General features: G+C 71.0%; 54 protein-coding genes and 3 pseudogenes. 19 read left to right on the plus strand and 38 right to left on the minus strand.

The features are described from left to right. Positions 1-102: 102 nt before the first annotated feature. The 10 genes from GD748_RS18195 to GD748_RS18240 all read right to left on the minus strand — a co-directional run bounded on the left by GD748_RS18195 (position 103) and on the right by GD748_RS18240 (position 11,374). Positions 103-1,335 carry a resuscitation-promoting factor gene (locus tag GD748_RS18195; protein ID WP_226921606.1) on the minus strand — a complete coding sequence of 411 codons (1,233 nt, stop codon included), beginning with the start codon at positions 1,333-1,335 and terminating at the stop codon, positions 103-105. A 420-nt stretch (positions 1,336-1,755) separates the two neighbouring features. Further along, positions 1,756-2,907 carry an aggregation-promoting factor C-terminal-like domain-containing protein gene (locus tag GD748_RS18200; RefSeq protein WP_152196670.1) on the minus strand — a complete coding sequence of 384 codons (1,152 nt, stop codon included), beginning with the start codon at positions 2,905-2,907 and terminating at the stop codon, positions 1,756-1,758. A 155-nt stretch (positions 2,908-3,062) separates the two neighbouring features. Next, the gene (locus tag GD748_RS18205; RefSeq protein WP_152196671.1) at positions 3,063-4,004 is read right to left on the minus strand and encodes a TatD family hydrolase; all 942 of its coding nucleotides are present in this window, start codon (positions 4,002-4,004) and stop codon (positions 3,063-3,065) included. Between the two features lie 12 nt (positions 4,005-4,016). Further along, complete coding sequence (metG, locus tag GD748_RS18210; protein ID WP_152196672.1) at positions 4,017-5,816, minus strand: methionine--tRNA ligase; 1,800 nt, start codon at positions 5,814-5,816, stop codon at positions 4,017-4,019. A gap of 67 nt (positions 5,817-5,883) precedes the next feature. Next, entirely contained in the window at positions 5,884-6,522 is a 639-nt protein-coding gene (locus tag GD748_RS18215) for a hypothetical protein (protein WP_152196673.1), read from the minus strand. Beyond that, entirely contained in the window at positions 6,519-7,403 is an 885-nt protein-coding gene (locus GD748_RS18220) for a hypothetical protein (protein WP_152196674.1), read from the minus strand. Before GD748_RS18220 ends, GD748_RS18215 begins: the two co-directional genes overlap by 4 nt. Then, positions 7,400-8,269: an ATP-binding cassette domain-containing protein gene (locus GD748_RS18225; RefSeq protein ID WP_152196675.1), complete on the minus strand. Its 870-nt coding sequence runs from the start codon at positions 8,267-8,269 to the stop codon at positions 7,400-7,402. The genes GD748_RS18220 and GD748_RS18225 overlap by 4 nt, the downstream gene beginning before the upstream one ends. After that, a complete protein-coding gene (locus GD748_RS18230; protein WP_152196676.1) occupies positions 8,266-9,096 on the minus strand; it encodes a cupin domain-containing protein in 831 nt (276 codons plus the stop codon). Before GD748_RS18230 ends, GD748_RS18225 begins: the two co-directional genes overlap by 4 nt. Continuing rightward, the gene (locus GD748_RS18235; protein ID WP_152196677.1) at positions 9,093-9,644 is read right to left on the minus strand and encodes an RNA polymerase sigma factor; all 552 of its coding nucleotides are present in this window, start codon (positions 9,642-9,644) and stop codon (positions 9,093-9,095) included. Before GD748_RS18235 ends, GD748_RS18230 begins: the two co-directional genes overlap by 4 nt. A gap of 215 nt (positions 9,645-9,859) precedes the next feature. Beyond that, entirely contained in the window at positions 9,860-11,374 is a 1,515-nt protein-coding gene (locus GD748_RS18240) for a DHA2 family efflux MFS transporter permease subunit (RefSeq protein WP_152196678.1), read from the minus strand. Positions 11,375-11,869: 495 nt separating this feature from the next. Between GD748_RS18240 and GD748_RS18245 the strand changes: the two genes are divergently transcribed. Further along, positions 11,870-12,463, plus strand: coding sequence for an isochorismatase family protein (locus GD748_RS18245; RefSeq protein ID WP_152196679.1), 594 nt, complete (start codon positions 11,870-11,872; stop codon positions 12,461-12,463). Positions 12,464-12,794: 331 nt separating this feature from the next. On the opposite strand, the gene rsmI is transcribed toward GD748_RS18245, so the two are convergent. Next, positions 12,795-13,877 (minus strand): 16S rRNA (cytidine(1402)-2'-O)-methyltransferase, encoded by a 1,083-nt coding sequence (gene rsmI / locus GD748_RS18250; RefSeq protein WP_452176696.1) that lies wholly within the window; start codon positions 13,875-13,877, stop codon positions 12,795-12,797. Positions 13,878-13,912: 35 nt separating this feature from the next. Here rsmI and GD748_RS18260 point away from each other — a divergent pair, with 35 nt between their 5' ends. From GD748_RS18260 to GD748_RS18270, 3 genes are all read left to right on the plus strand, one after another. Then, positions 13,913-16,081: a dolichyl-phosphate-mannose--protein mannosyltransferase gene (locus GD748_RS18260; protein WP_226921608.1), complete on the plus strand. Its 2,169-nt coding sequence runs from the start codon at positions 13,913-13,915 to the stop codon at positions 16,079-16,081. A 21-nt stretch (positions 16,082-16,102) separates the two neighbouring features. After that, entirely contained in the window at positions 16,103-17,056 is a 954-nt protein-coding gene (locus GD748_RS18265; protein ID WP_152196681.1) for an ERCC4 domain-containing protein, read from the plus strand. A 197-nt stretch (positions 17,057-17,253) separates the two neighbouring features. Next, complete coding sequence (locus tag GD748_RS18270; RefSeq protein ID WP_152196682.1) at positions 17,254-18,081, plus strand: SDR family NAD(P)-dependent oxidoreductase; 828 nt, start codon at positions 17,254-17,256, stop codon at positions 18,079-18,081. Positions 18,082-18,107: 26 nt separating this feature from the next. Here the strand turns inward: GD748_RS18270 and GD748_RS18275 are convergent, their stop codons facing one another. The 6 genes from GD748_RS18275 to GD748_RS19655 form a co-directional block, all read right to left on the minus strand. Beyond that, positions 18,108-18,788: a metal-dependent transcriptional regulator gene (locus GD748_RS18275; RefSeq protein ID WP_226921610.1), complete on the minus strand. Its 681-nt coding sequence runs from the start codon at positions 18,786-18,788 to the stop codon at positions 18,108-18,110. Between the two features lies 1 nt (position 18,789). Continuing rightward, positions 18,790-19,602: an iron chelate uptake ABC transporter family permease subunit gene (locus GD748_RS18280; protein ID WP_152196734.1), complete on the minus strand. Its 813-nt coding sequence runs from the start codon at positions 19,600-19,602 to the stop codon at positions 18,790-18,792. A 35-nt stretch (positions 19,603-19,637) separates the two neighbouring features. Continuing rightward, positions 19,638-20,456, minus strand: coding sequence for a metal ABC transporter ATP-binding protein (locus tag GD748_RS18285; RefSeq protein WP_152196683.1), 819 nt, complete (start codon positions 20,454-20,456; stop codon positions 19,638-19,640). Continuing rightward, positions 20,453-21,415 (minus strand): metal ABC transporter substrate-binding protein, encoded by a 963-nt coding sequence (locus GD748_RS18290; protein WP_152196684.1) that lies wholly within the window; start codon positions 21,413-21,415, stop codon positions 20,453-20,455. The genes GD748_RS18285 and GD748_RS18290 overlap by 4 nt, the downstream gene beginning before the upstream one ends. Before the next feature lie 234 nt (positions 21,416-21,649). Beyond that, positions 21,650-23,173: a beta-N-acetylhexosaminidase gene (locus GD748_RS18295; RefSeq protein ID WP_152196685.1), complete on the minus strand. Its 1,524-nt coding sequence runs from the start codon at positions 23,171-23,173 to the stop codon at positions 21,650-21,652. 258 nt (positions 23,174-23,431) lie between these two features. Continuing rightward, a complete protein-coding gene (locus GD748_RS19655) occupies positions 23,432-23,902 on the minus strand; it encodes a hypothetical protein (protein WP_193313016.1) in 471 nt (156 codons plus the stop codon). Positions 23,903-24,342: 440 nt separating this feature from the next. Here GD748_RS19655 and GD748_RS18310 point away from each other — a divergent pair, with 440 nt between their 5' ends. Next, positions 24,343-25,572, plus strand: a complete 1,230-nt coding sequence (locus tag GD748_RS18310) for an MFS transporter (protein WP_152196687.1) — start codon at positions 24,343-24,345, stop codon at positions 25,570-25,572. Between the two features lie 169 nt (positions 25,573-25,741). Here the strand turns inward: GD748_RS18310 and GD748_RS20345 are convergent, their stop codons facing one another. Together GD748_RS20345 and GD748_RS20350 are read right to left on the minus strand one after the other, a co-directional pair. Next, the gene (locus tag GD748_RS20345) at positions 25,742-26,662 is read right to left on the minus strand and encodes a class I SAM-dependent methyltransferase (protein ID WP_452176697.1); all 921 of its coding nucleotides are present in this window, start codon (positions 26,660-26,662) and stop codon (positions 25,742-25,744) included. After that, a pseudogene (locus tag GD748_RS20350) lies at positions 26,639-27,571 on the minus strand (NAD(P)/FAD-dependent oxidoreductase); the annotation flags it as partial. The gene GD748_RS20345 and the pseudogene GD748_RS20350, both read right to left, overlap by 24 nt. Before the next feature lie 36 nt (positions 27,572-27,607). Between GD748_RS20350 and GD748_RS18320 the strand changes: the two are divergent. Then, positions 27,608-28,234, plus strand: coding sequence for an XRE family transcriptional regulator (locus GD748_RS18320; RefSeq protein ID WP_152196689.1), 627 nt, complete (start codon positions 27,608-27,610; stop codon positions 28,232-28,234). Between the two features lie 112 nt (positions 28,235-28,346). Here the strand turns inward: GD748_RS18320 and GD748_RS18325 are convergent, their stop codons facing one another. From GD748_RS18325 to GD748_RS19660, 3 genes are all read right to left on the minus strand, one after another. Further along, positions 28,347-29,036 carry a DUF981 family protein gene (locus GD748_RS18325; protein ID WP_152196690.1) on the minus strand — a complete coding sequence of 230 codons (690 nt, stop codon included), beginning with the start codon at positions 29,034-29,036 and terminating at the stop codon, positions 28,347-28,349. Positions 29,037-29,258: 222 nt separating this feature from the next. Next, positions 29,259-29,978, minus strand: a complete 720-nt coding sequence (locus GD748_RS18330; protein WP_152196691.1) for a hypothetical protein — start codon at positions 29,976-29,978, stop codon at positions 29,259-29,261. Between the two features lie 8 nt (positions 29,979-29,986). After that, positions 29,987-30,640, minus strand: a complete 654-nt coding sequence (locus GD748_RS19660) for an excisionase family DNA-binding protein (RefSeq protein ID WP_193313017.1) — start codon at positions 30,638-30,640, stop codon at positions 29,987-29,989. A gap of 723 nt (positions 30,641-31,363) precedes the next feature. On the opposite strand from GD748_RS19660, the gene GD748_RS18340 reads away from it, so the two are divergent. After that, complete coding sequence (locus GD748_RS18340) at positions 31,364-32,095, plus strand: sulfite exporter TauE/SafE family protein (RefSeq protein ID WP_152196692.1); 732 nt, start codon at positions 31,364-31,366, stop codon at positions 32,093-32,095. A gap of 727 nt (positions 32,096-32,822) precedes the next feature. Here the strand turns inward: GD748_RS18340 and GD748_RS18345 are convergent. The 3 genes from GD748_RS18345 to GD748_RS18355 form a co-directional block, all read right to left on the minus strand. Further along, entirely contained in the window at positions 32,823-33,704 is an 882-nt protein-coding gene (locus GD748_RS18345) for a universal stress protein (protein ID WP_152196693.1), read from the minus strand. A gap of 226 nt (positions 33,705-33,930) precedes the next feature. After that, a complete protein-coding gene (gene mgtE / locus GD748_RS18350; protein WP_152196694.1) occupies positions 33,931-35,292 on the minus strand; it encodes a magnesium transporter in 1,362 nt (453 codons plus the stop codon). Between the two features lie 117 nt (positions 35,293-35,409). Beyond that, positions 35,410-36,078: an urease accessory protein UreF gene (locus tag GD748_RS18355; RefSeq protein ID WP_152196735.1), complete on the minus strand. Its 669-nt coding sequence runs from the start codon at positions 36,076-36,078 to the stop codon at positions 35,410-35,412. 301 nt (positions 36,079-36,379) lie between these two features. Here GD748_RS18355 and ureG point away from each other — a divergent pair, with 301 nt between their 5' ends. From ureG to GD748_RS18390, 8 genes are all read left to right on the plus strand, one after another. Then, positions 36,380-37,153, plus strand: a complete 774-nt coding sequence (gene ureG, locus GD748_RS18360; RefSeq protein WP_152196695.1) for an urease accessory protein UreG — start codon at positions 36,380-36,382, stop codon at positions 37,151-37,153. Positions 37,154-37,441: 288 nt separating this feature from the next. Continuing rightward, positions 37,442-37,570 (plus strand): hypothetical protein, encoded by a 129-nt coding sequence (locus GD748_RS20165; protein ID WP_264372489.1) that lies wholly within the window; start codon positions 37,442-37,444, stop codon positions 37,568-37,570. A 58-nt stretch (positions 37,571-37,628) separates the two neighbouring features. Then, positions 37,629-38,896 (plus strand): IS3 family transposase gene (locus GD748_RS18365; RefSeq protein ID WP_405002707.1). Its coding sequence is split into 2 segments (ribosomal slippage): positions 37,629-37,974 and positions 37,974-38,896, totalling 1,269 coding nucleotides; the frame shifts between segments, so codons are not numbered across the junction. A gap of 36 nt (positions 38,897-38,932) precedes the next feature. Continuing rightward, entirely contained in the window at positions 38,933-39,823 is an 891-nt protein-coding gene (locus tag GD748_RS18370; RefSeq protein WP_152196697.1) for a HoxN/HupN/NixA family nickel/cobalt transporter, read from the plus strand. Between the two features lie 95 nt (positions 39,824-39,918). After that, a complete protein-coding gene (locus GD748_RS18375; protein WP_152196698.1) occupies positions 39,919-40,221 on the plus strand; it encodes an urease subunit gamma in 303 nt (100 codons plus the stop codon). After that, a complete protein-coding gene (locus tag GD748_RS18380) occupies positions 40,218-40,778 on the plus strand; it encodes an urease subunit beta (RefSeq protein ID WP_226921615.1) in 561 nt (186 codons plus the stop codon). The genes GD748_RS18375 and GD748_RS18380 overlap by 4 nt, the downstream gene beginning before the upstream one ends. Then, positions 40,756-42,465, plus strand: a complete 1,710-nt coding sequence (locus GD748_RS18385) for an urease subunit alpha (RefSeq protein WP_152196699.1) — start codon at positions 40,756-40,758, stop codon at positions 42,463-42,465. The genes GD748_RS18380 and GD748_RS18385 overlap by 23 nt, the downstream gene beginning before the upstream one ends. A gap of 190 nt (positions 42,466-42,655) precedes the next feature. Next, complete coding sequence (locus GD748_RS18390; RefSeq protein WP_193313018.1) at positions 42,656-43,381, plus strand: urease accessory protein UreD; 726 nt, start codon at positions 42,656-42,658, stop codon at positions 43,379-43,381. Positions 43,382-43,571: 190 nt separating this feature from the next. Here GD748_RS18390 and GD748_RS18395 read toward each other — a convergent pair whose 3' ends face one another. Then, positions 43,572-43,988 carry an arsenate reductase ArsC gene (locus GD748_RS18395; protein ID WP_152196701.1) on the minus strand — a complete coding sequence of 139 codons (417 nt, stop codon included), beginning with the start codon at positions 43,986-43,988 and terminating at the stop codon, positions 43,572-43,574. Continuing rightward, complete coding sequence (locus tag GD748_RS18400) at positions 43,985-44,347, minus strand: ArsR/SmtB family transcription factor (RefSeq protein WP_152196702.1); 363 nt, start codon at positions 44,345-44,347, stop codon at positions 43,985-43,987. Before GD748_RS18400 ends, GD748_RS18395 begins: the two co-directional genes overlap by 4 nt. A gap of 93 nt (positions 44,348-44,440) precedes the next feature. Here GD748_RS18400 and arsM point away from each other — a divergent pair, with 93 nt between their 5' ends. Further along, positions 44,441-45,220: an arsenite methyltransferase gene (gene arsM, locus GD748_RS18405; protein WP_152196703.1), complete on the plus strand. Its 780-nt coding sequence runs from the start codon at positions 44,441-44,443 to the stop codon at positions 45,218-45,220. A gap of 229 nt (positions 45,221-45,449) precedes the next feature. On the opposite strand, the gene GD748_RS18410 is transcribed toward arsM, so the two are convergent. The 7 genes and pseudogenes from GD748_RS18410 to GD748_RS18445 form a co-directional block, all read right to left on the minus strand. Then, positions 45,450-45,824 (minus strand): VOC family protein, encoded by a 375-nt coding sequence (locus tag GD748_RS18410; protein ID WP_152196704.1) that lies wholly within the window; start codon positions 45,822-45,824, stop codon positions 45,450-45,452. A 394-nt stretch (positions 45,825-46,218) separates the two neighbouring features. Next, positions 46,219-46,788, minus strand: a pseudogene (locus GD748_RS18415) (DapH/DapD/GlmU-related protein). 76 nt (positions 46,789-46,864) lie between these two features. After that, entirely contained in the window at positions 46,865-47,179 is a 315-nt protein-coding gene (locus tag GD748_RS18420; RefSeq protein ID WP_152196705.1) for a monooxygenase, read from the minus strand. A 2-nt stretch (positions 47,180-47,181) separates the two neighbouring features. Further along, positions 47,182-47,565: a YybH family protein gene (locus GD748_RS18425; RefSeq protein WP_152196737.1), complete on the minus strand. Its 384-nt coding sequence runs from the start codon at positions 47,563-47,565 to the stop codon at positions 47,182-47,184. A gap of 532 nt (positions 47,566-48,097) precedes the next feature. Continuing rightward, positions 48,098-48,979: an LLM class flavin-dependent oxidoreductase gene (locus GD748_RS18435; RefSeq protein ID WP_152196706.1), complete on the minus strand. Its 882-nt coding sequence runs from the start codon at positions 48,977-48,979 to the stop codon at positions 48,098-48,100. Then, positions 48,912-49,931, minus strand: a complete 1,020-nt coding sequence (locus GD748_RS18440; RefSeq protein ID WP_152196738.1) for a zinc-binding dehydrogenase — start codon at positions 49,929-49,931, stop codon at positions 48,912-48,914. Before GD748_RS18440 ends, GD748_RS18435 begins: the two co-directional genes overlap by 68 nt. Positions 49,932-49,992: 61 nt before the next feature. Further along, complete coding sequence (locus tag GD748_RS18445) at positions 49,993-51,243, minus strand: MFS transporter (RefSeq protein ID WP_152196707.1); 1,251 nt, start codon at positions 51,241-51,243, stop codon at positions 49,993-49,995. A gap of 160 nt (positions 51,244-51,403) precedes the next feature. Between GD748_RS18445 and GD748_RS18450 the strand changes: the two genes are divergently transcribed. From GD748_RS18450 to GD748_RS18460, 3 genes are all read left to right on the plus strand, one after another. Beyond that, on the plus strand, positions 51,404-52,336 hold the full coding sequence (locus GD748_RS18450; RefSeq protein ID WP_152196708.1) for a helix-turn-helix transcriptional regulator: 933 nt from the start codon (positions 51,404-51,406) through the stop codon (positions 52,334-52,336). A 29-nt stretch (positions 52,337-52,365) separates the two neighbouring features. Beyond that, the gene (locus GD748_RS18455) at positions 52,366-52,716 is read left to right on the plus strand and encodes a DUF2255 family protein (protein WP_152196709.1); all 351 of its coding nucleotides are present in this window, start codon (positions 52,366-52,368) and stop codon (positions 52,714-52,716) included. Positions 52,717-52,777: 61 nt separating this feature from the next. Next, positions 52,778-53,812, plus strand: a complete 1,035-nt coding sequence (locus tag GD748_RS18460) for an aldo/keto reductase (protein WP_226921624.1) — start codon at positions 52,778-52,780, stop codon at positions 53,810-53,812. On the opposite strand, the gene GD748_RS18465 is transcribed toward GD748_RS18460, so the two are convergent. The 4 genes and pseudogenes from GD748_RS18465 to GD748_RS18475 all read right to left on the minus strand — a co-directional run bounded on the left by GD748_RS18465 (position 53,767) and on the right by GD748_RS18475 (position 56,414). Next, complete coding sequence (locus tag GD748_RS18465) at positions 53,767-54,822, minus strand: hypothetical protein (protein ID WP_152816070.1); 1,056 nt, start codon at positions 54,820-54,822, stop codon at positions 53,767-53,769. The genes GD748_RS18460 and GD748_RS18465 overlap by 46 nt on opposite strands. A gap of 244 nt (positions 54,823-55,066) precedes the next feature. Next, positions 55,067-55,387 carry a hypothetical protein gene (locus GD748_RS20075; RefSeq protein ID WP_226921632.1) on the minus strand — a complete coding sequence of 107 codons (321 nt, stop codon included), beginning with the start codon at positions 55,385-55,387 and terminating at the stop codon, positions 55,067-55,069. Between the two features lie 142 nt (positions 55,388-55,529). Continuing rightward, a pseudogene (locus tag GD748_RS20305) lies at positions 55,530-55,841 on the minus strand (TSUP family transporter); the annotation flags it as partial. A 93-nt stretch (positions 55,842-55,934) separates the two neighbouring features. After that, on the minus strand, positions 55,935-56,414 hold the full coding sequence (locus GD748_RS18475; protein WP_152196712.1) for a hypothetical protein: 480 nt from the start codon (positions 56,412-56,414) through the stop codon (positions 55,935-55,937). Positions 56,415-56,416: the final 2 nt, after the last annotated feature.

The following is a 56,416-nucleotide window of genomic DNA, read 5'->3' on the forward strand; positions in this document are numbered from 1 at the left end:
GAGTGACCGCACTCACCGAACCGGCACGGCGCCCCGACCCGGAGGGTGGGGCGCCGTGTCAGTGCGGATCGCCGGGAGCTGTCCCTGCAGCAGCGCCGAAGGTCAGCGCAGGCCGAGTTGAGCCGAGCAGGCGGGCCACTGGCCCCAGCCCGAGCGCGCCTGCAGCATCTGGGCACGCTGGGTCTGCTCGGCGGGCGACGCCTGGGACGGCAGGCCGGTGCCCCCGACGGACTGCCAGGTGCCGACCGAGAACTGGTACAGCCCGTGGTAGAGCCCGTTCGAGCTCACGATGGTCGGGTTGCCTCCGGACTCGCACTGGGCCAGCGCGGCCCAGACGCCACCGCTCGGCGCGGCCGGCGCGGGAGCCGGCGCGGGAGCCGGAGCCGGGGCGGAGCCGCCGCTCGGGGCAGGGGCGACCGGGGCCGGCTCGGGAGCCGGACGCTCCTTTGTGCCGACCGCGACAACCCGGTCCACGGCCTCGGTGGTGACCTCCTCGCTGCGCAGCGTGGACGTCACCTCCTCGCCGTCGACGGTGATGGTGTCGAAGATGCGGGTCAGCTCGCCGGGCTTGCCCTCCTGGACGACCTCGGTCTCCCCGACGTACAGCGAGGAGTCCGCGCGCTCGACGGTGGTGAAGTCGACCGCCTCGGTCTCGGCGCGCTCGGCACCGGCCACCCGGGTGACGACGACCTGGACGGTGCCGTCGTCGGCCGAACCGACCTCGACGCGGTCGGTTCGAGCGAGCTCGACGCCGGCGGCCTCGAGGGCGTCATCGACGTACGCGGTGCCCCCGAGCCCGACGCGGGTGGTCTCGCCGTCGGCGACGACGTCCACCTCGCCGTCGATCACGAGCGGCAGGTTCTGGGCGGTGCGGTCGAGCGAACGGGACGCGACGCTCACCGAGCGGCCGGACTCGAAGAGGCTGGAGACGAGCGCGCTCTGGGTCAGCGCCGTCGTCCAGACGACCTGCGGCTCGCCGTTGATGTCGACGGTGACCTGTCGCGCGGTGCGCACGACGACGTCCGTGCCGTCCGCCAGAGCAGAGTCGGGTCCGGGGGCGAGCAGGTCACGCTCGGAGATCTCGATGCCCTGCTCGGCGAGCAGCCCCTCGACGGAGCCGGCGAACGTGCTCACGGTGTGGCTCTGGCCGTCGATCTCGAGGTCCACGCTCTTGTGGGCGCTGGCAGCGACCGCTGTGCCGGCTACGAGCACGGGCGCGACGGCCAGTGCGAGCCAGCGGAGGCGACGCCTCTTCGGCGTCGGGGTCTCGTCCGCGGCGGCGGAGCTCTGGAGGTAGGGGTTCGTGGTGGTGTGGAGGGGGTTGTGCGCGCTCACGAGGGTCCTTCTCTCGTGCTGTCCGGGCACAGAGCGGTGTCGAGGCGGGCGACGAGGAACTTCTCGCGGCGATCGCGCCGGTGGGCGCGTCTCGACGGTCGGTCTGATCCGGCTGTCAGGCGGGCGAGGTGCGCCCGCGAGTTGGCCCATCGGTCGCGGGCCTGGACGACTGTAACCGATTCGTTATCTAGCGGTCTACATGACCCGGGCCACACGCCACCGCCGGATTCCGGCCGAAACTCGGGGTCGGCCGGGGGCCCGGGAACAGCGCGAGGCGGACCCTGCACCGCCCACCACGCGGCCGCCGAGAACGTCCGCACCGTTCGAACGGACGCACGAAGGACGCTCAGGACGTTCTCGGAGACGGCGGGGGCGGGGCGACCGACGGGGGCCGGCGACCAGCACGGGTGGACGCTCGGCTCAGTACCAGCCGACGCTCTGGGAGTGGCCCCAGGCGCCGCACGGGGTGCCGTAGCGCCCGGCGATGTAGTTCAGGCCCCAGGTGATCTGGGTCGCCGGGTTGGTGAGGTAGTCCGCGCCCACGCTGGCCATCTTCGAGGCCGGCAGGGATTGCGGGATGCCGTAGGCGCCGGAGCTGGGGTTCTTCGCGTACGGGTTCCACTGCGACTCGCGCGTCCAGAGGGCGTCGAGGCACTGGAACTGGTCGGCGCCCCAGCCGCGGGCGGCGGCCATGTCGCGACCGAGCGCACGCGGGTCGCCCGAGTACGCCGGGGCGGGCTCGGCCGCCGCGGCGGCGGGAGCCTCCGCCGCCGGCGCCGGGGCAGGGGCGGGTGTCGGCGCCTTCGTCCCGACCAGGACGACCTCGTCGACCTTCGTGCTGGCGACGACGGAGGCGACGACCTCGCGGGAGACCTCCTCGCCGCCGGCGGAGACGACGCGGTAGGTGGTGGTGGCGACGCCGTTCACGCCCTCGGTCTCGACGACGCGCTCACCCTCGGCGAGCGTGTCGTCCTCCTTCTCCACGGTGGCGAACTCGTCGACGGTCTCCTCCGTGACGTGCTCGCTCGTCGCGCGCAGCACCTCGACGGTCTCGCCCCCGGGCACGGCGTCGTGCAGCGGGGCGCTGACGACGTCGTCCGGGCCGAGGACGATGCCCGCCTCGGCGAGAGCCTCTGCCAGGGTCGCGGCCGTCGTCGTGATCTCTCGGGTCTCGCCGTCGACCTCGACGGTGAGGTGGACGGCGCCGTCGGCCTCGAGCGCCAGGCGCCCGGCGATCTGGGACCGCGACGCGGCGTCGCCGTCACGCAGGGCGAGGGTGCCCGCCTCGACGGCGGCCATGTCGACGGAGTCGGTGACGCCCGGCTGGGCACCACCCTGGGCGACGGCGAAGGCGCCGGTGCCGAGCAGCACCGCGCCGAGCACGCCGCCACGCAGGACGTGCACCGCCGGCCTGGGCAGGCCGGACGCACCGGGCCGTGCGCCCGCGGTGGCCTCGGCCTGCTGCTGGGCCCGCAGTGCGCGTCGGGTGCCCGGGGCGGGCTCGCCGGAGGCGGGAGTGGGCGTGCTGTCGGACGCGGACGCAGCGAAGCGTCCGGCTGTGTGTCGAGCCACGGAGGGATGTCCTGTCTGGAGGGGAGACGGGTCCGGCGTCGACCGTAACCGATTTGTTACCTGGTGCAAAGTCGAGGCTGACGATCTGTGGACGGGTGGTTGGTCACAGCAGCGCCGCCGGGCCGGCGCGCTGGCCGGCTGCCGTCGAGCCGTCCCTACCAGGTGCCGTAGACGGCGTCGGTGTTCGCGGTCAGCCGCTCGCACGTCTGCGCGAGCCCGAGCCCGAGCTGCTCCGCGACGGTGCGCACGGTGATCGGCATGACGTACGGGGCGTTCGGGTGCCCGCGGTACGGCGCCGGCGTGAGGTAGGGGGCGTCGGTCTCGACGAGGACGAGCTCGGGCGGCAGCGCGCGGAGGGCGGCGCGGAGCGGGTCGTTGCTCTTGAACGTGACCGGCCCGGCGAAGGAGGCGTACCAGCCGTGCTCGGCGCAGGTGCGGGCGAGGTCGACGTCGCCGGAGAAGCAGTGGAAGACGGTGCGTTCGGGTGCGCCGTCGGCCAGCAGGACGTCGACGACCTCGGCGTGGGCCTCGCGGTCGTGGATCTGCAGCGGCTTGCCGAGCTCCTTCGCCAGCGCGATGTGCTCGCGGAAGGCACGCAGCTGGTGCGCCCGGCCCTCCTCTCCGGTGCGGAAGAAGTCCAGCCCCGACTCCCCCACCGCGACCACCCGCACGTCCCGGGCGAGCTCGGCGACGGCGGCGATCGCCTCGTCCAGGCTCAGCTCGTGGTGGTCGCGCACCGCGGGGTCGAGGCCGTCGGGCGCGACCTCACGGACGCCGGCGTGCAGCGGCGCCTCGTTGGGGTGGATCGCGAGCGCAGCGGCCACCTCGGGGTGCGCGTGCGCGAGGTCCACCGACCCCTGCAGCGACGGCACGTCGCAGCCGACCGTGAGGACCCGCGCCACGCCGGTCGCGGCGGCGCGGGCGAGCTGCTGGGCCGTGCTCAACGGCGCCTCGCCGGGCGGCAGGGCGACGTCGAGCTCGTCGACGGGGGCGCCGTCGTCGTCGAGGACCGGCAGGTGGGCGTGGTTGTCGACGACCGGCACCGGGAGCGGCTCGGGAGCCTCGGGCCAGCCGCGGTGCTTCTTCTTGCTGCTCACGTCGGGGCCGGCTCAGCTCTCGCGCAGGCGGGCGAGCTCGGCCTCGACGATCTCCTCGTCGAGCTTGGTGAACACCGGGCTGGGCTTGGCCACCGGGGTGCCGGGCACCACCGGGCGCGGCCCCCACGCGGCCATGGTCTCGCCGACGCGGTAGTCGCCCGTGATCACCGGGTACGGGTCGCCGCCGTCGAGGTCCTCGACCTCCTCGATCCGGGGCATCGGCGCGATGGTCGCCGTGCCGCCGAGGACCTTCTCGACGTCGTTGGCCGAGTGCGGCAGGAAGGGGCTGAGCATGACGTTGAGGTCCGACACGGCCTGGGCGAGCGTGTGCAGCACCGTCGCCAGGCGCGTGCGCTGCTCGGGCGCCTTGAGCTTGAAGGGCTCGGTACGGGTGACGTAGGTGTTCGCCTCGCCGACCAGGCGCATCGCCTCGGCGAGCGCCGCACGCTGGCGGTGGTGGGCGATGAGGTCACCCACCGAGGCGAAGCCGCCGCGGACCTGCTCCAGCAGCGCGGTGTCGATCACCTCGGGCTCGCCCGGCGTCGGGATCTCGCCGAAGTTCTTCGCGATCATCGAAGCGGTGCGGTTGACGAGGTTGCCCCAGCCGGCGACGAGCTCGCCGTTGGTGCGGCGCACGAACTCCGACCAGGTGAAGTCGGCGTCCTGGGTCTCCGGGCCGGCGGCGGAGATGAAGTACCGCAGCGCGTCGGGCTGGTAGCGCTCGAGGACGTCCCGGACGTAGATGACGACGCCGCGCGAGGAGGAGAACTGCTTGCCCTCCATGGTGAGGAACTCGCTCGAGACCACCTCGGTGGGCAGGTTGAGCGTGCCGTACGTGCCGGGCGCTCCCCCGCTGTCGCCCTCGCCGTTGTGGCCGAGGAGCTCGGCGGGCCAGATCTGGGAGTGGAAGACGATGTTGTCCTTGCCCATGAAGTAGTAGGACAGCGCCTCCGGGTCGTTCCACCAGGCCCGCCAGGCCTCGGGGTCGCCGGTGCGCCGCGCCCACTCGATCGAGGCGGAGAGGTAGCCGACGACGGCGTCGAACCAGACGTAGAGCCGCTTGGTGGGCTGGTCCTCCCAGCCGGGGACCGGGATGCCCCAGTCGATGTCGCGCGTCATGGCGCGCGGGCGGATCTCCTCCAGGATGTGCTGGCTGAACCGGATGACGTTGGGCCGCCAGGTGCCGGAGGCGGCCCGGTCGTCCAGCCACTTGCCCAGCGAGCCGGCGAGCGCGGGCAGGTCGAGGAAGTAGTGCTCGGTCTCGACGAACTCCGGGGTCTCGCCGTTGATCTTGGACCGCGGGTCGATGAGGTCCGTGGGGTCGAGCTGGTTGCCGCAGTTGTCGCACTGGTCGCCGCGGGCGTCGCCGTACCCGCAGATGGGACAGGTGCCCTCGATGTAGCGGTCGGGCAGCGTGCGCCCGGTGGAGGGGCTGATGGCGGACTGGGTGGTGCGCTCGACCATGTAGCCGTTGTCGCGCACGGTGCGGAACATCTCCTGCACGACGGCGTAGTGGTTGCCGGTCGTGGTGCGGGTGAAGAGGTCGTAGCTCAGGCCCAGGGCGACGAGGTCCTCGACGATGACCCGGTTGTTGAGGTCCGCGAACTCCTTGGCGCTGACCCCCGCGGCGTCGGCCGCCACGAGGATCGGCGTCCCGTGCTCGTCCGTCCCCGAGACCATCAGCACCTCGTGCCCGGCCATGCGCATGTAGCGGGAGAAGACGTCGGAGGGGACGCCGAAGCCGGCGACGTGGCCGATGTGGCGCGGGCCGTTGGCGTACGGCCAGGCCACGGCGGAGAGGATGCGGGTCATGCGGGCCAGCCTAGTTGGCGGCTCCCGGCAGCCCGCACGACGGCGGCGCGCGCCGGCGCCTGCTCCCCTACCGCCGGGTGCCCGAGCGCCCCCGGCGCCGTCGGCGGGACAGGGCGCCGGGGTCGACGGTGGACCACCACAACGCCGTCACCGCCGCGGCGCCGAGCACGGCCCACAGCACGGCCGAGCGGCCAGGGAACTCGTACGCCTGGAGGACCACGAGCCCGCCGGGCAGCGGTTGGAGGACCACCAGTCCCAGCACGACGGCGAGGACCACCATCGCGACGGGCGCCCCCGGCTCGTCGTGTCCCAGGCGACGCATCCCGTCGGCGGCGGCGACCGCCACGAGCAGCACCCCCAGGCCGGTCACCGCGAGGGCCGGCCAGGACAGCGTCCCCCCGCCCGCGACGGCCACGAGCACGGTGGTCGACGCGAGCCAGCAGCCCGCGAGGACGGCCGGGACGAGCAGACGTTGTGCGGTGCGTCGCCGGCGGCCGGTCGGGGTGGGCGCCACCACCGCGGCCGACGGCTCGTCGAGGCCGCTGGCGGCCGCGGCCGCGAGCACCCCGAGCCCCAGCCAGACCAGCACGTCGCCCACGCTCTCGCGCAGGCCGACCGCCGCGACGAGCAGCACGCCGGCGACTAGTGCCTGCCCGCCGACGGCGCGCCACGGCACCGCCCGCAGCTCCCCCAGCCTCGTGCTCACCTCAGGCGCACCAGGTCCGGACCGGTGACCGCGCTGAGCACCAGGCAGGTCACGGTCACCGCCGCGACCACGGCCAGCACCCGCAGCAGCCGTCGACGGGCCTCCCCGTGGGCCCCGTGCAGTGCCGCGGCGATCGCGGCCAGCGCGCAGAGACCGGCGACGTAGGGCAGGCGCCACCCGAGGTTCCCACCGAGCACGTAGAGCTCGCCCTCGGTCGGACCGGTGATGAGGATCGTGTAGGGCGCCGACAGGTGCACGAGATCGATCGCCAGGAGCGTGGGGCCGATGCCCAGGAAGGACCAGACGATCAGGCCGACGGCGCCCACCAGACCGGCGGTCGGCCACCGCCACCACCGGGCGACCGTGACGCCGAGCAGCGGCCCGCCCAGGGCGGACAGCCATGCCGCGGCCAGGTAGGCGATGTGCGCCCCGGCGTCGACCCGCCCCGGGACCTCCTGGTAGGAGGCCGGGTCGGCGACGTACACGAGGGCGACGGCCACGGCACCAGCTCCGGCGATCGCCAGCGGCAGCAGGCAGGCCAGGCACAGGGCCCAGGTCTGGGTCGTCTCGCCGGCCGGCACGGCGACGACCGCGTCGGAGTCGCGCGTGGCGCCCGCAAGCCGGTTCATGGCGATGAACCCACCGATCCCGAGGCACAGGGCGATGCTGAAGGTGACGCTGTCAGTGAGCTGCCAGAGCTCGCGCTGCCTGGTGAGCACGAGCAGGTCGAGCAGGAGCAGGACATAGGCGGCCACACCGACGAGGAAGACCGGGTGGCGCGCGAGCCGGCGAGCCTCGACCGCGGCCAGGACGACCAGCGCGGTGCCCGGCCTGCGCTCGGAGGCGACCGGCGCGTCGCCGGTGGCGGTGGAGGCGCTCATGACGTCACCGCCGGCTCTGCCTTCGTCCCGCGCAGGAGCAGGTAGGCGTCCTCGACGGTCGGCTCCGCGAGCTCGGTGCCGACCGGAGCGTGCTGTCCCACCATCCGGAAGCGTCCCGTGCCGGTCCGCCACGAGGACAGGGAGTCCGGGGAAGGCTCGTCGGCCAGCCAGACCTTCCCGACGGCGGAACCGACCAGGTCGGCGACGGACCCGTCGTAACGGACCCGTCCGCCGTCGAGCACGATCACCCGCTCGCACAGCGCGGCGATGTCCTCCGTCTGGTGGGTGGCCAGCAGGACCGTGGAGCGCCGCCCGGCGGCGGAGAGCACGCCGCGCAGGGAGGCTCGCTGCTCCGGGTCCAGGCCGGTGGTGGGCTCGTCCAGGACGAGCAGGTCCGGGTCACCGATGAGCGCCTGGGCCAGCGCGACCCTGCGCTGCTGCCCGCCGGAGAGGCGGCGGAGGCGGCTGGTGGCCTGGTCGCCGAGCCCGACGAGGCCGAGGACGCGTCGTACCTCCGCGTGCCGTGCCCCCGTCTCGGTCCACTCCTTCAGCACCGCCAGGTAGTCGACGAAGCGGAAGGCGGTGAACCCACGGGGGAAGCCGTTGGCCTGCGGCAGGTATCCGAGCCGGCGGCGCACCTCGGTGCGGGCGGTGACGTCACCCGGGTCGCGCCCGAGCAGCCGGACCGTCCCGGCGGTGGGGGCCAGCACCGTGGCAAGGATGCGCAGCAGCGTCGTCTTCCCTGCGCCGTTGGGCCCGAGGAGCCCGGTGACACCCGGACCGAAGCCGAGGTCGACGTCGTCGAGGACGGTGGTGGCGCCGAAGCGCCGGGTGACACCGGACAGGGTCACGGAGGTGGTGGTCATGGCGTTCTCCCGAGGAGGGCGAGGTGGTCGGACCGCATCCAGAAGACTGCGGCGGCTGCGACGGCGAGCGCCGCGTAGACGGACAGCAGGGAGGGAGTGATGACGTCGAGTGGGGTGTGGAAGCCACGTCCGACGGCGCCTGCCGTGGCGACCCAGACCACTGCGACCCCGGCCGCGGCGATGCTGGGCCGGACCCACGTGGAGGCGGCGAGCGTGAGGCCGATGCAGGCGGCAGTGGGCAGGAGCCAGGCCACTGCGGTCCATCCCGGCCCCGGGAGCACTGCCGCTCCGACCGCGGCCACCGGCAAGGACGTGGCGACCACCGCGAGCGTGCGCAGCAGCACGAGCCGCACCCTCGGGTACGCGGTGGCCAGGCTCGTCTCGTAGGAGTCGTCCGCGTCGGGGCCGTAGGCGACGGCGACGCCGCAGACGGGGACCAGCGGAGCCACCACGAGGAACAACCAGGTCCCGCGGGACCCGGCGAATGCGGCGGCGGCGATCACGAAGAGCAGGACGAGCAGCGTGCCCGTCAGCCAGGATCGGCGCATCGCCGGGGCGGCGGTGATCAGGAGCGCATCCGTCTCGGGCAGCCCCAGCCGCGTCAGCACCCGCTCGAGCCAGGGCGTCGGGGCTTGGACCCGCTCCACGACGGCGGCCCAGGTGTCCTCCAGCCCGCCGGGTGAGGTAGCCGCGATCGTGGCCCGGCATGTCGCACAGCCGAGCAGGTGCTGCTCGACCGACGCGCTGACGACGGCGTCGGTGCGGCCGGCGACGTAGCGGGCGACGAGTTCCTCGCCGGCGTGCCAGGCGTGCGGTTCGGTGGTCATGCCGGACCTCCTGCGAGCTCGGCGCGCAGCTGAGCCTTGGCCCGGTGCAGGCGCGACTTGACGGTGTTGGTCGGGATGCCCAGGAGCTGGGCGGCCTCCCGGCTGGTGAGCCCGTCCAGGACGGTGGCCTGGACGACCGCACGCATCTCAGGGCTCAGGTGGGCCAGTGCCTGGCCGAGGTCGCCGTACTCCACGCCGAGCAGGACGGACTGCTCCGCGCTGGGCACCGCGTCCCGCTCGTCGGCCGCCAGCGGCACGAGGCGCGCCCGCGGGCGCGTGCGGAGCCGAGAGACGAGCCGGCGGACGGCGATGCCCCAGAGCCAGGCCGCGACCTCACCGTCCTCGCGCCACCGGCCGGCGTCGCGCCAGACCACGGTGAAGCAGTCCTGCAGCGCGTCGGAGACCAGGTCCGGGTCGTTGCACCGGCGCGTCAGCCGGATCGACAGCCAGGGGGCGTGCCGGTCGTAGAGCTCGCGCAGCGCGCCGAGGTCCCCGGCAGCGAGAGCCGTGAGCAGCTCCGCGTCCGAGAGATCCCCGTCGGTCTCCATATCACTACTGTCGCTCCGGAGCCGGGGATCGGTTCCTTGATCCGACGCGGAACATTGGGGTGCGCCTCGGCCTACCGCGGGACGCCGGCCTGCCTCGGCCCACCGCGGAGTGCTGGCCCCCCCTCGGCCTACCGCGGGACGCCGGCCTGCCTCGGCCTACCGAGGAGTGCTGGCCCGCCTCGGCGTACCGCGGGACGCCGGCCTGCCTCTGCCGGTTACGCGACACGGATCCCGTCGTCCTCGACCGCCTTGTCGTCGACCTCGGCAGGTGCGCCGTCGTCGACCTCCGCCGGACGGCGGACGAAGAACGCGGCGACGACGGCGAAGAGCGAGAGCACGGCCCCGCACAGGAACGCCGCCCGGATGCCGCCGGCGGTCGCCGCGACCTCGGAGGCGCCGCCCGAGGTCAGCGACGCGGCCCGGGTGACCATGACGACGACGAAGAGCGACGTCCCCGCAGCACCGGCGAGCTGCTGCACGGTGCCGACCAGGGCGCTGGCGTGCGAGTACAGCTCCGGCCGTACGGCCCCGAGGGAGGTGGTGAACAGCGGGGTGAACATCAGCCCCAGGCCGAGGCTGAGCACCAGATGGGAACCGAGGACCATCAGCGAGGGCGTGCCCTGGTCCAGCTGCGTCAGCGACCAGAGCGCGCCGCTGACGGCGAACGCACCGGGGATCACGAGCACGCGCGGACCACGACGGTCGTAGACGCGGCCGACGACGGGGCCGAGCAGGCCCATGAGGAGTCCGCCGGGCAGGAGCAGCAGGCCGGTGCCGAGAGGCGTGAGGCCGAGCACGTCCTGGGTGTAGATGGGCAGGAGGATGATCGTGCCGAACAGCGCCAGCATGAACAGGAACATCAGCGAGACGCCGACGGTGAACATGCGGGCAGAGAAGGTGCGCAGGTCGAGCAGCGCGTTGTCCGTGCGCTGCAGCGAGCGCTGACGCAGGACGAACACCACGAGGGCGCCGGTCCCGACCGCCAGGGGGATCCAGGGGTTGACCGCCGTGCCGCCCTGGACCGCGGCACCGAAGGCGCTGAGGCCGTAGATCAGCCCGCCGAACGCCACGGCCGAGACGAGCACCGACGGCACGTCGATCGCGTGCTTGCGCGGGCTGGAGACGTTGCGGACACGGACCGCGCCGAGCCCGAGGGACAGCAGCGCGATCGGCAGGACCAGCCAGAACATCCAGCGCCAGTCCAGGACGCTGAGGATCAGGCCGGAGACCGTCGGGCCGATCGCCGGGGCGACCGACATGACGATGCCGATGTTGCCCATCGTGCGACCGCGCAGGTGGGCGGGCACGAGGGTCATGATCGTCGTCATGAGCAGCGGCATCATGATCGCGGTACCGCTCGCCTGGACCACCCGGCCCAGGACGAGGAAGCTGAAGCCCGGCGCGATCGCGCACAGCAGCGTGCCGGTGCTGAACAACGACATCGCCGCCATGAAGATCGGGCGGGTGTTGTACCGCTGGAGGAGGAATCCCGTCACCGGGATGACCACCGCCATCGTCAGCATGAACGCCGTGGTGAGCCACTGCCCGGCGCTCGCCCCGATGGCGAGGCTCTCCATGACCCGCGGCAGCGCGACGCCCATGATCGTCTCGTTGAGGATCACGACGAACGACGAGACGAGCAGCAGCGAGATGACCAGCCGGGTCTCCGGCTGAAGACGCTCAGGGGGCGCGGGCCTGGTGTCGGCCGGGGCCGTGGTGCTCTCGGTCATGGTTCCTCCGCGTCCGCCGGATCTGTGGTGGTGTGTCGGTTGCTCTCACCCGTACGTCGATCGGGGTGGGCCGATCTCGACGTCGCAGCCGGTTCGTCGGCGAGGGCCCTGCTCGGCGACCACGCGTCCGTGCGGCGGAGACCGCTCGTAGTTGCGTGCTTTCGCGCCCGCGCCGCCCGCCTGACCGGCCCGTCAATTGTGTGCGGGTGAGAAGGTCGGGTGAAAGGGATTTATGCCCTCGCTGGTGTGACTGCGCCCACACCCGCGGTCGACCCTGGCCCTCCTGCTCGCGGGCCACCGTGGTGCCGCCCGGGCTCGTGTGCCGGGCGCGCTCGTCCGCCGCCACGCGGATGCCGCCCGACCCCGTTCGCGGGCCACCGGGATACCGCCCGGTCTCGTGTGCCGTCCGCGGCTCGTGCACGACTGCGCCCCCACCCTGGGAGAATGGTCGTCAGCAGTCCGGCAAGATCGGACAGAGAGAGGTTGAGGTCGGTCATGAGCGAGAACACCGAGTCGCGCCCCCGCGCGCTGATCCTGGTGGACGTCCAGCCCACCTTCTGCGAGGGCGGTGCGCTTCCCACCGAGGGCGCCAACGCCGTCTCCGAGCGCGTCGGCCGCTTCGCTGTCGACCGCCGCGACGACTACGCGATCGTCGTGACCACCCAGGACTGGCACATCGACCCGGGCGAGCACTTCTCCGAGACGCCGGACTTCGTCGACACGTGGCCGCCGCACGGCGTGGCGGGCACTCCGGAGGCCGAGCTGCACCCGGCGCTCGAGGGCGTGACCGTCGATGCGTCGGTGAAGAAGGGCATGTACGCCGCTGCGTACTCGGGCTTCGAGGGCACCGACTCCGACGGGCGCACCCTCGCGCAGATCCTCGACGCTGCCGGGGTGCGGGAGGTCGACGTCGTGGGGCTGGTGGAGTCGCACTGCGTGAAGGAGACCGCGCTCGACGCGAAGAAGCTCGGTCTGCGCACCCGCGTCCTGACCGACCTGACTGTGCCGGTGAGCCCGGAGCTCGGCGCCCAGGCGCGTCGGCAGATGACCGCCGTGGGGATCGAGCTGGCGGAGTCCGGCCAGTCCTGACGGATGTCCCGCCGGCCCGGCGGTCGGTAGGCGGGGCAGGCGGGCGGACGGGCAGCCGGACCGGCAACCACCGGCTCGCAGTCAGATCCGATCGGGCGCTCGCACCGTCCGAAGGGTTTGTACCGATAATCGGTACTAACCCTTCGGACAGTGGTACCAGCGCTGGCGCCGATGCAGCTGGTGACTGGCACCGCGCTGGTGGCGACGAAACAGGCGTATGGCAACCGCGCTGGCGCCGACGCAGCCGGCGACTGGCGTCCGCGCCGACGCAGCAGGCGTCCGACACCCGCGCTGGCGCCTAGGCAGCTAGCGACGGCGGCTCTGCCTGACGTCAGCCGCGCGCGTCGAGGGCGGCCTGATAGAGCTCGCGCTTGCTCAGGCCGGTCTCGGCCGCGACCGTCGCCGCTGCGTCCTTCAGCCGCGCGCCGGCGTCGGCGAGGGCGAGCACACGGCCCACATGGTCGACGACCGAGGCCACGACCGGCTCGGCACCGGCGACGACGATCGTGATCTCGCCCCGCACACCGCCGCTCGCCCAGTCGACGAGGGCGCCGAGGGTGTCGCGACGCACTTCCTCGTAGGTCTTGGTCAGCTCGCGACAGACGGCGGCCTGCCGGTCGGCGCCGAAGGTCTCGGCCATGTCCGCCAGCGTGGCCGCGAGCCGGTGCGGCGACTCGAAGAAGATCATTGTGCGTCGCTCGTCCGCCAGCGCTCTGAGGGCCCGCGCCCGGTCGCCGCCCTTGCGCGGGACGAAGCCCTCGAAGCAGAACCGGTCGGTCGCCAGGCCGGAGAGCGCAAGCGCGGTGAGCACGGCGGAGGGTCCGGGGAGCACTGAGACGCGCACGCCGGCGTCCGCCGCGACGCGCACGAGCCGGTAGCCGGGGTCGGAGACGGCGGGCATGCCTGCGTCGGAGACGACGAGCACCCGTGCACCGTCCTGGGCGGCGCGGACGAGGTCCGGCGCGCGCTGGTGCTCGTTGTGCTCGTGGAAGCTGATGACCCGGGCGGTGACCCGCACACCGAGCCGCGATGCCAGGGCGCGCAGGCGGCGAGTGTCCTCGGCGGCGACCAGGTCGGCGTCGGTCAGGGCCCGGCGTAGCCGGGGCGGCGCGTCGGCGGCGTCACCGATGGGCGTGGCGGCCAGCAGGATGACGCCCGGCGTCATCGAGGGAGCGGCGTCCTCGGCACGCGGATCGGCGCCGGATTTGGCGTCCACATCGGAGTCGGTGAGCCCGTCGGCGTCGGTGTCGGTGTCGGTGTCGGTGTCGGTGTCGGTGTCGGTGTCGGTGTCGGTGTCGGTGTCGGTGAAGGGATCGAAGTCGGCATGCGCTTCGGCGGCGTCCTCGGCACGCGGATCAGCGGCGACGTCTCGGGCGGAATCCTCCTGGTCAGGGGGCTGCGCGGGGGGACTCACCCGCTCAGTCTCCCCCATCGCCATACACTCGCCCGATGACCACGCCAGACCGGACGCCGCAGCTCGACGGCGCCGGCCCGACCGACCGGGAATGGTCTGGCGACGGTTCCGCCCGCACAGTCCTGCGCCGGTCCCTCCGCGACCGGCTCGACTCGTCGGCCGCGACGACGGACGACGACGCCGCGCACGCCGAACCGGACGCCGGACCGAGCGACGCCGCGCACGCCGGACCGAACGACGACGTTCACGCCCGACCGGGCGACGTCGCGCACGACCAACTGAGCGACGTCGCGCGAGCCGACGTCACCCACGGCGCACCCGGCGCCGGCCTCCGGGCGCCGCGCACCGCCGTCGAGATCGAGGACGACCTGCGCACCCGCCTCGGCCTCCGCGGCCTGGGCGAGCGGCTCGACCCCACGGCACGGCTGTGGGGCTGGCTCGGCCCGCTCGTCGTCACCGCGCTGGCCGCCGTCCTGCGGCTGGTCAACCTCAACCACCCGTCCCGCCTGATCTTCGACGAGACCTACTACGTCAAGCAGGCGTACTCGATGCTCACCCTGGGCTACGAGGGCGACTGGCCGGCGGAGGACGCCAACGACCGCTTCATCCAGGGCGACTTCTCCGACCTTTCCACCGAGGCGGACTACGTGGTCCACCCGTCCGTCGGGAAGTGGATGATCGCCCTCGGCCTGCGCCTGTTCGGCGCGGACAACGGAGCGGGCTGGCGGTTCTCCGCGGCCGTCGTCGGCACGCTCTCGGTGCTGATCGTCGCGCGGCTGGCCACCCGCATGTTCGGCTCGGCGCTGCTGGGCACGGTGGCGGGGCTGCTGCTCGCGATCGACGGCCTGCACCTGACCGAGTCCCGCACCTCGCTGCTCGACATCTTCCTCATGTTCTGGGTGCTGGTCGGCTTCTGGTTCGTGCTGCAGGACCGCACCGCGACGCGCGCGGTGCTCGCCAGGCGCGCCGCGGCGGAGCTCGCCGGAAGCCAGGCCGGCGGACCCGCCCGGCTCCGCGACGCCTGGGGCCCGCGGGTCGGACCGCGGTGGTGGCTGGTCGGTGCCGGCGTCGCGCTGGGGCTGGCGACCGGGGTGAAGTGGTCGGGCCTGTACGCGGTCGCCGTCTTCGGGATCATGGTGTTCGTCTGGGACACGTGCGCCCGGCGGGCCGTCGGGGCGCGGCTGTGGTTCGGCGGCGGCGTGCTGCGCGGCGGGGTGCCGGCCTTCCTCGCGTTGGTCCCCACGGCGGCGCTGACCTACGTGGCGACCTGGTTCTCCTGGTTCACCCACCCGACGGCGTACCGGCGCCAGTGGGCCGCGGACCTGCGCGAGAGCGGCGAGGCGCTCCCGCGCTCCTGGCTCCCGGACACGCTGAACTCCTGGTGGGAGTACCACCTGGTGATGTGGGACTTCCACAACGGCCTCGACTCCGAGCACTCCTACGAGGCGCACCCGCTCGGCTGGATCGTCCAGTGGCGGCCGACCTCGTTCTTCTGGCCGGACCCCGCGCCGCCGCCCGAGGCGTGCGGGGCGGACCGGTGCGTGCAGGCGATCACCTCGCTGGGCAACCCGGCGCTCTGGTGGTTCGCCGCGGCGGCGCTGGTGGCGCTGGTGTGGGTCGCGCTGCGGCAGCGGGACTGGCGGGCCTGGGCGATCCTCGCCGGGTACGCGGCGATGTACCTGCCCTGGTTCGGGTACGCACACCGCACGATCTTCACGTTCTACGCCGTCGCCTTCGTGCCCTACGTCGTGCTGTGCCTGACGTTCGTGCTCGGCTGGGCGACCGGGCTGCTGAGACCGGCGCGGCCCGAGACGCCGTCCGGGCCGGACCGGAGCGCGTGGCCGACGGCGCCCGGCGAGCCCTCCGAGCGGCAGTCCGACGGCGACGTCGAAAGCGCCCGGGAGAACGACGGCGACCGCGAACGCGCCATGGACGGCGATCGCGAGAAGAACGACGACAGCCGCGATGGGTCCGGCGACGGCCGAGATGGCGACGGCAGACCACGGCCGGCACCGCCGTCGCGCCTCGCGTTGTTCCTCTCCGACGACGGCACCGCCCGTCCGGGAGCCGCCGGCTGGGCGCTGCTCGGAGTCGTGGTCGGTCTGGCGGCCGCCCTCGCGGTCTTCTACTGGCCGGTGTGGACGGGACAGACCGTCTCCTACGACTTCTGGCGCCTGCACATGTGGCTGCCCAGCTGGATCTAGCCTCCGCCGTACGGTGGTGCCGTGACCGAGGACTTCCTGATCGCCCGCAACCCGGAGGAGGGCACCACGCTGCCCTACCTGCTGCGGATCCCGCTCGGGCCGGACGGTATCGTGCTCAAGGCCAAGGAGACCTGGCCGCGCACCAACAAGGTGTACTGCCACCGCGCGGTCGGCTGGCCGCGGGAGCCCGAGATCGTCGAGGCCGTGCCGGTGCGCTCGTGCGTGCGTCGCGGTGCGGCGATCGACCTCGTGCTCGACAGGGGCCGCGAGAACCGCTCCCAGTTCGTCCTGACGCGCATCCGCGGCGGGCGGGAGGCGATCTTCTGGCAGACCGCGCGCACGGCGAAGCAGGCCCGACCGGCGGTCGCCGTGCCGACCGCCCGGGCCGCGGGGATCAAGGACCTGCCGATCATCGTCGACAGCCACGAGCGCTACGCGTGGAAGTTCGCCGACCAGCAGCCGACCACCACCGTGCGCGGGCTCGCCGCCGGCGACTACGCGGTCGAGTGGGACGGACGCGTCGTCGCCTCGGTCGAGCGCAAGAGCCTGGCCGACCTCGTCGCTACGCTCACCGGCGGTCGGATGCGGTACCTGCTGGCCGACCTCGCCGAGCTGCCCCGCGCGGCGGTGGTGGTCGAGGACCGCTACTCCAAGGTGTTCTCCCTCGACCGGGTGCGCCCCGCCGTGGTGGCCGACGGGCTCGCCGAGTGCGCTGCCCGCTTCCCCCAGGTCCCCATCATGTTCTGCGAGACCCGCCCGCTCGCCCAGGAGTGGACCTACCGGTTCCTCGCGGCGGCGCTGCGCGAGAGCGTCGAAGAGGCCGGCGGTGACGTCCGGGTCGCCGACCTACGGCCCGCCACCGCCCCCACCGCCGGGGAGATCCGCCGCTGGGCGCGCGAGCACGGCTACACCCTCTCCGACCGCGGCCGGATCGCCGCCGAGGTGCTCGCCGCGTTCGAGCGCCGCAACGACTGAGTCCGCCCGGGCCGCGGGCCCGGACCACCCGCGGTTCCCGGTACGGGGCACTGGTCGCCGCCGCGTCAGGGAAGCCGGGGCGCCGGCGTCGAGCAGCGACTGCCACATCCGCACGGCGGAGGCGGGCCGGGCGGCCTGGAAGGATGGCCCGGGTGGTGGGCGCGCTCGCCCGTCACCCGTGTCGGAGGGGAGAACCTGTGAGCCGCACCGTCCGTGGCGCCCACATCGTCATCACCGGAGCCAACCGCGGCATGGGCCGGCTCTTCGCCGAGCGTGCCGCTGCCGAGGGCGCGGCCGTCCTGGACCTGTGGGGACGCGACGCCGACGCGCTCGCGGCGGTGGCCGCCGAGCTGGCCCGACCCGGCGTGGAGTTGCGCACGACGACCGTCGACCTCGCCGCCCCCGACGCCCTGGACGACGCCGCGGCCACGCTGCTCGCCGAGGGCCGGGTGCCCGACGTGCTGGTCAACAACGCCGGCGTCATCACGTCCAACGCATACTTCTGGCACCTCGCCCCCGACGACGCCACCCGCACGGTCCAGGTGAACACCCTGGCGCCCATGCGTCTCGTCAGCCGCCTGCTGCCGGCGATGATCGAGGACCGCGGCCGGCCGAAGCGGCTGCTCAACGTGGCCTCCGCCGCGGGCATCGTCCCGAACCCGCGCATGGCCGTCTACGCCGCGTCCAAGGCGGCGCTGCTCTCCTGGTCAGACACGCTTCGCCTCGAGCTCGCCCAGGCCGGGCACGAGCACGTCCGGGTCACGACGTTCAGCCCGTCCTACGTCGACACCGGCATGTTCGCCGGCACCCGGCCGGTCCTGCTCACCCCCGTGCTGGACCCCGGCCGCGCCGTCGGCCAGGCGTGGCGCGCGATGCTCGCGGGGCGGGCCCACGTGATCACCCCGCCCACGGTGCACGTGGCGCGGGCCGGCCGCGGCCTGCTCCCGTCGCGGGCGTGGGACGCCGTCGCCCGCACCTTCGGGGTGCACCGGTCGATGGACTCCTTCACCGGTCGGGCGGACTGACCTGACCTGGGACGCACCGGCCGGCGTCAGCTCGTGGTGACCCAGACCGCCTCGGCCGCGGCCAGCCCGATCTCCGTCGGCGCCGCCGAGCCGGCCACCTGCACCGTGATGGTCCCGGCGAAGTCGCGCCGCTCGAGCACGTCGAGCTCCGTGTCCAGCGCGACCCCGAGGTCGGTGAAGTAGCGCAGCACCTGCGGGTCGGTGTCGGAGATGCGCGCCACGCGCACCCGCACGCCGCCGTCGACCAGGTGCAGCTGGGCGGCCGGCGGGCTCGGCACCGCGCCGTCGCGGCTGGGGATCGGGTCGCCGTGCGGGTCCCGGTCGGGGTGCCCGAGGCGCGCGTCGAGGGCGTCGACCAGCCGGTCGGAGACGGCGTGCTCGAGCACCTCGGCCTCGTCGTGCACCTCGTCCCAGGCGTACCCGAGCTCGGCCACGAGGAAGGTCTCCAGGATGCGGTGCCGGCGTACGACGGCGACGGCGGCCGCGCGGCCGGCGTCGGTCAGCTCGATGGCTCCGTAGCGGGCGTGGGCGAGCAGCCCCTGACCGGTGAGCTTCTTGACCGCCTCGGAGACGGTGGAGGGCGAGAAGCCCATGCGCCGGGCGAGCGACGTGGTGGTGACGGGGTCGTCGGACCACTCCTGCGCCGACCAGATCACCTTGAGGTAGTCCTGGGTGGCGGCGGTCAGCTCGTCGATCACGGCTGTCACGCTACGCGACGGCGACCGCGGCGCGCCCACGACGACGCAGGAGCCCGCGGCGCGGGGCGAGGAGGTACGCGACGGCGAAGGCGCCGCCCTGGGCGAGGACGACCATCGGCCCCGAGGCGGTGTCGAGGTAGTAGCTGGCGTAGATCCCGACGACGGCGCAGCCGGCCGCGAGCGCCGGGGCGAGGAGCAGCATCCGGGAGATGCGGTCGCTGAGCAGGCGGGCGGTCGCGCCGGGGATGATCAGCATCGCGACGACGAGGACGACGCCCACCGCCTGCAGCGCGACCACGACGGTCAGCGCGAGCAGCACGAGGAGGAGCGCGCCGAGCCGGCGCGGGCTCAGCCCGATGGCGTGGGCGTGGGTGGGGTCGAACGCGTACAGCGTCAGGTCACGACGCCGGAGCAGCAGCACCGCCAGGGTCACCGCCCCGAGCACGAGCACTTGGGCCAGGTCGGCGGTGGAGACCCCGAGGAGGTTGCCGAACAGGATGTGGTTGAGGTCGGTCTGGCTGGGCGTGACCGAGACGAGCACCAGGCCGAGGGCGAACAGCACCGTGAACACGACGCCGATCGCGGCGTCCTCCTTGATGACCGAGCGGTCGCGCACCACCCCGATGAGGCCGACGGCGAGCAGCCCGAACACCAGCGCGCCGACGGCGAACGGGGTGCCGAGCACGTACGCGAGCACGACGCCGGGCAGCACGGCGTGCGAGACGGCGTCGCCCATCAGCGACCAGCCGATGAGGACCAGCCAGCAGCTGAGCACCCCGCAGACCACCGCCGCGACGACCGAGACGAGGAACGCGCGCTGCATGAAGGCGTAGGCGAGCGGCTCGGCGAGGACCTCGATCACGACTGCCCCTCCCGTCGGTGGTGGCCGCGCGCCGGCTCCTGGGCCGGGACCTCGGCGGGGTCGACGCCGAAGGCACGCGCGAGGTTCTCCGGCAGGAGCACCTCCCGCGGGTCGGCGTGCAGCAGCACCCGGCGCTGGAGGAGGACGGCGTCGTCGCAGAGCACGTCGAGGGACTGCAGGTCGTGCGTGGAGACGAGCACCGTGCGCCCGTCGGCGGCGAGCTCGCGCAGCAGGCGCGAGACGGTGGCCTCGGACCGCTTGTCGACCCCGGCGAACGGCTCGTCGAGGAGCAGCACCCTCGCCTCCTGCGCGAGGCCTCGGGCCACGAAGGCGCGCTTGCGCTGCCCGCCGGACAGCGCCCCGATCTGCCGGTGGGCGAGGTCGGTGAGCTCCACGCGCGCCAGGGCCTCGGCGACGGCGTCGTGGTCCGCCCGTCGCGGCCGCCGGGTCAGACCGAGGTGGCCGTAGCGCCCGGTCATGACGACGTCGCGCACGGAGACGGGGAAGGTCCAGTCGACGTCCTCGGTCTGCGGCACGTAGCTCACCGTGCCGCGCCGGCGGGCCTGCTCGGGCGTCATCCCGTGCACCCGGACCCGCCCGGAGTCCGGCCGCACCAGCCCCATGAGCGCCTTGAACAGGGTCGACTTGCCGGAGCCGTTCATCCCGACCAGGCCGGTGACCCGGGCGGGGGCGAGAGCGAACGTCGCGCCGTCCAGGGCGGTGACGGCGCCGTAGCGCACCACGAGGTTCTCGACCTCCAGGGCGAGCGGCCCGGCGGTGGCCCGTGACGCCGTCGGGCGCTGCGTCGTCGTCATGGCAGGTCCTCCCCGGTGAGACCGGTGACGATGGTCGCGGCGTCGTGGCGCAGCAGGTCGAGGTAGGTGGGGACCGGGCCGCCGGGCCCGGACAGCGAGTCGACGAAGAGGGTCCCGCCGTAGCGTGCGCCGGTCTCGGCGGCGACCTGGCGCTGGGCGTCGCCGTTGACGGTCGACTCGCAGAACACGGCTGGTACGTCCTCGGCGCGGACCCGGTCGATGACGGCGGCGACCTGGCGGGGGGTGGACTGGCGCTCGGAGTTGACCGGCCACAGGTAGGCCTCGGCCAGGCCGGCGTCGCGCGCGAGGTAGGAGAAGGCGCCCTCGCAGGTGACGAGCACGCGCTGGTCCGGCGGCAGCGCCCGCAGCGACTCGACGAGCTCGACGCGCAGCTCCTCCAGCTCGGCGGCGTAGGCGGCGCCGTTGGCCGCGAAGTCCCCGGCGTGGGCGGGGTCGAGGTCGCTCAGGGCCTCGACGATGTTGTCCACGTACACCTGCCCGCCTGACGGCGACATCCACGCGTGCGGGTTCACCACGCCGTCCTCCCCCGCGATCGCGATGGTCTTGACGCCGTCGGAGAGGACCACGTGCTCGGCGTCGACGTCGGCGACGAACTGGGCGAACCAGGCCTCGAGCCCCAGGCCGTTGTCCAGGACCAGGTCCGCCCCGGCCGCGCGGCGCAGGTCCTCGGGCGTGGGCTCATAGCCGTGGATCTCCGCGCCGACGTCGGTGATCGACTCCACGCGCAGGTGGTCACCGGCGACGTTGCGGGCCATGTCGGCCAGCACGGTGAAGGTGGTGAGCACGACCGGCCGGTCGTCGTCGACCGCGCTGTCCGTCGTCGGCGCCGCACCGGCGTCCCCCCGGCCCGACCCGCAGGCAGCCGCGCCGACGCCCACGGCGACGGCGAGCGCCGCCACGGTCAGCGGGCGGCCGAGCTGGCCCCGACGCCGGTCCACGACCGCGTCATGTAGGCGACCCCACGGGGTATTTTTCGGCACACCGAAACTTTAGGACGACGCCCCTGCCCCCACAAGCCGCAGCACGAGCAGTACGCCGGCGGGAGCAATGCTGTGCACCGCGACGGCACGGCTCCCGAGCCAGCAAGGGACCGCCGGCAAGGACCGGCAGTCACTCCGAGGGCGGCGCTCCGGTATCGGACAGCCGGGGCTCGGTCGCGCCGAGCCGTCCTGTCAGTCGCTCTCGACGGTGCCGTCCGACGCGGCCCAGGGCACCTCGACCGAGCGGTGGAAGGCCCAGTCCTCCCGGTGCCACAGCGGCTCCTGGGCGGCGAGCCGGCGGGCGAAGTCGTCGAAGCCGCCGGACGCGCGTCGCTCCTGCGGCGTCCATGCGACCTCGGCAGCGGCCACCAGCCGGGGCAGGAGCATGGTGAAGAGCTCGTCCCGGGTGGTCACCGTCTCGGTCCACAGGGCTGCCTCGACGCCGCGCACCCGTGCCGGGTCGAGCCCGTCGACCAGCGTCGCCGGGTCCCACTCGTAGGACCGGCGCACGTCGGTGTGCCCGGACCAGTCGAGCCCGAGGGGGAAGTCCGGGGTGTACTTCATGTCGAGGTAGACGTGGTCCGACGGCGAGAGTATGACGTCGTGCCCACGGGCGGCCGCCGCGAGCACCCCGTCGGTCGCCATTCCCGACGCCCACAGCTGCACGAGCGCGCCCGGCGGGAGGGTGGCGACGCCGGCCTCCTGCCACACCACGAGGTCCTTGCCCGTGGCGGCGACGACCTCGCCGAGGACCTCGATGAACTCGCGGTAGTCCTGGGGGTCCATCGTCTCGGCCTCGTCCCCGCCGCCGTGGACGTACCGGCCCGGCGTCATGGCGGCCAGCTCGCTGAAGACGTCGCGGACGAACGGCAGGGTGGCCGGCTCGTGGAGCGTGATCTTGGACCGGCCCACATGGGTGCCGTCGGCCACCTCGGCGGGCTCGCCCGACGGCGTGAGCTCGCCGTAGGCGTGCTGCGCGGCGGTGACGTGGCCGGGCGTGTCGATCTCCGGCACGAGGGTGACGCGCCGCAGCGCGGCGTACTCGACCAGCTCGGCGTAGTCCGCGGCCGAGAGGTATCCGGCGCCGCCACCGCCGACCTGGGTGGTTCCGGAACGCTCGGTGAGCAGCGGTCGGGACACCAGCTCGAGGCGCCATCCCTGGTCGTCGGTCAGGTGCAGGTGCAGGACGTTGAGCTTGTAGGTCGCGGCCAGGTCGATGACGCCCTTGAGGACGTCGACGTCGAACCAGTGCCTGACGACGTCGACCATCACGCCGCGCCACGGGTAGCGCGGGGCGTCCTCGACGTGCAGCGCCGGCAGTACCACCGGGCCGTCGGCGTCGGGCCGCACGGAGTCGAGGACCTGGAGGAGCGTGCCCGCCCCTCGGAACAGACCGATCGGCTCGGCGGCGGCGACCACGACCTGGTCGGCGTCGATCGTCAGCGTGTAGCTCTCGTCCGGGGCGGCGCCGCCCTCCCCCGTGCCGGTGAGGCGGAGCTCGACCGTACCGCTGCGGCGCACGTCCGGGCCGGGGTCGGCCGGGCCGACGATCGCCGGTCCCCCGGTCACCGCACCGAGCAGGTCACCCAGGTGTGCGACGGCGACGGCGTCGATGCGGTCGTCCGCGGGCACCACCACCCGCACCGGTGCCTCGAGGCGGAAGCCGGGGCCGTCCCCGAGGTCGAGGCGGGCGGGGGCTGGGACGAGGGACAGCATCGTGATCCTCCAGGTGCCGCCGAGGGGCGGTTCGGGCGCGGACAGACGGCGACCGGAGCGGCCGACCTGCACGAACGCTACCGGCGCAGACTGGAGACCGCGTAGTCCGCCCCGCTCCGACCAGAGGTGCGCCCGCCCGGAGTCACTCGCTCGGACGTGGCCATCGGTCCGCTGCGCACATCCGCCCGGGTCGGCAACCACTTGCTATGTGCCTGCGGGCCGGCAACTACGTGCTGCCTGCCTGCCCGGGCGCTCGTCTCACTCGGCCGACTGTGCCGACTGTGCGCTGACCGCCGAGGGAGCACTGACCGGCGACGCCGCCGAGACCTCCTGGGGGGCGGGCGCGGGAACCTGGACCGGTGCGGGGGCCGGTGCAGGCGCCGGTGCGGGCGCAGGGCCTGGTGCCGGTGCCGGTGCCGAGGCGGGGCTGGCCGCGCTGACGGCGGTGGTGGCGCTACCGGGGTCCGTCGCGGCGGGGTCGGTCGCCCGCCGGTCCATCTCGGCAACGGTGGCCGAGGCCGCGGCGAGCAGCGCGCTGCCCGGCACGGGCAGGTCGGCCGCGGTGCCGGCGTTGACCGCTGCAGCGGTCCCTGTGCCGGCCCGGGTCCCCATGTCTACGCCCTCGATCGCCTGGGTCTGCGGAGAGTCCGCCATCGCCATGGATATGCCGCCGACCACGCCGGCGGCTGTCAGCGATCCGGTGATCGTCCAGATCATGCGCGACTTCATCTCTTGACCCCTTCGGCGCCCGGTCACAGGCACCTCGTCCGACGTCCTGAACCTATTCTGGTCGGACCCGGTGAGAAAGCACGGAGAGGCAGATGAGAAGACTCTCATCTGCCGTTCACCTGCTGTTTGCCTGAGGTCGCGGTCCGGCACTGTCGGTCGAAACGCCGCCGAAGCCGGAGAGTCTCCGCCGAAGGGTCGCTAGCCGGGCTTCGGCCGGCGACCAACCTCACGACCCGTCGAGAAGAGTCGCCAGCCGGGCTTCGGCCGGCGACCAACCTTCCGACCCGCCGACCGGGACGTTGCTCTCGTGTCGTACGGTGGCCGGTGGCGGGCGACGTCCCGGACCCGTCGTACGGTGGTCCGTGGCGGGCGACGCCCCCATCCCCCGCCGCGGCTGCGTCGTCGTGCCGCGGCGTCCGCCATGAGCCAGGAGCCGATGCATGACCGTGTCCGACCGCAACGCGCGCCCGCTGTCGGCCGCGCTCCTTCTGGCGGGGATCCTGCTGGTCGCGATCAACCTGCGGCCCGTCATCACGTCGGTGGGCCCGATCCTTCCGCAGATCGGCGCGGACACCGGCCTCGGCAGCGCCGAGCTCGGCGTCCTGGCCGCCGTGCCGGTGATCGCGTTCGCCGTCGTCTCACCGCTGGTGCACCCGCTGGCGCGCCGGTTCGGGATGGAGCGCACGGTGCTGGTCGCCCTGCTCGTGCTCGGGCTGGGCACCCTGCTGCGCTCGTTGCCCGGCCCGACGGCGAACCTGTGGCTAGGCACGGTGCTAATCGGGGCGACGGTCGGGGTGGGCAACGTGGCGCTGCCGGCCATCGTGAAGAAGGACTTCCCGTTCCGGGTCTCGGCCACCACCGGCTGGTACGTGGCCACCCAGAGCGTCTTCGCGGCGATCGCGTCCGGACTGGCGGTGCCGCTGGCCGGCGTCGGCACCTGGCGACTCTCGCTCGGACTCTGGGCGGTGCTCATCGTGGTGGGGGTCCTGGTCTGGCTGCCGCGCATCACCCACGCGCGCCGCACCGGCGACCAGGCTGAGCGAACCCCGGACCTCGCGCGGACGATCCCGGCGACGAGGCCGGCGGGGATTGCAGGTCGCTCGGTGTACCGCACCCGGCTCGCCTGGCTGGTAGCTGCCTACATGGGACTGCAGTCGCTGGTCTTCTACACGCTCCTGAACTGGCTGCCGAGCGTCGAGCAGGACCTCGGGGTCGACGCCGCCACCGCCGGGTGGCACCTGTTCACGTTCCAGGCCGTCGCGATCGGGTCGAACCTGGCCGTGCCGTCGCTGATGCACCTTTTCGGTGACCAGCGGTTCGCCGCCTCGTTCGTCCCGACCCTCATGGTCGTGGCGATGCTCGGGCTCTGGCTGGCGCCCGGGCTGCTGCTCGTCTGGGTGGTGATGATCGGCCTGAGCACCGGCGCCGCCTTCGTGGTCGCCCTGTCACTGGTGGGGCTGCGCTCGGCCGACGCGACGACGGCGAGCCAGCTCTCCTCCATGTCCCAGGCGGTCGGATACGGCGTCGCCGCGCTGGGCCTGGTGGGGGCAGGCGTGCTGCGCGACCTCACCGGTCCGGGGCCGATGCTGCTCGTTTGCCTGGCGGTCGTCGCACTCGCGCAGCTCGTCGTCGGCCTCATGGTGGGACGTGAGCGGGTCCTGCAGGCGTGACCGCGACGTCAGCTGCCTGGGGGACGGGCGGACGTCAGCCCGTTCGAGCGGCCGGTCCCCCGGCGGGACGGTCGTCAGCCGTAGGGACGGTCGTCAGCCTTCCGAGCGGTCGTCAGCCGTCCAGACGGTCGTCAGTTGTCCGGGCGGTCGTCAGCCGTTCGGGCGGTCGTCAGCGGTTCGACCGGTCGGTGCGGCGCAGCCGAACGACGTTGTCGGTGCGGCCGGCGGCACCACCGTCTGGAGACCGCATCGCGACGGCTCGGCTCTCGGCCACCTCGACCGTCCAGCCGTCGAGGTCCAGCCCGGACAGCACCGCGTCGGCCCTCGGGTAGTGCACCGGCGGTGGCCCCTCGACCCACGACGGCGGCCCCTCGTGCCCGATGATCAGCAACGTCCCGCCCGGGGCGACCGCCGCGGCCGCCCGGGGCAGGATCCGCGCCCGCTCCAGCTCCACCGGTGAGTGCAGGTAGGCCGCAGTGACCAGGTCCCAGCTGCCCTGCGGGAAGTCCGCCTCGAGGTCGTGCCGCAACCACGTGATGCCGCCATCGACTCCGGCAGCGGCCGCCGCCGCACCGGCCTGGGCGAGCGCCTTCTCGGAGATGTCAATGCCGGTGACGGTCCAACCGTTGCCGGCGAGCCAGATCGCGTCCGCACCGGTGCCGCACCCCAGATCCAACGCCGAGCGTCCCGTGACCGGCCGCTCGGTGAGCTCTGCGACAAGCACCGCATTGGGCTCGCCGCTCCACGGGCCTGCGTCCCCGTAGAACTCGTCCCAGAACTGGGCGGTGGTCGAAGCATGGCGGTCGCCGTCGTGGTGGCGGTCGCCGTCGTGGTGGGGGTCGCCGTCGTGGTGGGGGTCGCCGTCGTGGTGGCGGTGGTCTCCGCCGCCATCGTCGTGGTCGTCGCCGTCGTGCTCGTGCTCGTGCTCGTCATGGTGGTCGTCGTGGCCGTCGCCCTCGCGCTGGTCGCGGTGGTGGTGGTCGCCACCGTCGCCGTCGTGATGACTGTCGCGATTGGACTGTCGGCGCGGAGTGGGACGTGCGGTGTCCGCGACGGCGCCTGACTCGACAGCCACCCGGGTCTCCTCCATCACCAGGTCGGCGTTGATCTGCGCCCCGGCCATGGCACCGGCAGCAGCGGAGGTGCCGACCTGTGCGCTCAGGTCCGTCACGTTGCCGGCCGCCCACACCCCGGACACCTCGGTCCGACCGGTCTGGTCGCAGGCGATGTGCAGCCCAGTGCCGCTCGGGTGCTCCACCGCGTGGAGACCCAACTCGGAGACGAAGCTCGCGCGCGCCTCCATCCTCGTCGCCACCACCATCGCGTCACGGGGCACAATCCGGCCGTCGGCCATGCGGACGCCGGCCAGCCTGTCGTCGACGACCTGCACGGATGCCACCTCCCCATCGACCACGGTGATGCGGCGTGCCGCCAGCTGCCCGGCCTGCTCGTCCGTCAGCTGAGAGCCGTTGGTGAGATAGACGACGTCGTCGCTGAGCTGGCTGAAGAGCAGCGCCTGGTGCACCGACATCGGTCCGCTCGCGAGCACGCCGACCGCCTGGTCGCGAACCTCCCAGCCGTGACAGTAGGGGCAGTGCAGCACGTCCCGTCCCCAGCGCTCGCGGAGCCCCGGCACCTCGGGCAGCACGTCCACCAGCCCGGTCGTGACGAGCAGTCGCCGGGTGTGCACGGACTGCCCACCGCTCAGGACCACTGTGAAGCCGGTCGCGTCTCGGCTCGCCCCGACGACCTCGTCGTCGACCACCTGGCCGCCGTACCGGCGCACCTCCGCACGGCCACGTGCCAGCAGCTCGGCCGGAGGTATGCCGTCGTGGCCGAGGAGTCCGTGCACACCGTCGGCCGGGGCGTTGCGGGGCGCGCCGGCGTCGATGACCACCACCGACCGTCTCGACCTGGCGAGCATCAGCGCACCGTTCAGCCCTGCCGCACCGCCACCGATCACCACCACGTCATAGCTGTCCATCAGCTCGTCGGTCATGTCGACCACCTCCGCGAACCAGCATGCGAGCCCGACATGCCATGCCGCAAACGTCCTTGCTGTTATGGCAAACTCGTTGGTGTGGACGACCTCGAGCAGATCCTGAGCACCATCGGTCCGCGCCTGCGTGCCCTGCGTCGCGAGCGCGAGATCACGCTCGCAGCACTCTCGGGCGAGACCGGGATCTCGGTCAGCACGCTGTCCAGGCTGGAGTCGGGCGAAAGGCGCGCGACGCTGGAGCTGCTGCTGCCCCTGGCGCAGGCGTACGGCGTCGCGCTCGACGAGCTCGTGGACGCTCCCCCGACCGGGGACCCCCGGATCCACCTGCGACCGGTGACGCACGAGGGCATGACGATGCTGCCTCTGACGCGACGACCCGGGGGCATCCAGGCCTACAAGATCGTGCTGTCCGGCGACCACCGGGAGCCCGAGCTGAAGACGCACGAGGGCTATGAGTGGGTCTATGTCCTCGACGGCCGGCTCAGGATGGTCCTGGGCGAGCGGGATCTCGTCCTGACCCCGGGCGAGGCGGCCGAGTTCGACACCCGGGTGCCGCACTGGTTCGGCCCCGCCGACGCCGAGCCCGTCGAGTTCCTCAGCCTCTTCGGCCAGCAGGGCGAGCGTGCACACCTACGCGCTCGACCCCGGCGTCAGCAGATCTGAGGAGGAGGCGCCCCGACCGTGATCGAGGCCGATCGCCAGCACGCATGGCACGCGAACGGGGCCGACGGAGCATGCTCCGTCGGCCCCGTCGTCAGACGTTCATCTCAGCGGGCTACCACTTGATCATCGTGCCGTTGGCGATGTTGTAGTACATGCCGATGTGCGTGTAGAAGTTCATCGCACCGAACAGGGCGAACGCGACGCCACCGATGGCGAAGGCCCACACGGCCCAGCGCAGCAGGTGCGGACGGCCGGTCCAGAAAGCGATCGCGAACAGCAGAGCACCGAGAGCCACGACGCCCCACAGGCCACCGAGGAACAGCGCCTCGATGAGCGGTAGGTGGCCGAAGCGGCCGGTGATGGGCTCCTCCGGCGGCGCCGCACCCAGCTGGTAGCGGACGAACGAGATCGCGATGACGGCCATCCCCAGACCGAGGACGCCGACGAAGATGCTGGCCGGCTTGAGGCCCTCCAACGTCTTGGCGTTCACGCCGTCGACGTCACCCGCGTAGAGCGAGCGGTGGCGCCACAGGTAGACCGCGGCGAGGAGCAGCAGCGCGCCGAAGCCGGCTGCGGGCTGACCGAACGCGATGTTGGCGTACTCGAAGCCGTCGCCACCGTAGGGCCAGGTCACCGTGGTGTGCAGTCCCAACACGAACAGCAGCAGGCCGGTGACCCCGAAGAACGCCGCCCAGCCCTCACTGTCGATCCGCTGCTTGCGGATGAGGTCCGAGAGGAACTTCGCGAATCCGAGGAGCCCCGCCCCCGCGGTGATGGAGATGAGCTCGTTGTAGACGACCACGTCTGGCGCCTTCCCTTCTTCCGCCGGCACGTCAGCGCCGATTGTTCAATGTTCAACTATCAAGATAACGGACGCGGACCATGGCCTATTCCAGCTGGCGGAGTGTCCAGTAGCACAGCAGCCTGACCACCAGGCGCGTTCGTCGACCAGATCTGACCAACACACGGCGCTAGAAGTCGGATCGGAGCGCTCGCTGAACCGTGCCGCCAGCTATGCCGCCGGTCAGCCCACCAGGTCCAGTGCCCGGCGCAGCATGTTGATTCCGCGGGTCGCGCCGGGGACGGCACTGTCGGTCTTGTCCTGGGTGACGCGGAAGATCATGTTGCCGAGGTACCGCCGGTCCAGCTTGGTGAGTTCCGCGCTGCGTAAGTCGGCGATCTGAAGCAGCGAGGCGAGCGTGGCGAAGTCGATCTGGTGTCGCTCGCGGGCGTGGTCGACAAGAATCTCGGTGGTGGCGGACTTCCCGACCAGCGCGCCGATCAGGTTCGGCCGGCGTACATGGCCCGCCCGTCCGGCGACCTCCACCTCGACCGTCTCGGTGCGGCTCAGCGCCTGCTGGGAGCCGGGCGCCTCGATAGTGGTGCCGCCGGTCGCGCCCGTCTTGCTAGCCCCCGCCTCGCCCAGATGTCGCGGGATCAGCACGTCGAACTGTGCACCGTCCTCGCGGACCCAGCGGTGTTGGTGGCCCTGGGGGCTCTCTCCGGCACTGCTGAACCCGATGTCGAGCAGCACCTCGGTGAACCGCCGGAGCACCTGCGGGTAGGTCCGCACGTCGAGGACCGCGTCGAGATCGGTTGTGGGCCGCGGTGGGGACTCGCCTCGCTCGACGCAGTGCAGATGCACGAGTTGCCCGCCCACGAGCGACCAGCCGTGCGGCATTCGCTCGGCGACGTCCAGCAGCGCGGTCCAGCCAGCCTCCTGCTGCGGCACCATCGTCGGCATGACGACAGTCACGAGACCCGCCCCAGCAGCGCCAGCCCGGCACGTGTCTCGCGCGGCCCACCGCGGTCGAACAGGTCGGCGGCACTGAACAACTTCGGCACCTCTTCCATGACGAGGTCCGTGACGTGCAGCAGGACGTTGGGGCGGTTCGGTTGATCATCGAGGCTCAGGAAGAGATCCTCGGCGAGCCCTGGAAGGTCCTCTTCGTTGATGTACCCCTCGACCTCGGTGCCGGAGGCGAGCCCGGCGCGAGGATCGGAGATGCCACTGAGCCGGATCCGTGCGTCCTCCCGCAGCAAGTTCAGATCCTGGGGATGGACCTCGAGATGGATACCGCGCGCCCGTGAAGCCAGCCACGAACTGACCAACCGGGGAACCTCCTCCACCGGATCGTTCTCGATCCGGGCCAGCCGCTCCTTCAGTCGCGCCCGCTCGGATGGACGGTGCGGGAACGCCCCTTCCTTCGCCTGGACCAGTGCCGTCACCATCGACGGGGACATCGGCCGGGAGACCCTGGCGGGGCGCATCTCAGCGCTATCGATGAGCCAGGTCGATCCGATCTTCTCGGCTCGCAGCGAGCCGTCCGCGATGCGCTGGTGCACCCTGTTCCGGGTCACCCCCAGACGCCGCGCCGCCTCGCCCACCGGGAGGAGTTCTGCCATAACACAAGCCTACACATCTACACAGGGAAGTGTGAGCTCGGCAAGGTATCCACAAGCACCTACGCAAAGCCGAGGCGTACGGCATGACGTACGGACATGGGGTTTCACCGTCCTTCGGTCGGTGTCCTCCCAGGCAAGCGAAAGGCCGTTGACCTGCACTTTCGTGCTGATCAACGGCCTCTCAGGAGTGGAGCTAGGGGGATTCGAACCCCCGACCTCCTCACGGTCGAAGGGAAGTCCCGTCACCCAGCCAAGACGGCTGATCTGGTTGTCTCACCGGGCCAGAAACTCCCGGGATCCCGCGGATCTCTGACCCTTCTGGCAAGTTTCGCAGACTTCGCCGACAACGCGCAATCGCACGCGAACACGCGCGTTTGGCCCGTGGCAGAACCGTGGCACGAACGGATTCCGTGGCACAACCGTGGCACGAACTCGTCCGCCGTCGGAGGGTTGGCGAACGCAAAAGGCGTTCAGGAGTTCCAGGCTTAAGAGTCGAAACTTCCATCCAGCCACCGATACCCAGGGCGATTCAACTGGCCGACGTCTACGAACAGTACGTGCAAGAATCAGACCCACCGTTGCCACCACCGGGGTGGGGTAGGATGTTGACCCCTGGATGCGGCGTTGCTCCCACAGCCGCCCCTGCTCGGTCCTGGCCGGGGCTCAAGCACGCCGCAGCTAGGGTGGCGACATGCCAGTTTCTCTCGCCCTCTCCTTGCCCCGATGACGGCACCACTACTGATCGCCGTCTTCCTCGGCGGACTCGCACAACGAGCCACGGGTATGGGATTGGTGCTCGTCTCTGCGCCGTTCATCGTCGTCGCACTCGGCCCCGCGCAAGGCGTGGTCGTCGGCAACCTGCTTGGTATCGTCGCGAGCGTTCTGGTGTACGCCCGTGTCCGGAACTCGGTGGAGTGGCGGATGCTCTGGGGAATGTTGCCCGCCGCCGTCGTAGGCGTTGTGGCGGGCACACTCCTCGCGGAGAAGCTGCCGACAGCGTGGGCCCAGGTACTCGTCGGCGTGCTCGTACTCGTGGCGATGCTCCTCTCATTCCTGATCGCGCGGATTCGGCACATTCACCGCGGCCCGAAGGTCACGGCGGTGGCGGGCGCGGCATCTGGGGCGATGGCTGCGCTCGCCGGGATCGGGGGCCCAGCCATGGCGGTGCTGCGTACCCTGACGCGGTGGGACCACGTGGGCTTTACAGCCACCCTGCAGCCGTTCTTCATTGGCATCTCCACTGTGACGGTGTTCGCTCGGGTGACAGCCGATCCGGAGGCATGGCCGGACCTAGGACTGGGATGGCTCGCGATCGGATTGGCGATGTTGCTGGGCGTTGCGCTCGGCGACGTCATGGCTCGACGCCTGCGTGCCCGAATGGTCGGCGCCGGGATCACGGTCGTAGCGTCGTTGGGGGCCGTGTGGACGTTGATCGACGGCATTGCCGCTCTCTGATCGCGAAGCGCGAGCGGTTGGCGGTCACACCTCGGCCTGGTCAGAGCTTAGCCAAGGGAACGCCCCTCACCACCTGTGGTTCAGGGCTGCCGGCGAGGGCTTCATCAGCACCGTCGCCTTGCGCTCCTGCGCCGGTATCCCCTGGCTGCTCGGGAGCACGCCCGCCAGGTCACGGCGCCCAGGACGGACGAGGACAACACCGCATGGCGTGTTTGGAGTGCTAGAGCCGCTGCCGGAGGTGCCGAGGACGACACGTTCAAGCACAGATGTCATGCTCTACTGACTGATCCGTGCGTGATTTCGACTTTCCGCGCGTCCGGGAAGTGGTGGACAGTAGCCGCTGAGGGCGAGCATGGCGAGCGCGATCAGGGCGCTGGCATCGCCGGCCGGGATCAGGCCGCGCGGGCGGGAGGGACCGCCGCACCGAGCAGGCGTCTAACGCGAGGGTGGAGATCGTGTAGACGCCACGGGCGACCAGGGCGTCGATCTTCATGACGCGCATCCATTCCGGTGCGCGAGCGGCCCCATGTCTCAACGACGTCGTGCGGGGCGATGGAGCCGGTATGCGTACCGGCCGACGCAGTCCTGACCTCCATCGCCCACCTCATCGACCAGATCGAGTAGGGTCGCTGCTCCCTTTCCCTGTGTCTATGTGGGGCCCGGCGGCAGCGGCCTCCCTGTGCCGTTCTTCAACGGTTCTCCGCCCGGATCTGTCAGGTGACGGCTCTCAGCCTGGCAACACACGGGCTATGGCTACCGCGATGCCCCGGTGGAGCACCCCTCGGCTGACCGATCCGAGCAGGAGGTTAGCCAAGCCGCTGTGCCCGCGGCTTCCCACGACGACGAGGCTCTCCGCCCCGGCCACGGCGAGGATGGCATCGACCGGGTGCCCGGCCAGGTGCCGTACGTCTGCCGGAACACCGTGCGCGGCGGCGAGCTGGTCGACGATCCGGCCAAGGTCCTCCTTGTGCTCGTCGGCGATGCGTGCGAGCAGCGTGGTCGCGTCCGGGGAGTACAAGAAGGCCGCGTGGGGCGGTGTCCCGGCGGCGACGACGACCACGGCGACATCCCGGCGAGCACCTTCCTGGAACGCGTACGCGAGCGCCTCGACCGGCGGGTCCGCCGGATCCGCCCCGACGACAACCGGTCCGGGCATGCTGGCCGGTGCCTCTTCGCGGACGACGACCACCGGACCGTGTGCGTGAGCCGCGACCTTTTGGGAGACCGACCCGAGCAGTGTGCTGGTGAACGGGCCGCGGCCACGCGCCCCGACCACAACCAGAGCGGCTCGTCGCGAGGCCTCGACGAGGACCACCGCCGCACCGTCAGGCACAGCTGCGCCGGTTACCGGCACACCCGGGTGCTCCTCGCGCACCCGGGCAACCTCCTCCTGGACCATGCGTTCACCCAAGGCTGTCAGCTCCGCCACGGAAACCGGGCGCGTGCCCCCGACGCCCAGCACGGTCCACTCAGGCGAGTAGATGATCACCAACCCGGTTCCACGGCGGTCGGCCTCCTCGACGGCCCAGTCCACGGCACGCCGGGCCGGTGCCGACCAGTCGGTCCCCACGATGACCGCGCCCACCGGCACATCCAGTTCCAACGCCATGACGCACCATCCTCGTCCGCTCGCAAGCCTGGTACCACGACACCTGCCGGGACGCACCAACCCGTACGAGTGGTCCAGCGCGACGCCGCGTACCTGCTGCACATCCAAGCTCCGCCCCCGGCGCGTGGCAAGCCGCTGGACACTGCCGGCCCGGCCCCAGAGCCCCTCGATCCCAGCCGCTGCGGCCACCGCAGAGGGGCCGGTCCGACCCTCGAGTGAGCGGTACCTAGAGGCTCAGTACCGCCTTGGCGATGAGGAAGTAGATGATGAGCCCGGTGGCGTCGACGAACGTCGTGATGAACGGGTTGGAGAACACCGCGGGGTCGGCGCACACAGTCTTCGCTGCCAAGGGCATCAGTCCGCCGACCGTGGCGGCAAGTGTGCAGATCGCCAGCAGTGTCAGGCCGATCACGGCGCCGACGGACGGGTCGTAGAAGAGCGCTGCCAGAGCGAAGCCGGCGGTGCCCAGCACAAGGCCCAGGCTCATTCCTGTCCAGGCCTCGCGGACAGGGACTCTTCGAAAGTCACGGGGCGTGACATCATCAAGTGCCAAGGCCCTCGTGATGGTCGTGGCCGCTTGGTTTCCGGTGTTCCCGCCTGTGCCGATGAGCAGCGGGATGAACACGGAGAGGACCACCATCTGCGAGATGGTCGCCTCGAAGACTTCGAGGACCTGGACGGTCAGCGTCGCGCCGATGGCGAGGACCAGCAACCAGACGAGGCGTGAACGCACGATCGCGTGTACTGGCGTCGAGAGATACGGCCGGCGTAGCGGCTCCGACCCGGCGATGCGTGCCTGGTCCTCACTCTCGGCGTCCTCGAGGATCCGCAGGGCGTCGTCTACCGTGAGGATGCCGACCAGGAGTTCCTCCTCGTCCACGACGAGCAGCGCCAGCAGTTTCAGGTCGGCGCAGCGCCGCGCCGCGGCCTCGGCATCCGAGCTGGCCAGGACGGAGTAGGGCGGTCGCATCAGTTGGTCGACTCGTGCATGGTCGGGCTCGGCGCGCATCAGGTCGCGCAGGCTCATGACACCCACCAGGCGACGGTCGTCATCGATCACCGGCACGGTGTACACCGTCTCGGCGTCCTCGATCCTGGAACGAACCCGGTCGAGCGCCACTGCCACGGACATCTCCGCGTGGACGGCGACATACCTGGGGCTCATCCGTCGTCCGATCGACCCCGCTGGATAACCGAGCACTGCCGCGGTGCTCCCGCGCTCCCCCTGCGACAGGCCTTGCAGGAGGCGGGTGGCGACGGTAGCCGGCAGCTCGTCTAGCAGGCTGACACGGTCGTCCGGCCCGAGCCGGGCGAATATCTGGGCCACGTCCTCGTCACCCAACCCGCGCACCAGACCGCTCTGAAGGGCCGGACCCAGCCCCTCGAAGACCTCCACCGCAAGGTCTTTCGGCAGCAATCGGTACACGACAGCTCGGTCTCGTTCGGAGAGGCGCTCCAGAACCGCGATCACCTGCGGAGCCCTCAGCGGAGCGAGCATCTCGGTCAGCTCAATCAACGCTTGCGCACGAAGGGCCCGTTTGCTGAGTCTGGTCGTGGCTTCCAGGTCCGAATCGCCGACGCTCACCATGCCCACCACTCCTCATGCTTGTGCGACAACCCACCCAACACCATGGGTCTGACCACGAGGTCCGGATGACTTGCGCCCCTGTGGCGTGCGGGGCGGCAAGACGCCGCCACGACCTTCTCAGGACGCGAAGAGTCGCCCCTCCCATCGGGCGTGGTGCTCGGCCCCGACGTCGATCAGCGGAGCGCCGGAGGCAGGCAACTGGTCCGGTGCCGTGGTGGCGTAGTCGGCGGCGGTGCTCGCGAGCTGCTCCAGCGATGGCATCAACCGGACGAGCGCAGCATGGATGCGGAACGGGTCCAGGGGCAACACCTTCGCCGCGGCATTGGCCGGCCCGGTCACCGAGTCGTACAGCGCGGCGAGGGCGGCGTCGCCGGCGGCGAGGCCCAGGGCGGCGGCTGCGCCGCCGAGCGCGATCGGATGGTGCGGCGCTGGCGGCAGAACGGTCAGCTTCGGGTGTGGCGCGATCGTGTTCACGGCGCGTAACAACTGGCGGCCTAGAGCTCGTGAGACCGCACGGAGGGCGGGTGAGGGGGTCCGGGCGTCGAGCTCGTCCTCCAGCAGCTGGAGCCGGTTGTCGTCTTCGCTCGCCGTTGCGGCGCAGGCGGCTGCCGCAAACGATGCGACGACGACACCGGTGGTATGGACGCGGCCGCGCAGAAAGGACTCCAGTCCGGCGACGTCACGCACCCGCCCGGACTGTACGCTCGCCTCCAGCCCCGCGGAGTGTGCGTACGCACCGGTGGGGAACCGGCCGTCGGTGAGCAGCAGCAGCGCCGCAGTTGTCATCGCCACGGCCTCAGCCGTCCCGTTGCCGATCTGGCCAAGTGCTGGCGCCCGCCATCTCGCTCCAGCCGTGGCGTGCGGCCATCCCGCATCTCCCGGCCGTGCGACAAGTCGGGGCTTATCGACATGATCATGTCGTCCCTGTCGTCGCCTGACTGATGTCCGTCCGTGGTGGCACGCTAACCGGTATCCGTGCTGGGCGCCCTTCACCGACCGCCGCAGTACCTACGACCGAACGATTGACGCGATCGGTTCAGAGGCCAAGACTGACACTCCTGCCAGGCTCACCCGGAAGGGACTCGTCATGATCTCAGATGTGCCCGAACCGTTGTCTGGACCGGCACCGCGTGCCGGTATCCGTGCCCTGCGTCTGGGGGTGGCTGGTCCGGTGGGTACGGGCAAGAGTTCTGTTATTGCCACCTTGTGCCGGCAGCTGGCAGACCGGCTCAACATCGGGGTGATCACGAATGACATCTACACCGACGAAGATGCCCGCTTCCTTCGCTCGGCCGGGGTCCTGCCCGCCGAACGGATCCGGGCCGTTGAGACGGGCGCCTGCCCGCACACCGCCATCCGTGACGATGTCACCATGAACCTCATCGCCGTCGAAGATCTGGAGGCGGACTTTGCCCCGCTGGACCTGGTCCTGGTGGAGAGCGGCGGGGACAACCTCACCGCCACCTTCTCCCCCGCCCTGGTGGACGCCCAGATCTTCGTGCTCGACGTCGCTGGCGGCGGAGACGTGGCCCGCAAGGGTGGGCCGGGGATCGCAAGAGCCGACCTGCTGATCGTCAACAAGATTGACCTCGGCCCGCACGTCGATGTCGACGTCGAACGGATGGTCGCTGACGCCACCGCCGCCCGGGATGGTGCGCCGGTGCTCGCCTTGTCCCGCAAGCGCCCCGACACCGTGGAGCGGCTGTGCGCCTGGGTGCTGTGGCTGCATCAGCAGCACCTGCACGGACAGCACGTCCCCACCGACCCGGGCCCGATGGCCCCGCACTTCCACGCCATGCCCGGCGGCGGCTACGTCCACGCCCACGATCAGGACAGCGAGCACGAGCACACCCCTCGATAGCAGACCCGTTCGCAACGCCTGGGCCCGGATGCGGTGCCGGCAGAACGGGACGCTGCGCCGTCGAGAGTCGACGGACGGGATCGTGGCAGGCGGCGAGAACTATCGCGGTTCACGCGACGTCGACCCTTTGCTCGCGCAGGTTGACGCCACCGTCGCGCCGCCAGAGAGGGTCCGGCATGATCGATGCCCTCGCATGCAACGCCACGACAAGGGGACGCCGATGTTGAGCCGATCAGTGGGGTGGGACGCCGCCACCCGTCGTTCCATGGCGGGGATGCTGGCACAGCCGTGGCGGGCCCGATGGTGCTGGGGTGGGGAATGGTCTTCGCCGTCGTCCTGCCAGGGCACTACGACGTGGGCGACGGCGCCCTGCTCGGGCTCGGCATGGCGTTCACCGCGTTCATCCTGGGGCCCTGACCCTGGTTCGTGGACACGCTGATTCCCGCATCGCGGGAGAGAGCGAGAATCTAGAACTATGGCCCGTAAGAACTACTCCGATGAGTTCCGTCGGCAGGCCGTCGATTTGTACGAGTCCACTCCGGGCGCGACGGTGCGGGGCATCGCCGATGACCTGGGCGTCGAGCGGGGCACGTTGCGCCACTGGCTCGGCCTGTACGGGACCGGCAAGAAGACCGCCGCCGACGGCACGCCCACCGCCAGCCCGCTCAAGCCTGCCCAGCCGGAGCCATCGCCGGCTGTGAAGGAGGAGACCGACGAGCAGCAGATCGCCCGGCTTCAGGCCCGGGTCAACGAGCTGGAGGCAGAGAGGACCAAGCTCACGACCGAGCGAGAGATCCTCAGGTCGGCGGCGAAGTATTTCGCCGGGGAGACGAACTGGTGAGCCGCTTCCAGTTCGTCGCCGACCACTCCGGCACCTTCGAGGTGAAGCGGTTGTGTGAGCTCGTCGAGATCGAGCGCTCGTCCTACTACGCCTGGAAGGCCGGGGCACCGGCGCGGGCGGCCCGGGCCGCGGCTGATGCCGAGCTGGCCGAGAAGATCCGGACCATCCACAACCAGGACAACACCGTCGGGGCTCCGCGGATCACCGCAGAGCTCAACGATGCGGTCGCGGCCGGGGAGCGGGTCAACCACAAGCGGGTCGCGCGGGTGATGCGCGAGCACGGTATCCGCGGCTACCGCAAGCGCCGGCGGGTCCGGACCACGATCCCGGAGCCGTCGGGGCAGAAGGTGCCCGACCTGCTCAAGCGAGACTTCACCGCACAGGCGCCGAACCAGCGCTACGTCGGTGACATCACCTACCTCCCGCTCGCCGACGGGCAGAACCTGTACCTGGCCACGGTGATCGACTGCTACAGCCGTCGATTGGTGGGCTGGTCGCTGGCCGATCACATGCGCACCAGCCTCGTCGAGGACGCGCTCACCTCCGCAGCCGCGACCCGCGGCGGCGGAAGAGCGCTGGCCGGCGCCATCTTCCACTCCGACCACGGGTCGGTCTATACCTCCAAGGACTACGCCCGCCTGTGTGCCAGGCTCGGGGTGACCCAGTCGATGGGAGCCGTGGGCACGAGCGCTGACAACAGCCTGGCCGAGTCGTTCAACGCGACCCTCAAGCGTGAGGTCCTCCAGGACGAGAACGTCTGGCCCGACGAGGCCACCTGCCGCCGCCAGGTGTTCCGGTGGATCGTGCGTTACAACACCCGCCGACGGCACTCCTGGTGCCGCTACCAGTCACCGTCCACCTACGAAACTCACCACACTGCTACCCTCGCGCCAGCAGCGTAATCCCCACCCCGTGTCCACGTTCCGGGGGCAAGGCCCCTGGGTGTTCGGCACGCCTTCGATGCCGACCACATCGCGGCGATCGACAACACCACCCGTGCCTTGGTGCGCGAGAGTGGACGACCGACCGTCTCCGTCGGGTTCTGGTTCGCGCTCGGGCACTCCACGGTCGTGGTCGCGGCTGTGGGGCTGCTGGCGGCCGGAGTCAACACCCTGGCCGCCCAGATCAGCGCGGACGACTCGGTCCTGGCTTCCGTCACCAGTGTCTGGGGGCCTCTGGTCTCAGGCGGCTTCCTGATCCTGATCGGGACGGTCAACCTGGTCTCCTTGGTGGGGATCTGGCGCGTCTTCCGTCGCCTGAGCACGGGCGAGTACGACCAGGACCAGCTCGATGAGCAGCTACACCAGCGAGGCGTGCTCGCTCGGGCCTTGCGTCCCGTGACCCGGCACATCGATCGCCCGTGGAAGATGTATCCGGTGGGGCTGCTGTTCGGCCTCGGGTTCGACACCGCTACGACGATCGGGCTCTTCGTTATCGGCAGCGGAGCAGCCGTCAGTGCCCCTTGGTACGTGGTCCTGGTCCTGCCGGTGCTGTTCACCGCGGGAATGACGCTGTTCGACACCTTGGACGGGATCGTGATGAGCCGGGCCTACCGGTGGGCTTTCGCCCGGCCGGTGCGCAGGGTGTACTACAACCTCACGGTCACCGCGATGTCGGTGGGGGTCGCATTCTTGGTCGCCGCCGTGACCCTGGCCGGGCTCCTCACAGCAGACACGAGGGCCAGCGCAGCCCCGGTGGCGTGGCTCGCCGAGCTCGACCTTGAGAACTTCGGCCTCGTCATCGTCGGGCTCCTCCTGCTGACCTGGCTGGGTGCGGTGGCGTTCTGGAAGGTCGGCGGCATCGAGGCACGCTACTCAGGGGAAGCGTGATCGGTGGCGTTGCCGGTCCCATCTGGCCCGAGTAGATTCGGCAGGCCAGCACGTGACGGCGCGGTCGCCTGGTTGCTACAGCTCGGAGGACACCGATGTTCTTGACGACGTACGAGCAGGAACGGTTGCTTGTCTATACCGCGGCGAAGCTGGCGGTTGAGCGCAAGGAGCGAGGGCTGAAGCTCAATCTCCCCGAAGCCACCGCGATCGTGACCGCCTACCTGCTGGAGGGAGCACGCAACGGGGACTCCGTCGCCGATCTGATGGAGTCGGGCCGGGAGATCCTCACTCGTGACGACGTCATGGAAGGGGTGCCCGAGATGCTCGCGCAGGTTCAGGTCGAAGCCACCTTCCCGGACGGCACGAAGCTCGTGACCGTGACAGGACCGATCCAGTGAGGGTGACCGAGAACCCCTTCGGCCGGCCACGTCGCGCTGGGGAGGACCGCGATCCCAACTACTCCCACCCAAGCGACAACCCGGGCTACGACACCGGAGTGGTGTACAACCACAAGACCAAGCACCCCTCCTCGGGCCCGGGCACGCTCAGCCAGCCGCGCCGGCCGGGGTCGAACGAGCGTCAGGCACCACAACGGCAGAGCGGCAAGCAGATCCACGCCTACGAGGCGGTCATCCCCGGCGAGATCTTCTGCGACGACGACCCGGTCGAGCTCAACGCGGGCGCACCGGTGACCACCGTGCGAGTGGTCAACACCGCCGACCGCCCCGTGCAGATCGGCTCGCACTACCACTTCGCCGAGGTCAACGCCGCGCTCGACCTCGACCGGACCGCGGCCTGGGGAAAACGGCTGAACGTGCTCGCGGGCGGCTCCATGCGCTTCGAGCCAGGGGCTGTCGAAGAGGTCGAACTCGTCCCCATCGGCGGTCAGCGCATCGTCCGAGGTCTACGCGGCCTGTGCGGAGGGCAGCTCGATGACACGAATCCCCCGTTCTGAGTACGTCGCCTCATTCGGACCGACCACCGGCGACCGCATCCGTCTTGCCGACACCGACCTGCTGATCGAGGTCGAGGAGGACCGCTGCGTGGGCGGGGACGAGGCCGTCTTCGGCGGCGGCAAGTCGGTGCGCGAGTCGATGGGCCAGGCCGCCGCAACCCGGGCCGAAGGCACTCCCGACCTGGTCATCACCGGCGCCGTGGTCCTGGACCACTGGGGCGTGGTCAAGGCCGACGTCGGCGTGCGCGACGGGCGCATCGTCGCCCTCGGCAGAGCCGGCAACCCAGAGACCATGGACGGGGTACACCCCGACCTCGTCATCGGCCCCTCGACCGAGGTGATGTCCGGCAACGGCCTCATCCTCACCGCGGGCACCATCGACACCCACGTCCACTTCGTCGGCCCCGACATGCTGGCCGTCGGACTTGCGGCAGGGACCACCACAGTCGTCGGCGGCGGCACCGGACCCACCGAAGGTTCGAAGGCCACCCTGGCCACCCCCGGCTCCTGGTGGATGCAGAAGATGCTGGAGAGCATGGAGCCGTGGCCCCTCAACGTCCTCTTCCTCGGCCGGGGCAACACCATGTCCCACGAAGCCCTGTGGGAGCAGCTGCGCGGCGGCGTGGCAGGGTTCAAGGTTCACGAGGACTGGGGTGCGACCCCAGCCGTCATCGACGCGGCCCTGCAGGTTGCTGACGCCTCGGGCATCCAGGTGGCGATCCACAGCGACACCCTCAACGAGGCCGGCTTCGTCGAGGACCTCCTCGCAGCCGTCAAGGGCCGCACCTTCCACGCCTTCCACACCGAAGGTGCCGGCGGCGGGCACGCCCCGGACATCATCCGGATCGCGGGCGAGCCCTACGTCCTGCCGGCCTCGACAAACCCCACCCGCCCGTTCACGGTCAACACCGTCGACGAGCACCTGGACATGGTCATGGTCGCCCACCACCTCAACCCGCAGGTCCCCAACGACCTGGCGTTCGCCGAGAGCCGGGTACGCGCCGGGACCATCGCCGCCGAGGACGTCCTCCAGGACCTCGGCGCGCTGTCGATCATGTCCTCCGACGCCCAGGCCATGGGGCGGATCGGGGAGGTAGTCATCCGCACCTGGCAGACCGCGCACCGGATGAAGCGGCTGCGCGGATCCCTGCCGGGCGACACCCGGGCCGACAACCACCGAGCCCGACGCTACGTCGCCAAGTACACGATCTGCCCGGCCGTCGCGCACGGCCTCGAGCGCGAGGTCGGCTCCATCGAGCCGGGCAAGATGGCGGACATGGTGCTGTGGCAGCCGGCGCTGTTCGGCATCCACCCCACGGCAGTGTTCAAAGGTGGTGTCGCGGCGGTCGCGGCCCTGGGCGACCCGAACGCCTCGATCCCTACACCGCAGCCGGTCTTCGAACGGCTCGGGTTCAACGTCGGCTCGCGCTCGGCGGCCTCCACCTCGGTGGCGTTCGTCGCCCCGGCCGCCGTCGAGGACAACCTGGCTGGGCGCCTGGCCATCAACCGTGAGCTGGTCGCGGTGGAGAACGTTCGTGGACGTGGCAAGGCGGACATGCCCGAGAACACCGCCCTGCCGCGAATCGAGGTCGATCCGAACACCTACGCGGTCAAGGTCGACGGCGAACTGATCGAGCATGAACCCGCCACCGAGCTCCCCATGGCTCAGCGCTATTTCCTCTTCTGAGCGCCCCGTCCACGGCACAGTGACGCAGACCCAGGCAGGCGCTACCGCGGCAGGCCGGACGCCCCCGCCCGCGCCGCCACGCGAACCGGGCATCGCACCGCGTGCCGCGATGCACGCCCGCGCGGCGGTGAGCACGGCACGCTCAGGCCCTCCGGAAGGAGGTCCCACAGGTCGCACGCGGCTCGTCCGGATGCGCTCCCAGGCACCGCTCGTCCTCCGGCCGACCGTCCTCGTACGGGACGAGCCCGGCGCGATCGCCGGTCCGCAGCCGGCGCGGGTGTCCGTGGCCGCTGGCGCCGCCGGGCCGATCGGCGGTGACCACCTCTCCCTCGACATCGACGTCGGTCCCGGCAGCACCCTCGTACTCGGCGAGATCTCGGCGCGGCTGCTGTTGCCCGGACCGCACGCAGAGCAGTCCCGCTCTACGACCACTGTCCGCGTCGACAGGGGCGGCACACTGATCTGGCTCCCACAGCCCATGATCGCCGCCACCGGCTGCCGGCACCTCAACGACGTGCACGTCGAGCTCGCGGAGGGTGCCCGGCTGCTGCTGCGTGAAGAGGTGGTGCTCGGCCGGCACGAGGAAGTGCCCGGCACCCTCGCCCAGCACGTGCGCGTGCGGCGGGCCGGCCGCCCCCTGTACGACCAACGTCTTGACTTCGGCCCTGAGGCCATCGGTTGGGACAGCCCGGCAGTCGCCGGCTCCAGCCGGGCGCTGGGCTCGGTTCTCGTCGTGGACCCCTCCTGGGCCGACGCAACACCACCGGCTCAGCCCCTGGGCGAGGATGCCGCCGTGCTACCACTATCTGGTCCGGCAGTGCTGATCTCAGCTACCAGCCCGGACAGCCTGACACTTCGACGCGCCCTCACGACCGGCCTACGCTCCCTCGGTCACCCCTGGGCACCATCGGTATGAACCGATCTGACTTCGCGACGGCCTCCGGCTGCCCTTGACCCCGGAGCCTCTACGACCCCGCCCGCGAGCAAGGACGCGGGCACGATGCCCACTAACCAGGTCTCCACGGTTCCAGGGGATTGCCACTGGAACCGTGTTGGGATACGAGCGGGTCGCCCGCATGGGATTGGTCGTTGGTGCCGTTCGGCTCCTACGCGCTTGGGATGTGCATCGACTCGAGTAGGTCAATAACGCGGGACCGGATGTCGTCTCGGATGCGCCGGACCGCCTCGAGGTCCTGGCCTGCGGGGTCATCGAGCGTCCAGTCCTCGTAGCGCTTGCCAGGAAACACCGGGCACACGTCACCACACCCCATCGTGATCACCACGTCGGAGGACGACACGGCGTCGGACGTGAGGATCTTGGGCTGCTGGGTGGTGATGTCGATGCCGACCTCACCCATGGCCGCCACGGCGACCGGGTTGACCTGGTCTGCCGGCATCGAGCCAGCCGAGCGGACCTCGACGAGGTCGCCGGCGAGCTCACGCAGGAAGCCGGCCGCCATCTGCGAGCGGCCAGCGTTGTGCACGCACACGAAGAGCACGCTCGGACGGGGCGACACGGTCATCGGTCGGTGCCCAGCACGGCACCAAGAGTGCTCTGGACGAGGTCCCGAGCCCCGGGAGCGACGGCGAAGTAGGCCCACTTGCCGCGCTGCTCCCGGGTCACCAGCCCGACCTTTGCGAGCGTAGTCATGTGGTGGGAGACCGTCGGCTGGGACAGCCCGACGGGGTCAGTCAGGTCGCAGACACACGCCTCACCTTCGGCGCGGGCCGCGATGAGCGACAGCAGCCGCAGCCGCGTTGGATCGGCTAGGGCCTTGAACACCGCAGCCGCATCCCGCGCCGAGTCCGGGGCCAGGGCCTCGGTCGCAGGTGAGCAGCACCCGGCCTCCTCGGTGGTGACCAGCGGGAGCAGTGTCGTCATGACACCGATCATGACACACGTATTGACAGACGTCGATGGGAAGAGGACTCTCAGACGCATCGAAATTCGTCGATGCATATTGAGGAGCGGGTCATGAGCGTGAACGAGCGGATGCGCGAGCTGGTCCGCGCCAGGTACGCCTCCGCGGCACAGTCGGCGGCCACGGGCGTCTCCGCCGGGGACGACAGCTGCTGCGGGTCCGGACCGAGCTGCGGCACGCCGGGACAGGGGGCGGCATTCGGTCCGGGGCTGTACGACGTGCCGGACATCGACGGCCTGCCGCAGTTGGCAGTCCTGGCCAGCCTGGGGTGCGGCAACCCAACCGCAGTCACCGAGCTGCGCGAGGGGGACCGTGTCCTCGACCTCGGCTCCGGCGGCGGGATCGACGTCCTGCTTTCCGCGCGGCGGGTCGGCCCCACGGGCTTCGCCTACGGCGTCGACATGACCGAGGAGATGCTCGAGCTCGCACGAGCCAACGCTGCCCAGGCCGGCGCAACCAACGTCGAGTTCCGCAAGGGCACCATCGAGGACCTGCCCCTGCCCGACGACACTATCGACGTCGTCATCTCCAACTGCGTCATCAACCTCTCCACGGACAAGCCCGCCGTCCTCGCCGAGATGTATCGTGTCCTCGTCCCCGGAGGACGCGTCGGAGTCTCCGACGTCGTCGCGGAAGACGAACTCAGCCCCGCCGACCGTGCCGAGCGTGGCAGCTACGTGGGCTGCGTCGCCGGCGCCCTGTCCCGCACCGAGTACCTCGACAGTCTCGCCGCGGCCGGATTCGTCGACACCGAGGTGGAGTTCACCCACCAGATAGCCGACGGCATGCACAGCGCGATCATCCGCGCCACCAAGGTCACCCGAGCAGAGTGACCGCAACCTTTCGGCGAGGCAGGTCCGGGTGCTAGAACCTCGCATCCCTATTAAGGGTCCCTTGCCGGCCGCCTCACGAGCGTCGCGAAAACCTGGCGCCTATCGCCGCCGTCGCCATCAGTCACCTCGAACCTGTGGCAACCCCCAGCTGGGGTTCTGCATTGCCATGAGCGGCGCGTGCCCGCTGCATGGTCGAATCCCGAGCGAAGGCACGAGGTGCCGCCGCAAGTCAGGTAACCGTCCGCTGGCACACCATGAGCGGGTTGCCGTCGGGATCGCGGAACTGGAGGAACATGACGCTGCCAATGTCTTGGACCTCGGAGTCGAACTTGACACCGAGGTCGCGCAGGAATGACACGGTGACCGCCATGTCACTTGTCCAGAAGAAGAAGCGCGGCGGCCCGGACGTGTCAAACTCAGGCCGGTTCGCGTCGAGTGCTAGGCGCGTCTCGCCACTGGTAGGCAGGTCGTAGATCGTCGCGCTGTGCGTAGGCTCCGCCTCCGGTAGTCCCAGCAGCGTGGAGTACCACCGGGCGGAGCGGGCCATGTCCCGCACCGGGATGAAGACCTGACCGATTCGGTTCTCGATGGGGCTCGTCGTCACGCACGGCAACCTACCCAGCGCGCGCCGGCGATGCACTCGACCGTTGGCGACGCCTGGCAGAGCTCAGGTGAGGCGGCGTGGGAGATCACCGTCGCGCAGTCCTGTGTGGTCACCAGCGGAAAGATCCGCTGCCTCACATCCTCGGTCCCGTAAAGGGATCCGTCTGCGAGACCCCGCTGCTCATGCAGCAGACGGACGGGCTATTTCGGAGAATCGTCCAGCGGCCGGCCTAGGGTGCCACCATGAATTTTGATTTCTCGACGTTCGAGGATCCCAGTCCAGCCTGCTCTGCGGTATTTGATGCGCATCGTGCGGTTGTTCATCACCATTGTGGTCATATCGTCACCGGGCGGCACAACAAAACCTCCGCAGAACCCGCGTTGTTCGTGGAGCCCTATCTGATGAGGGTGCGCACGACACGTGCTGGCGAGCCGACGACGACTGTGTCGTCCGGCACGTCCGTGGTGACCACAGCCGCGGCCGCTACGACGGCGTTGTTCCCGTCCTGACGCACGCCAGGATCGTCGCGTTCGACCCGATCCAGACGTTCTGGCCGATGACAACAGAGGCTGGGTGCATGTCGGCGCGCCGGCTGGGGGGCGAGGTCGTGGTTGAGGGTGGCGATCACGGTGTTGTGCCCGATGAGGCAGCCGTCCCCGATCGTGATGCCGCCCAGGTTCTGGAACTTGCAGCTGGAGTTGATGAACACCCGGTTGCCGAGGGTGATGTTCTTGCCGAAGTCGGAGTGGAACGGTGGAAAGATGGTTACCGACACGTCGATGGGACGGCCGGTCAGCTCGGCCAACAGTTCACGCACGGTCGCGGGTTCGTGATATGAGCCGTTGAGCTTCGCGGTGATGCGCAGCGCCTCTTGGCTGGTGCGGTGCATGACCTCGTGGAGCGGCAAGCTTCCGGCAATGGGCCGGCCGGAGTTCAGGGCCCGGAGGAGGTCAGAGAGAGCCACGCCGGCTCCTCCCCTCGGACGGACCTGGGTACGTCCGGTGGCATGCGCGGCAGCGCCGGCACGCAGGCAATCTGGCTCAGGGTTTGTCAAGGACGGCGAAGGTCGTCTCGGACAGGTCGCGGTTGGCGGTGAACAGCTTCATGGTCGCGTCGGTGATCCCGAAGCTGCCCAGACGAGCGGTGTGTTTCTCCACGTAGCGCGTCGCCGACTCCTCATCGGCGAACAGGTACACCCCGCCGGCCTTGTCGTCCTGAGGGTTCTCCGTCCACACCTTCCAGACCAGCCCTTCCTCCGCGGCGATGTCGGCCGCGAGCTCGGCGTACGCCGTCGCTGCGTCGCTGCCGAAGGGCCCGTCGGAGGAGAACTCGACGTAGAGCAGAGTGGTGGTCATGGTCAGGCCGTCCCGAACGGGTTGTCGATGACGAAGCGCCACCCGCCGTCGGCACCCCTGCGGGCGACGTCGGAGGTGGCCCCGGCGAGGTCGACCTCGTTTCCGTCCGTAGACGTGCCCTTGATCGTCCAGTCGTAGATGAGCAGGGCGATCTCGTCCACGACGAAGCTCTGACGGAGCGTGAGGTTGATCGGCAGGCCCATCGCCACGAAGCCCTCGAGGCCCGCGCGATAGTCCTCACCGAAGACGAGCGTGCCAGGCTGCGGGACGAAGCCCGAGCCTTCCTCGGCCAGGGCGAGCATGCCGTCGACGTCGCCGGCGTTGAACCGCTCACCCCAGGCCGGGTGGAGGTCGGTGGCATTCTCGATGAACGGGGTGGTGGACATACCGGGCTCCTCTGCTCTGTACGTGTCGCGTCCGCGCACGCCCCGAGGGTGTCGCCATCTGATGTTGTCGAACCTCACGGTACTGGCGTCCTGTCCGGTCGGCTCGACAGGGCGCCCGCGCAGCGCTCGGCCATCGGCCGCGTCTGGCGCGCGCCGATTCATGAGGAACGTGGAGGTGTGGGCGACCGCGTGAGAAGGGCGTCGTGGCACGCGGCGAAAGTCGCCGCCAAGGACGAGCTGGCCGGCGCCCAGGCCGGCCACGAAGGCCGTCAGCGTCAGCTGCACGCCCGAGGCCGAGGTCTCAAGGTCACTGGTGATCTGCGGGAACGCCGGCAGATACATGTCGGTGGCCAGCGGTGAGACCGCCGAGAGCAAAGCCAACGTCCCCACGAGCAGCGCCGTGAGCCTGGGAACACCGACGAACCGTGACCTCACGGCCACCCCCGCTTCGCGGCCCGGGCCGATCTGCCGCCCGGAACTATGTGGTGACGAACGAGCTCGGGCACTGGACCGGTCCGGGCCGCTGGCCGTCTCATGGTCCGGTGCGGATCATCTCGGTGATCTCCGATTCCCACCCCTCACTCGTCGGAGACGGGCTGTAGACGAGCCAGGTGGCGCCGGCCTCGGCGTACTCCTGGGCGGGGATGCCCTCGAGCCGGTGGACCACGATCTCCCAGCCCGCACGAGGCGGGGACTCCAGGCGGGCGAGGTGCGCGGCGAGCTCGTCGGGGGTGAGATGGCGGCCGGGTGCCACAGGGGCCACTCCGTCCCAGCGCAGGGCACGGGCGAGGGGCTTACGGTTGGGCACCACGCCGGCTACCCAGATGGGTCGGCGGGGCCGCTGCACCGGCCGCGGATGGAGGTCGGCCTTGATCCGGTAGTGCTCGCCGGTGAAGTCCGTGGGTACGCGCATGAGCTGGTCGATCAGCTCGAGTGACTCATCGAGCATCGCAGCCCGAACCCGCGCATCGACCTCGTCACCCAGGTCGCCGAAGTCCCGGTCCACTGGCTCACCCAGCCCCACCCCGAGGACGGCGCGGCCGCCGCTGAGGTGGTCCAGCGTGGTCAGGTGCTTGGCCACCACGTGCGGGCAGCGGCGCGAGAGCGGGGTGACGAGCGTGCCGAGCCGGACCCGTTCGGTGACCTGGGCGATGGCGCCGAGCAGCACCCACGGGTCGAGCGGTGCCACCCCGGGGCTCCACTGAATGTGGCCACAGGAAGGCGCCGTCCCAGCCGGCCGCCTCGGCCTCGCGCGCCCAGCCCACCACGGTGGCGGCGTCGGTGAACGGGGGAACGTTGACCGCATGCTTGATGCCTCGACCATCCTTCGATTCGGTGCGTGGGGGTCAGGGGCGGATGAGGACCTTGAGGGCTTCGCGCGAGTCCATGAGGCGGTAGGCCTCGACGATGTCATCGAGCCCGAGCCTCCGGTCGAAGACTCGACCGGGCTGGATCTGTCCGGCGAGCACCTGGGGCAGGGCGGCCTCGAGGTAGCGGCGCTGGGCGGCCGGGCCTCCGGTGAGGGTGGCGTTCTTCCCGAACAGCGAGGCCATCCCGACGGGGGCCTCCTCATACTGCGGCACGCCGACCCGGCTGATCGTGCCGCCGGGCCGGAGGACGCCGTAGGCCTGCTCGTAGGCGGGCAGGTGGCCCACGGCGTCCACCACCACGTGGGAACCGTCACCGCCGGTGAGCTCCATGACCTTGGCGATGCCTTCCTCGCCGCGTTCCGGGACGACGTCGTCGGCGCCGAACTCCCGGCCCAGGTCGGTGCGGTCGGTGTGACGGCCCATGAGGATGATCCGCTCGGCACCCACCTGCCGGGCGGCGAGCACCGTCAGCAGGCCCACGGCCCCGTCCCCGATCACGGTGACCGTCTTGCCCGGGGACACCCCGCCGGTGTAGGCGGCGTGATAGCCGGTGAGATAGACGTCGGCCAGGGTCAGCAGCGAGGGCATCAAGGACTCGTCCGTGCCCTCGGGGATCACCACGGCGGTGCCGTCGGCCTGGGGAACGCGCAGCCTCTCGGCCTGCGTCGCCGAGGGGGCGCCATCGAAGAAGCCGCCGTGCACGCAGGAGGTGTTGAACCCCTCCCGGCAGTACACGCAGGTGTTGTCCGACCACGAGAACGGCACGATCACCGTGTCGCCCACGGTCAGGGCGGTGACGTCCGCACCGACCTCCTCGACGACGCCGACGGCCTCATGTCCCATCCGCCTGCCGTTCTGGCTGGGTGCCATCGAGCGATAGGGATGCAGGTCCGAGCCGCACACACTGGCGTAGGTCACCCGGACGACGGCGTCGGTGGGCTCATCGATGGTGGGGTCGGGGACCTCCTCGACGCGGACGTCGCCGGGGCCGTACATGACTGTTGCGCGCAAGATTCGTCTCTCTCTGTTCGTTTCGTGGTGCGGGATCTTTGGTATGTCAGGTTGCCGCGCTCATGACGGCTGGCGCCGTGCGCGGTGTGCGGGAGCGCTGGCTGATGGCCAGTGCACTCGTGGGGACGAGGGTCAGGGCGGCCAGGACCGTGGCCACAACGACGGGGCCAACCGGCCCGAAGCCAGATTCCAGGGCGATACCACCGACCCAGGACGCGGCCGCGGTTCCGGAGTTGAACGCCGCCACGCTGAGCGAGGAACCCAACATAGGGGCGTGACCTGCGTAGCGCACCGCCAGCGCGATCAGGACCGGGTTCGCGCCCAGGCCGAAGAGTCCGAACAACACGATGAGGACGACGGTAGGAAGGGGCGAGCCGGAGACGAGGACGAGGGCCAGCAGGATCAGTGTCGTGGCGGCGGGCGCCACGATCGTGACCGCGTGGGGACGGGTGTCACCGAGCCGGCCGCCCAGGACCGAGCCGGCGACCGAACCGAGCCCGAAGCCGGCGAGCACCGGCGCGATCAGACCAGGAGAGATGCCCGCCCGGTCGGTGAGCAGCGGCGCGATGTAGGAGTAGGCCGCGAAGACGGCACCGGTCGTAGCAGCACTGGCGCCCAGCACCAGCCACAGCCGGCCCGAGCGAAGCGCGCCCAGCTCGGAGCGGATCGAGACCGACTGGTTGCCCGGATCGTTGTGGGGGACCTGGCGCGCGATGAGCACCACCGCGGCGACGGCCAGGACGGCCAGGGCCCAGAAGATGGCCCGCCAGCCGATGACCTGGCCGGCGAACGCGCCCACCGGCACACCCAGCACGGTCGCCAACATCCCCCCGGCATTGACGATCCCCAGGGCGCGTGAACTCGCCCCTGGGCCTGCGAGTCGGGCGGCGGTCACGGCCGCGACGGCCCAGAACGCCCCGGTGGCCAGCGCGGTGACGAATCGCGCGGCCAGCAGCACCGCGAAGCTCGAGCCGATGGCGACGACCACATGCCCGAGGGCGAAAACGACCAGGGCAAGCATCAGCGTGCGGCGCTGCGGGATGCGCCGCGTGGCCAAGGCCATGACCGGCGCGCCCACGACCATGCCGATCGCGAAGACGGTGATCAGCAAGCCAGCCTGAGCAAGGCTGACCTCGACGTCGGCAGCGATCTCCGGAAGCAGGCCGGCCACCACGAACTCCGTCGTGCCCATGAGGAACAGGCCCAGCGCCAGGGCGTAGACCGCCGAGGGAAGACCGGCAGGGCCGCTGCGGCCGGTCGCGGACCGAGCGGAAGCCGGAAGGGCTTCATCGTGCATGGGAGTGCCTCGCATCGTGTCGACGAACCCGGTCAACGGACCGAGGGGCTTGCTGTCGTGATCGAGTACACCGCCCGGCACCCATGCGTGGAAGGTTGAGCTTGCGGGGGTACAAGCTCAACCCCCCTCACCCGTCGGTACGGCTCTTATCGTGGAGGCCATGGACAACCGGGCATCGATCAAGGACTTTCTCGCCAGCCGCCGCGCCCGGCTGTCCCCGACCGAGGTCGGCCTGCCCACCAGCGCCCGGCGCCGCGTCCCGGGCCTGCGCCGCGAGGAGGTCGCGGTCCTGGCCGGGGTGAGCACCGAGTGGTACACCCGCCTGGAGAAGGGCCACATCGCCGGCGTCTCCGAGGACGTGCTCGACGCCGTCGCCCACGCGCTGCGCCTGGACGACGAGGAACGCACCTACCTGTTCGACCTCGCCCGCGCCGCCCGGCCCACCCGCTCCATCCCTACTCGGCGGCGCGAGGTCGCACTGGGACCGCCCGTCCACTGGATGCTCGACTCGATCACCCTGTCAGCCGCGTTCGTGCGCGACGGGCGCCTCGACGTCATCGCCACCAACCCCCTGGCCAGGGCCCTGCACGCTCCGATGTTCGCCAGCCCGACCACCACCGGCCACGGTCGCGCGAACTTCGCGCGCTACCACTTCCTCGACCCGGACTCCCGCGGCTTCTTCATCGACTGGGACGACGGCGCCAGCGCCACCGTCGCGCTGCTGCGAGCCGAGGCCGCACGCGAACCCCACGACCGAGCGCTACGCGAACTCATCGGCGAGCTGTCAACCCTCAGCGAGGAGTTCCGCGCCCTGTGGGCGGCCCACAATGTGCGCATCCGCCACGAAGGCACCAAACGACTCCAGCACCCCGACGTCGGCGCGCTCGAGCTGACCTACCAGTCCGCCAACCTCCCGGCTCCGGGGCGGACCGTGCACGACCTGTCGCTCTACACCGCCGAACCAGGCACCGAGCACGAGGAACGACTCAAGCTCCTCGCCAGCCTGGCGGCACCCAGCCCGCACAGCCGACCAGACGACCCCGCCCGATCACGGGCCCCACGTCCGAGACCGAGAGGCACGACAGCACCGTGAGCACCTGAACTTCCGAGCAGCGGCAGTCGATCGGCCAGGCCGACGAACTGCTGCTCGCCCCGCGCCACACCGCCGAGACCCTGCGGCGCTACGTCACTATCTGGGTCGTCGAAGTCGGCGGCGACCTGTACGTGCGCTCCGCAGCCGGATCCGGCGGGACCTGGTACCGCCATGCCCGGACCACCCACGAGGGCCGCATCCGCGCAGGCGGCGTGGAAGCCGACGTCACGCTCCAGGAGGCGGGCAACAACACCCCTGACCTGACCGATGCCATCCAGACCGAGTACCACCGCATATACGACCACCACGGCCCCGACATCACCCGAGGTGCCCTCTCCCGCCGAGCGCAGAACGCCACCTACCGGCTCCTGCCTCGCTGACCCGCACCCCAGCACGCCAGCACACCGGCCTGCGGGCCGGCGACCGGCTGCTATCCCCTGAATGGAGAACGACGTCATGGATGTCTCGACTCTCACCCTGAACAACGGCGTGCCCATGCCGCGTCTGGGCTATGGACTGTTCCTCACGCCCCCACAGGACGCCGCTGAACTGGTCAGCGAGGCACTTCGTGCCGGCTACCGCCTCATCGACACCGCCGCCGCGTACGGCAACGAACGCGGCGTGGGCGAGGCGATCCGCCACTCCGGCCTCGACCGGTCGGAAATCTTCATCGAGACCAAAGTCTGGATCAGCGACTTCGGTTACGACGAGACTCTGCACGCCTTCGACAAGAGCGCGACCAAGCTCGGCGTAGACCCGATCGACCTGCTGCTGCTCCACCAGGCGCTGCCCAGCCACTTCGACCGCACCATCGACGCCTACCACGCCCTTGAACGGCTCCTCGACGAGGGACTGGTGCGCGCGATCGGCGTCAGCAACTTCATGGCCGAGCACCTGGACCGGCTCCTCGCCGAAACCTCGATCGTGCCCGCGGTCAACCAGCTGGAGCTGCCTCCGTACTTCCACCAGGCCGAGCTGCGTGCCAAGGGCGAGCAGCTCGGCATCGTCTCCCAGGGCTGGTCCCCCATCGGTGGGGTCATCAACTACGAGGACACCGCGTTCTCCAGCCCGCTGGAAGACCCGGTCATCCTCGACATCGCCGACGCTCACGCCAAGAACCCCGCACAGGTGGTGTCGCGCTGGCATCTGCAAACCGGCCGCTCCGTCATCCCGAAGTCGACCAAGCCAGAGCGCATCGCGCAGAACTTCGACGTCTTCGACTTCAAGCTCACCGACGTCGACATCACTCGCATCGACGCCCTGGCGGCGAGTGCGCTGAGGTCGTGCCGGCAACTCAGTCGGGCAACGGCGTGCGGGTCGTCGTGGAGAGCCGCTCCTTCACGTCCAGTACAGCGAGGGATCGACGCCGCCCGTGACCTCGGCAGCTCGAACCGCCCGTGCCGGAGTCGTCGTCAGGCGGCGCCGCGGGGTCAGCTCGTGGCGCGCTGGCGCCGTTCCTGCTCGCGGCGGCTGTAGGTGGCGGCACGGATCGCCTGGTCCGAGTCGAAGTTGGAACCGATGGCGCCTCCCATCATGCCCAGCGATGCGGCCAGCCATGTCAACCGCAGGTGGTCGAGAACCGATGCCGGACGATGCAGCTGGCTGGTGAGGTATTCGGTGGTGATGATCGTGAGCGCAGCCCCGAGCAGCACCAGGTAGAGCACCACGTACATCAGCGCCACGCTCAGCAGGACCGTGATGACGGTGGCGGCGTTGTCGGACCACGGGTTGCCTTGGTCGTCGATGCCGCGGTCGGTGGTCCACATGCCGTTGTAGAAGATCAGCCAGAACGACAGTGCCATGATCACCGCGACGCTGATCAGCGCGAGCCGTGCCGGCGGTAGCGAGTCCGCCATCGTCCAGATGGTGGCGTAGAAGATGCCGAACGCGCCGGTGCCGACGCCGGCCGCGCCCGTGCTGGAGAGGGCGGCCAGGAGGCGTCCGGGCCGGTTGTTGCGCACCATTCCGGCAAGGAGCCGCATCCGATCCATCCAGCTGGGCCGGATCAGGTACCGGGGGCTACCGGAAGATGTCGGCTCGGCCGTGCCGCCGGCTGCGCGGACGGCCGCGGCCGCGTCCTCGTTGCGGTCCATCAGGGAGTGGATGAGCGGCACCAGCAGGGCACGGGTGCGGGCGGTGACGCGCCAGGCGCCGAGCACCGGCAGAGAGACGAGGGCGGCGCGTGCTTCTGGGCCGACCTCGGCCAGCATCGGTTCGGTGTCGTGCCGGCGCGGCAGGTCGGTGAGGTAGACGACGGCATCCCAGCCGTGGTCCTCGAGCAGGCGCGGGGCGTGCTCGACCAGCGGGATGTCGCCGGCGGCCGTGAGCGGGAGCGTCCCGCGACTGATCTCGATCCGCCAGGTGGCCGACCCCTCGAAATCGCGCGCAAGCTCGCGGCCGAGGTCCCCCGCCAGGTGCTCGGCGACCTGCTCGGGCAGTCCCGGGTCGGCGATCAGGCCGACCGTCACGTTGCGAGGCACGATCACCTGTTTCTCCGGCTCCGTGTGCCGGGTAGCGGGTGGACCACCAAGCCTATTCTGGGCCGGCCCGACCCGCTGTCGGGCCTGAACTCGCACCCGCCGCCTCGAAGCTGCTACCGCTGGCAGGTCGGTCTCTCCGAGAGCTTCGTGCACCTACAGTTCTCTCCTTCCGTGCACTCCCCCGCCCTTCACGACCTCGTGGGCTTCCTGCGCCCTGTTACCGTGACCCGACTTTAGGGGGTGAGGCACGTCAGGAGGCGAACACACGCTCCCCTCCCCGTAGGGCGTGCTGCTCGGCACCGATGTCCAGCGGGGCGCACCGCGGGGAGGCAGCTCGGGCGGCCGTGTCCGCGAGGTCTGGAAGCAGGGTGTGGCCGATGCCGCAGCGCTCTTGGGGCACACGATCAACGCTGGAGCTGCGCCCGGAGGTTCGGGATCCGGCGACACTGCCGAGCATCGAGGCGATGGCGAAGATGGTCACCGTCGCCCAGTCCAGGTCGGTCGCTGTCCACACGCCCGCAAGGCCCGTGAGCAGCCCGCCCGTTGATCCCGCGGTGGGGACAACCAGCACCCGACCCATCGGGCCGTGACCACCGAGGCGATGGCCCACCCACATCCGGGGGCAGGCCCGGAGAGCCCGGTGGATCCGCAACCGGCTCCGTGCTCGGCGCCTCTTCGGTGACGTCGCTCCGTACCGACGCGCCGGCCGCGTGGGTTGGGCGTCGTCGTGCGTTGCGCAGCATCAGCGCCGATACCACCGCGAGCAGGCCGGCGAAGGTGAGCATCAGGGCTGCCGGATCGACGGTGGCCAACAGACACGAGGCGAGGAAGGACCGTGCGGCACCGAGCACACCGAAAGCGGCGCCGTGGGTCCAGCTGATGTTCCTCGCCCGGGCATGGGAGATGAGCGCGCCGGCCGACGTCGCGCCGACGATGGCGAGCGAGGCGGAGGCGGCGTCGTACGGGGCGTGGCGAGGCGGTAGACGAAGATCGGGACGGTCAGGATGCGACGATGCCGAGGCCAATCGTCATGCGATGGATGGTCGGCGATGAGGCCGACGAGCGGCGAGAGCGCATACATTCCAGCGACGTGCAGGCTGATCGTGATCCGATGATGGTCAGCGAGCCGCCCTGGTGGCGAGATGCGCCGGCGTCATGGTCATGATCGAGACAATCACCACCTGGGCAGTGAGTATCGCGATCACCGCGAACCTGGCTCGCCGATTCGCTCGCAGCTCCGCATGGACAGCGCGAATACGTCCCCGCTGCGCGCCGCTTGGCGTCGCCTGAGACGTTGGGGCCGGTTGCCCCAGGACAAGGAGCGGGTCCAGGCGCAGCAAGAGGAAGATGATGGGGCCGGCTAGCGCGAGCCAGATCGCCGCGATGAGGAACGCGCCGTCATAGACGGTCAGCCCGATCGCTCGGTTGAGGATCTCCCCCGGCACGCCGAGGTTGGGGCCAAGGACCGAACCCAAGGTCCCCACCCAGACGACAAGGGCGAGCGGGCGAGCCTTGTGGTGGGGTTCGGCAAGGTCCGTCGCGGGCGCGACACCGACGCCCACGGTGCCGACGATCTGGGTGATGACTAGCACGAGCATCG

It is taken from the genome of Georgenia subflava, from assembly GCF_009193155.1.
Lineage (GTDB): Bacteria > Actinomycetota > Actinomycetes > Actinomycetales > Actinomycetaceae > Georgenia > Georgenia subflava.

Coding starts and splice junctions, on each gene's coding strand:
- metG (WP_152196672.1), bottom strand. CDS start 5,816: ATGACCCGCATCCTCTCCGCCGTGGCCTGGCCGTACGCCAACGGCCCG.
- GD748_RS18220 (WP_152196674.1), bottom strand. CDS start 7,403: ATGAGCGCCTCCACCGCCACCGGCGACGCGCCGGTCGCCTCCGAGCGC.
- GD748_RS18225 (WP_152196675.1), bottom strand. CDS start 8,269: ATGACCACCACCTCCGTGACCCTGTCCGGTGTCACCCGGCGCTTCGGC.
- GD748_RS18230 (WP_152196676.1), bottom strand. CDS start 9,096: ATGACCACCGAACCGCACGCCTGGCACGCCGGCGAGGAACTCGTCGCC.
- GD748_RS18235 (WP_152196677.1), bottom strand. CDS start 9,644: ATGGAGACCGACGGGGATCTCTCGGACGCGGAGCTGCTCACGGCTCTC.
- GD748_RS18240 (WP_152196678.1), bottom strand. CDS start 11,374: ATGACCGAGAGCACCACGGCCCCGGCCGACACCAGGCCCGCGCCCCCT.
- GD748_RS18245 (WP_152196679.1), top strand. CDS start 11,870: ATGAGCGAGAACACCGAGTCGCGCCCCCGCGCGCTGATCCTGGTGGAC.
- GD748_RS18260 (WP_226921608.1), top strand. CDS start 13,913: ATGACCACGCCAGACCGGACGCCGCAGCTCGACGGCGCCGGCCCGACC.
- GD748_RS18280 (WP_152196734.1), bottom strand. CDS start 19,602: ATGCAGCGCGCGTTCCTCGTCTCGGTCGTCGCGGCGGTGGTCTGCGGG.
- GD748_RS18285 (WP_152196683.1), bottom strand. CDS start 20,456: ATGACGACGACGCAGCGCCCGACGGCGTCACGGGCCACCGCCGGGCCG.
- GD748_RS18295 (WP_152196685.1), bottom strand. CDS start 23,173: ATGCTGTCCCTCGTCCCAGCCCCCGCCCGCCTCGACCTCGGGGACGGC.
- GD748_RS19655 (WP_193313016.1), bottom strand. CDS start 23,902: ATGAAGTCGCGCATGATCTGGACGATCACCGGATCGCTGACAGCCGCC.
- GD748_RS18310 (WP_152196687.1), top strand. CDS start 24,343: ATGACCGTGTCCGACCGCAACGCGCGCCCGCTGTCGGCCGCGCTCCTT.
- GD748_RS20345 (WP_452176697.1), bottom strand. CDS start 26,662: ATGGAGGAGACCCGGGTGGCTGTCGAGTCAGGCGCCGTCGCGGACACC.
- GD748_RS18320 (WP_152196689.1), top strand. CDS start 27,608: ATGCCATGCCGCAAACGTCCTTGCTGTTATGGCAAACTCGTTGGTGTG.
- GD748_RS18330 (WP_152196691.1), bottom strand. CDS start 29,978: ATGCCGACGATGGTGCCGCAGCAGGAGGCTGGCTGGACCGCGCTGCTG.
- GD748_RS19660 (WP_193313017.1), bottom strand. CDS start 30,640: ATGGCAGAACTCCTCCCGGTGGGCGAGGCGGCGCGGCGTCTGGGGGTG.
- GD748_RS18340 (WP_152196692.1), top strand. CDS start 31,364: ATGACGGCACCACTACTGATCGCCGTCTTCCTCGGCGGACTCGCACAA.
- GD748_RS18345 (WP_152196693.1), bottom strand. CDS start 33,704: ATGGCGTTGGAACTGGATGTGCCGGTGGGCGCGGTCATCGTGGGGACC.
- mgtE (WP_152196694.1), bottom strand. CDS start 35,292: ATGGTGAGCGTCGGCGATTCGGACCTGGAAGCCACGACCAGACTCAGC.
- GD748_RS18355 (WP_152196735.1), bottom strand. CDS start 36,078: ATGACAACTGCGGCGCTGCTGCTGCTCACCGACGGCCGGTTCCCCACC.
- ureG (WP_152196695.1), top strand. CDS start 36,380: ATGATCTCAGATGTGCCCGAACCGTTGTCTGGACCGGCACCGCGTGCC.
- GD748_RS18375 (WP_152196698.1), top strand. CDS start 39,919: ATGTTCTTGACGACGTACGAGCAGGAACGGTTGCTTGTCTATACCGCG.
- GD748_RS18385 (WP_152196699.1), top strand. CDS start 40,756: ATGACACGAATCCCCCGTTCTGAGTACGTCGCCTCATTCGGACCGACC.
- GD748_RS18390 (WP_193313018.1), top strand. CDS start 42,656: ATGCGCTCCCAGGCACCGCTCGTCCTCCGGCCGACCGTCCTCGTACGG.
- GD748_RS18395 (WP_152196701.1), bottom strand. CDS start 43,988: ATGACCGTGTCGCCCCGTCCGAGCGTGCTCTTCGTGTGCGTGCACAAC.
- GD748_RS18400 (WP_152196702.1), bottom strand. CDS start 44,347: ATGACGACACTGCTCCCGCTGGTCACCACCGAGGAGGCCGGGTGCTGC.
- arsM (WP_152196703.1), top strand. CDS start 44,441: ATGAGCGTGAACGAGCGGATGCGCGAGCTGGTCCGCGCCAGGTACGCC.
- GD748_RS18420 (WP_152196705.1), bottom strand. CDS start 47,179: ATGACCACCACTCTGCTCTACGTCGAGTTCTCCTCCGACGGGCCCTTC.
- GD748_RS18425 (WP_152196737.1), bottom strand. CDS start 47,565: ATGTCCACCACCCCGTTCATCGAGAATGCCACCGACCTCCACCCGGCC.
- GD748_RS18435 (WP_152196706.1), bottom strand. CDS start 48,979: ATGACATCGTCGAGGCCTACCGCCTCATGGACTCGCGCGAAGCCCTCA.
- GD748_RS18440 (WP_152196738.1), bottom strand. CDS start 49,931: ATGTACGGCCCCGGCGACGTCCGCGTCGAGGAGGTCCCCGACCCCACC.
- GD748_RS18445 (WP_152196707.1), bottom strand. CDS start 51,243: ATGCACGATGAAGCCCTTCCGGCTTCCGCTCGGTCCGCGACCGGCCGC.
- GD748_RS18450 (WP_152196708.1), top strand. CDS start 51,404: ATGGACAACCGGGCATCGATCAAGGACTTTCTCGCCAGCCGCCGCGCC.
- GD748_RS18460 (WP_226921624.1), top strand. CDS start 52,778: ATGGAGAACGACGTCATGGATGTCTCGACTCTCACCCTGAACAACGGC.
- GD748_RS18475 (WP_152196712.1), bottom strand. CDS start 56,414: ATGCTCGTGCTAGTCATCACCCAGATCGTCGGCACCGTGGGCGTCGGT.